49 protein-coding genes and 1 riboswitch (2 of these 50 cut by a window edge) are annotated in these 57,089 nt (G+C 71.1%); of the genes, 26 read left to right on the top strand and 23 right to left on the bottom strand.

Going from position 1 to position 57,089, the window contains the following annotated elements; all coding sequences use genetic code 11:
- From cydB to hisC, 3 genes are all read right to left on the bottom strand, one after another.
- Positions 1-1,001, bottom strand: the 5' portion of a protein-coding gene (gene cydB / locus ACIF8T_RS06395; protein ID WP_400031783.1) for a cytochrome d ubiquinol oxidase subunit II. 4 nt of this gene lie to the left of the window's left edge; only the first 1,001 of its 1,005 coding nucleotides appear in the window; its start codon is at positions 999-1,001; its stop codon lies off the left edge, out of view.
- Positions 1,002-1,021: 20 nt separating this feature from the next.
- Positions 1,022-2,527, bottom strand: coding sequence for a cytochrome ubiquinol oxidase subunit I (locus ACIF8T_RS06400; protein ID WP_400031785.1), 1,506 nt, complete (start codon positions 2,525-2,527; stop codon positions 1,022-1,024).
- A gap of 377 nt (positions 2,528-2,904) precedes the next feature.
- A complete protein-coding gene (hisC, locus tag ACIF8T_RS06405) occupies positions 2,905-3,984 on the bottom strand; it encodes a histidinol-phosphate transaminase (RefSeq protein WP_400031786.1) in 1,080 nt (359 codons plus the stop codon).
- 483 nt (positions 3,985-4,467) lie between these two features.
- On the opposite strand from hisC, the gene ACIF8T_RS06410 reads away from it, so the two are divergent.
- The 3 genes from ACIF8T_RS06410 (at position 4,468) to ACIF8T_RS06420 (ending at position 8,077) form a co-directional block, all read left to right on the top strand.
- A complete protein-coding gene (locus ACIF8T_RS06410; RefSeq protein ID WP_400031788.1) occupies positions 4,468-5,580 on the top strand; it encodes a LacI family DNA-binding transcriptional regulator in 1,113 nt (370 codons plus the stop codon).
- 267 nt (positions 5,581-5,847) lie between these two features.
- The gene (locus tag ACIF8T_RS06415; protein ID WP_400031790.1) at positions 5,848-7,023 is read left to right on the top strand and encodes a metallophosphoesterase; all 1,176 of its coding nucleotides are present in this window, start codon (positions 5,848-5,850) and stop codon (positions 7,021-7,023) included.
- A 184-nt stretch (positions 7,024-7,207) separates the two neighbouring features.
- Complete coding sequence (locus ACIF8T_RS06420; RefSeq protein WP_400031792.1) at positions 7,208-8,077, top strand: hypothetical protein; 870 nt, start codon at positions 7,208-7,210, stop codon at positions 8,075-8,077.
- A gap of 115 nt (positions 8,078-8,192) precedes the next feature.
- Here the strand turns inward: ACIF8T_RS06420 and ACIF8T_RS06425 are convergent, their stop codons facing one another.
- From ACIF8T_RS06425 to ACIF8T_RS06440, 4 genes are all read right to left on the bottom strand, one after another.
- Positions 8,193-9,638 (bottom strand): VWA domain-containing protein, encoded by a 1,446-nt coding sequence (locus ACIF8T_RS06425; protein WP_400031793.1) that lies wholly within the window; start codon positions 9,636-9,638, stop codon positions 8,193-8,195.
- A gap of 137 nt (positions 9,639-9,775) precedes the next feature.
- Positions 9,776-10,882 (bottom strand): hypothetical protein, encoded by a 1,107-nt coding sequence (locus ACIF8T_RS06430; RefSeq protein ID WP_400031795.1) that lies wholly within the window; start codon positions 10,880-10,882, stop codon positions 9,776-9,778.
- A 208-nt stretch (positions 10,883-11,090) separates the two neighbouring features.
- The gene (gene thiC, locus ACIF8T_RS06435) at positions 11,091-12,887 is read right to left on the bottom strand and encodes a phosphomethylpyrimidine synthase ThiC (RefSeq protein ID WP_400031797.1); all 1,797 of its coding nucleotides are present in this window, start codon (positions 12,885-12,887) and stop codon (positions 11,091-11,093) included.
- Positions 12,880-13,077, bottom strand: a riboswitch (TPP riboswitch). It overlaps the preceding gene by 8 nt.
- Positions 13,078-13,422: 345 nt before the next feature.
- Positions 13,423-13,923: a hypothetical protein gene (locus ACIF8T_RS06440; protein WP_400031799.1), complete on the bottom strand. Its 501-nt coding sequence runs from the start codon at positions 13,921-13,923 to the stop codon at positions 13,423-13,425.
- A 141-nt stretch (positions 13,924-14,064) separates the two neighbouring features.
- Between ACIF8T_RS06440 and ACIF8T_RS06445 the strand changes: the two genes are divergently transcribed.
- Positions 14,065-15,288 (top strand): YibE/F family protein, encoded by a 1,224-nt coding sequence (locus tag ACIF8T_RS06445; RefSeq protein ID WP_400031800.1) that lies wholly within the window; start codon positions 14,065-14,067, stop codon positions 15,286-15,288.
- Positions 15,289-15,386: 98 nt separating this feature from the next.
- Here the strand turns inward: ACIF8T_RS06445 and ACIF8T_RS06450 are convergent, their stop codons facing one another.
- From ACIF8T_RS06450 to ACIF8T_RS06465, 4 genes are all read right to left on the bottom strand, one after another.
- A complete protein-coding gene (locus tag ACIF8T_RS06450; protein ID WP_400031802.1) occupies positions 15,387-15,821 on the bottom strand; it encodes an SsgA family sporulation/cell division regulator in 435 nt (144 codons plus the stop codon).
- Between the two features lie 99 nt (positions 15,822-15,920).
- Positions 15,921-16,634 (bottom strand): IclR family transcriptional regulator, encoded by a 714-nt coding sequence (locus ACIF8T_RS06455; protein WP_400032349.1) that lies wholly within the window; start codon positions 16,632-16,634, stop codon positions 15,921-15,923.
- A 312-nt stretch (positions 16,635-16,946) separates the two neighbouring features.
- The gene (locus ACIF8T_RS06460; RefSeq protein ID WP_400031804.1) at positions 16,947-17,159 is read right to left on the bottom strand and encodes a DUF5326 family protein; all 213 of its coding nucleotides are present in this window, start codon (positions 17,157-17,159) and stop codon (positions 16,947-16,949) included.
- A 165-nt stretch (positions 17,160-17,324) separates the two neighbouring features.
- Positions 17,325-17,642, bottom strand: coding sequence for a cupin domain-containing protein (locus ACIF8T_RS06465; RefSeq protein ID WP_400031806.1), 318 nt, complete (start codon positions 17,640-17,642; stop codon positions 17,325-17,327).
- A 58-nt stretch (positions 17,643-17,700) separates the two neighbouring features.
- Between ACIF8T_RS06465 and ACIF8T_RS06470 the strand changes: the two genes are divergently transcribed.
- From ACIF8T_RS06470 to ACIF8T_RS06490, 5 genes are all read left to right on the top strand, one after another.
- Positions 17,701-18,078, top strand: coding sequence for a phage holin family protein (locus ACIF8T_RS06470; protein WP_400031808.1), 378 nt, complete (start codon positions 17,701-17,703; stop codon positions 18,076-18,078).
- 5 nt (positions 18,079-18,083) lie between these two features.
- Entirely contained in the window at positions 18,084-18,575 is a 492-nt protein-coding gene (locus ACIF8T_RS06475) for a low molecular weight protein-tyrosine-phosphatase (RefSeq protein ID WP_400031810.1), read from the top strand.
- Positions 18,572-19,753: a cystathionine gamma-lyase gene (locus ACIF8T_RS06480; protein WP_400031812.1), complete on the top strand. Its 1,182-nt coding sequence runs from the start codon at positions 18,572-18,574 to the stop codon at positions 19,751-19,753. The genes ACIF8T_RS06475 and ACIF8T_RS06480 overlap by 4 nt, the downstream gene beginning before the upstream one ends.
- 242 nt (positions 19,754-19,995) lie before the next feature.
- Positions 19,996-20,901 (top strand): LysR family transcriptional regulator, encoded by a 906-nt coding sequence (locus tag ACIF8T_RS06485; RefSeq protein ID WP_400031814.1) that lies wholly within the window; start codon positions 19,996-19,998, stop codon positions 20,899-20,901.
- A 105-nt stretch (positions 20,902-21,006) separates the two neighbouring features.
- Positions 21,007-21,489, top strand: coding sequence for an NUDIX domain-containing protein (locus ACIF8T_RS06490; protein WP_400031816.1), 483 nt, complete (start codon positions 21,007-21,009; stop codon positions 21,487-21,489).
- Between the two features lie 11 nt (positions 21,490-21,500).
- Here ACIF8T_RS06490 and ACIF8T_RS06495 read toward each other — a convergent pair whose 3' ends face one another.
- A complete protein-coding gene (locus ACIF8T_RS06495) occupies positions 21,501-23,018 on the bottom strand; it encodes a globin domain-containing protein (RefSeq protein WP_400032351.1) in 1,518 nt (505 codons plus the stop codon).
- A gap of 513 nt (positions 23,019-23,531) precedes the next feature.
- Here ACIF8T_RS06495 and ACIF8T_RS06500 point away from each other — a divergent pair.
- Positions 23,532-24,398, top strand: a complete 867-nt coding sequence (locus ACIF8T_RS06500; RefSeq protein ID WP_400031818.1) for a GNAT family N-acetyltransferase — start codon at positions 23,532-23,534, stop codon at positions 24,396-24,398.
- Between the two features lie 241 nt (positions 24,399-24,639).
- Here ACIF8T_RS06500 and ACIF8T_RS06505 read toward each other — a convergent pair whose 3' ends face one another.
- Positions 24,640-25,062 carry a heme-binding protein gene (locus ACIF8T_RS06505; RefSeq protein ID WP_400031820.1) on the bottom strand — a complete coding sequence of 141 codons (423 nt, stop codon included), beginning with the start codon at positions 25,060-25,062 and terminating at the stop codon, positions 24,640-24,642.
- Positions 25,063-25,160: 98 nt separating this feature from the next.
- A complete protein-coding gene (locus ACIF8T_RS06510; RefSeq protein ID WP_400031822.1) occupies positions 25,161-26,369 on the bottom strand; it encodes an MFS transporter in 1,209 nt (402 codons plus the stop codon).
- A gap of 140 nt (positions 26,370-26,509) precedes the next feature.
- Between ACIF8T_RS06510 and ACIF8T_RS06515 the strand changes: the two genes are divergently transcribed.
- Both ACIF8T_RS06515 and ACIF8T_RS06520 read left to right on the top strand, forming a co-directional pair.
- A complete protein-coding gene (locus ACIF8T_RS06515) occupies positions 26,510-26,974 on the top strand; it encodes a MarR family winged helix-turn-helix transcriptional regulator (RefSeq protein ID WP_400031824.1) in 465 nt (154 codons plus the stop codon).
- A 52-nt stretch (positions 26,975-27,026) separates the two neighbouring features.
- Positions 27,027-27,479 (top strand): GNAT family N-acetyltransferase, encoded by a 453-nt coding sequence (locus tag ACIF8T_RS06520; RefSeq protein ID WP_400031826.1) that lies wholly within the window; start codon positions 27,027-27,029, stop codon positions 27,477-27,479.
- Between the two features lie 63 nt (positions 27,480-27,542).
- On the opposite strand, the gene ACIF8T_RS06525 is transcribed toward ACIF8T_RS06520, so the two are convergent.
- Complete coding sequence (locus ACIF8T_RS06525; RefSeq protein ID WP_400031828.1) at positions 27,543-28,928, bottom strand: serine hydrolase domain-containing protein; 1,386 nt, start codon at positions 28,926-28,928, stop codon at positions 27,543-27,545.
- Positions 28,929-28,987: 59 nt separating this feature from the next.
- Entirely contained in the window at positions 28,988-30,463 is a 1,476-nt protein-coding gene (gene dnaB / locus ACIF8T_RS06530) for a replicative DNA helicase (RefSeq protein WP_400031830.1), read from the bottom strand.
- Positions 30,464-30,921: 458 nt separating this feature from the next.
- On the opposite strand from dnaB, the gene ACIF8T_RS06535 reads away from it, so the two are divergent.
- Positions 30,922-32,259 (top strand): MATE family efflux transporter, encoded by a 1,338-nt coding sequence (locus ACIF8T_RS06535; protein ID WP_400031832.1) that lies wholly within the window; start codon positions 30,922-30,924, stop codon positions 32,257-32,259.
- A 136-nt stretch (positions 32,260-32,395) separates the two neighbouring features.
- On the opposite strand, the gene rplI is transcribed toward ACIF8T_RS06535, so the two are convergent.
- The 4 genes from rplI to rpsF all read right to left on the bottom strand — a co-directional run bounded on the left by rplI (position 32,396) and on the right by rpsF (position 34,125).
- The gene (gene rplI / locus ACIF8T_RS06540; protein ID WP_400031834.1) at positions 32,396-32,842 is read right to left on the bottom strand and encodes a 50S ribosomal protein L9; all 447 of its coding nucleotides are present in this window, start codon (positions 32,840-32,842) and stop codon (positions 32,396-32,398) included.
- A 17-nt stretch (positions 32,843-32,859) separates the two neighbouring features.
- Positions 32,860-33,096 (bottom strand): 30S ribosomal protein S18, encoded by a 237-nt coding sequence (gene rpsR, locus ACIF8T_RS06545; protein WP_003949403.1) that lies wholly within the window; start codon positions 33,094-33,096, stop codon positions 32,860-32,862.
- A gap of 82 nt (positions 33,097-33,178) precedes the next feature.
- The gene (locus ACIF8T_RS06550) at positions 33,179-33,760 is read right to left on the bottom strand and encodes a single-stranded DNA-binding protein (protein ID WP_400031836.1); all 582 of its coding nucleotides are present in this window, start codon (positions 33,758-33,760) and stop codon (positions 33,179-33,181) included.
- A gap of 74 nt (positions 33,761-33,834) precedes the next feature.
- Complete coding sequence (gene rpsF, locus ACIF8T_RS06555; protein WP_003991486.1) at positions 33,835-34,125, bottom strand: 30S ribosomal protein S6; 291 nt, start codon at positions 34,123-34,125, stop codon at positions 33,835-33,837.
- A gap of 303 nt (positions 34,126-34,428) precedes the next feature.
- On the opposite strand from rpsF, the gene ACIF8T_RS06560 reads away from it, so the two are divergent.
- The 3 genes from ACIF8T_RS06560 (at position 34,429) to ACIF8T_RS06570 (ending at position 37,167) form a co-directional block, all read left to right on the top strand.
- Entirely contained in the window at positions 34,429-34,737 is a 309-nt protein-coding gene (locus tag ACIF8T_RS06560) for a hypothetical protein (protein ID WP_400031838.1), read from the top strand.
- 167 nt (positions 34,738-34,904) lie between these two features.
- Positions 34,905-36,026 carry a peptidoglycan bridge formation glycyltransferase FemX gene (femX, locus tag ACIF8T_RS06565; protein ID WP_400031840.1) on the top strand — a complete coding sequence of 374 codons (1,122 nt, stop codon included), beginning with the start codon at positions 34,905-34,907 and terminating at the stop codon, positions 36,024-36,026.
- Positions 36,027-36,135: 109 nt separating this feature from the next.
- On the top strand, positions 36,136-37,167 hold the full coding sequence (locus ACIF8T_RS06570; protein ID WP_400031842.1) for an alanine racemase: 1,032 nt from the start codon (positions 36,136-36,138) through the stop codon (positions 37,165-37,167).
- Positions 37,168-37,290: 123 nt separating this feature from the next.
- Here the strand turns inward: ACIF8T_RS06570 and ACIF8T_RS06575 are convergent, their stop codons facing one another.
- Together ACIF8T_RS06575 and ACIF8T_RS06580 are read right to left on the bottom strand one after the other, a co-directional pair.
- Entirely contained in the window at positions 37,291-38,877 is a 1,587-nt protein-coding gene (locus ACIF8T_RS06575) for a glycosyltransferase family 87 protein (RefSeq protein WP_400031844.1), read from the bottom strand.
- A 129-nt stretch (positions 38,878-39,006) separates the two neighbouring features.
- Entirely contained in the window at positions 39,007-41,277 is a 2,271-nt protein-coding gene (locus ACIF8T_RS06580) for a transglycosylase domain-containing protein (protein ID WP_400031846.1), read from the bottom strand.
- Between the two features lie 797 nt (positions 41,278-42,074).
- On the opposite strand from ACIF8T_RS06580, the gene ACIF8T_RS06585 reads away from it, so the two are divergent.
- The 4 genes from ACIF8T_RS06585 to ACIF8T_RS06600 all read left to right on the top strand — a co-directional run bounded on the left by ACIF8T_RS06585 (position 42,075) and on the right by ACIF8T_RS06600 (position 45,849).
- Complete coding sequence (locus ACIF8T_RS06585) at positions 42,075-42,758, top strand: helix-turn-helix transcriptional regulator (protein ID WP_400031848.1); 684 nt, start codon at positions 42,075-42,077, stop codon at positions 42,756-42,758.
- A gap of 44 nt (positions 42,759-42,802) precedes the next feature.
- The gene (locus tag ACIF8T_RS06590) at positions 42,803-43,885 is read left to right on the top strand and encodes an inositol-3-phosphate synthase (RefSeq protein WP_400031850.1); all 1,083 of its coding nucleotides are present in this window, start codon (positions 42,803-42,805) and stop codon (positions 43,883-43,885) included.
- Positions 43,886-43,963: 78 nt separating this feature from the next.
- Positions 43,964-45,226 (top strand): MFS transporter, encoded by a 1,263-nt coding sequence (locus tag ACIF8T_RS06595; RefSeq protein ID WP_400031852.1) that lies wholly within the window; start codon positions 43,964-43,966, stop codon positions 45,224-45,226.
- 125 nt (positions 45,227-45,351) lie between these two features.
- Positions 45,352-45,849, top strand: a complete 498-nt coding sequence (locus ACIF8T_RS06600) for a hypothetical protein (protein WP_400031854.1) — start codon at positions 45,352-45,354, stop codon at positions 45,847-45,849.
- A gap of 228 nt (positions 45,850-46,077) precedes the next feature.
- Here the strand turns inward: ACIF8T_RS06600 and ACIF8T_RS06605 are convergent, their stop codons facing one another.
- Positions 46,078-47,526: a CCA tRNA nucleotidyltransferase gene (locus tag ACIF8T_RS06605; RefSeq protein ID WP_400031856.1), complete on the bottom strand. Its 1,449-nt coding sequence runs from the start codon at positions 47,524-47,526 to the stop codon at positions 46,078-46,080.
- 223 nt (positions 47,527-47,749) lie between these two features.
- Here ACIF8T_RS06605 and ACIF8T_RS06610 point away from each other — a divergent pair, with 223 nt between their 5' ends.
- The 6 genes from ACIF8T_RS06610 to trxB all read left to right on the top strand — a co-directional run.
- Positions 47,750-50,134 (top strand): DUF6049 family protein, encoded by a 2,385-nt coding sequence (locus ACIF8T_RS06610; RefSeq protein ID WP_400031858.1) that lies wholly within the window; start codon positions 47,750-47,752, stop codon positions 50,132-50,134.
- A 43-nt stretch (positions 50,135-50,177) separates the two neighbouring features.
- A complete protein-coding gene (murJ, locus tag ACIF8T_RS06615) occupies positions 50,178-52,490 on the top strand; it encodes a murein biosynthesis integral membrane protein MurJ (RefSeq protein ID WP_400031860.1) in 2,313 nt (770 codons plus the stop codon).
- A gap of 139 nt (positions 52,491-52,629) precedes the next feature.
- A complete protein-coding gene (locus tag ACIF8T_RS06620) occupies positions 52,630-54,330 on the top strand; it encodes a protein kinase family protein (RefSeq protein WP_400031862.1) in 1,701 nt (566 codons plus the stop codon).
- Between the two features lie 28 nt (positions 54,331-54,358).
- The gene (gene sigM, locus ACIF8T_RS06625) at positions 54,359-55,084 is read left to right on the top strand and encodes an RNA polymerase sigma factor SigM (RefSeq protein ID WP_400031864.1); all 726 of its coding nucleotides are present in this window, start codon (positions 54,359-54,361) and stop codon (positions 55,082-55,084) included.
- Positions 55,081-55,998 (top strand): anti-sigma factor family protein, encoded by a 918-nt coding sequence (locus ACIF8T_RS06630; RefSeq protein ID WP_400031866.1) that lies wholly within the window; start codon positions 55,081-55,083, stop codon positions 55,996-55,998. Before sigM ends, ACIF8T_RS06630 begins: the two co-directional genes overlap by 4 nt.
- A 168-nt stretch (positions 55,999-56,166) precedes the next feature.
- Positions 56,167-57,089: the 5' portion of a thioredoxin-disulfide reductase gene (gene trxB / locus ACIF8T_RS06635; protein WP_400031868.1), read on the top strand. It continues 46 nt past the right edge of the window; 923 of the gene's 969 nt are visible here — the first part of the coding sequence; the start codon lies at positions 56,167-56,169; its stop codon lies off the right edge, out of view.

Consider the following 57,089-nt stretch of genomic DNA (forward strand, 5'->3'; position numbering starts at 1 on the left):
TGCACGGGGTCGGCGATGTGCTGGGTGCCGATCCGCTTGCGGAACACCCAGTACGTCCAGCCCTGGTAGAGCAGGACCACCGGCGTGGCGATCACCGCGAGCCAGGTCATGATCTTCAGGGTGTAGGGGCTCGACGAGGCGTTGGTGACGGTCAGGCTCCAGTCCGCGTTCAGCGTGGACGGCATGACGTTCGGGAAGAGCGTCAGGAAGAGCATCGCCACGACGGCCACGATGGTGACGCCGGACAGCGTGAACGACCAGCCCTCGCGCCCCGCCCGGTTCGCGACCAGCGCGGCAACCAGGGCGGCGACCGCCACGACCAGCGCGGCCAGGCTCAGGGCGTCACCCTTGTCGGCCTGCGTCCATCCCAGGAAGGCCAGGGCCAGGACGGCCGTGACGAGTCCCACGCGCAGCGCCAGCCGCCGCGCCCGCTCCCGGATCTCCCCGACCGTCTTGAGCGCCGTGAACACCGCGCCGTGGAAGGTGAACAGCGTCAGCGTCACCAGACCGCCCAGCAGGGCGTACGGGTTGAGCAGGTCCCAGAGACCGCCCACGTACTCGAACTCGGCGTCGATCTTCACGCCGCGCACGATGTTGCCGAAGGCCACGCCCCACAGGAACGCCGGGAGCAGCGAGGTCCAGAAGATCGCCGTCTCCCAGTTGCGCTGCCAGTGCTCCTCCGGCCGCTTGGCCCGGTACTCGAAGGCGACGCCTCGGATGATCAGGCAGACCAGGATGAGCAGCAGAGGCAGGTAGAAGCCCGAGAAGAGGGTGGCGTACCACTCGGGGAAGGCGGCGAAGGTGGCGCCGCCGGCCGTGAGCAGCCAGACCTCGTTGCCGTCCCAGACGGGGCCGATGGTGTTGATCAGCACCCGCTTCTCGGCGCGGTCGCGGGCGAGCAGCCGGGTGAGGATCCCGACCCCGAAGTCGAAGCCCTCCAGGAAGAAGTAGCCGGTCCACAGGACGGCGATGAGGACGAACCAGACGTCGTGCAGTTCCATGACTGTGCAGCTCCCTCGGCCTAGTACGAGAAGGCCATCGGCTTGTCGGCGTCACGGAGGTCGCCGCCGAGCTTCGTGGGCGGGTTGAGGTCGGACTCGCTGAGCTCGGGCGGACCCGCCTTGACGTACTTGGCGAGCAGCTTCACCTCGATGACGGCCAGGACGGCGTACAGCGCGGTGAAGACGGACATCGAGAGGATGATCTCGGCCTGGGACACGCCGGGGGAGACCGCGTCCTCGGTCCGCATCACGCCGTAGACGACCCACGGCTGGCGGCCCATCTCGGTGAAGATCCAGCCCCACGAGTTGGCGATCAGCGGGAACGCCATGGTCCACAGGGCCGCGAGCCAGTACAGGCGGGTGAGCCTCGTCCCGAGCGGCTTCTTCAGCAGCACCAGGCGCGGCACCTCGTCCTCCCCGGTGCGCAGCGCGGGCGGCAGCAGGAACTTCTTCCGGGTCAGCCACAGCCCCAGCAGGCCGAGCGAGAAGGACGCCATGCCGAAGCCGATCATCCAGCGGAAGCCCCAGTAGGCGACGGGGACGATGGGCTTGTAGTCCCCCGGGCCGAACTTCTCCTGGAGGGCCTTGTTGGTGTCGTGGATGCCGGGCACGTACGACTCGAAGTCGCTGTGGGCGAGGAAGGAGAGCAGGCCGGGGATCTCCAGGGCGACCTTGTTGTGCCCCTCGTCGACGTCCCCGTAGGCGAACACGGAGAACGGGGCCGGGCTCTCGCCGTCCCACAGCGCCTCGGCGGCGGCCATCTTCATGGGCTGCTGCTCGTACATGACCTTGCCGAGCGTGTCGCCGCTGACCGCGGTGAACAGGCCGCCGACCGCCAGGGTGACCAGACCGAGCCGGAGCGAGGTCCGCATCACGGGGACGTGCTTCTTGCGCATCAGGTGGAAGGCGGCGATGCCGACCATGAACGCGCCGCCCGTCAGGAAGGCCGCCGAGAAGCTGTGGAAGACCTGGTTGAGCGTGGTGTTCTGGGTGAGGACCAGCCAGAAGTCGGTGAGCTCGGCGCGGCCCTTCGCCTCGTTGATCCGGTAGCCGACCGGGTGCTGCATCCAGGAGTTGGCCGCGAGGATGAAGTACGCCGACAGCAGCGTGCCGATCGAGACCATCCATATGCAGGCCAGGTGGACCTTCTTCGGCAGCTTGTCCCAGCCGAAGATCCACAGCCCGATGAAGGTGGACTCGAAGAAGAAGGCGATCAGGGCCTCGAAGGCGAGCGGGGCGCCGAAGACGTCGCCGACGAACCGCGAGTAGTCGGACCAGTTCATGCCGAACTGGAACTCCTGCACGATGCCGGTGACCACACCCATGGCGATGTTGATCAGGAAGAGCTTCCCCCAGAACTTGGTCGCCCTGAGGTACTTCTCCTTCTCCGTGCGCACCCAGGCGGTCTGCAGTCCGGCCGTGAGGGCGGCCAGCGAGATCGTCAGGGGCACGAAGAGGAAGTGGTAGACGGTGGTGATGCCGAACTGCCAGCGCGCCAGAGTCTCCGGCGCCAAAGCCAGGTCCACGTCGTCAGTCTCCTTACATCGCCGTGGTCACAGCGGCAGTCCGCCCCTCATGTCCTTGCACGGCAGGACGAGCGGGACGAGCTTGTGAACGCGTTCACATTCACAAGCAATTATGGCGCATGCCCGTTCGACACAGGAAAGGAGGGGGGTCTCACCAGGAGTGTGCTTCGCCACAGAAGCCGGTTTCACGTGAAACCGGTGCCCGCGAGGCCGCCGGCCCGAGCGGGCCGTCTTCCGGAGCGGCGGCGCCCTCGCGTTCTCCTGCCGGCCCCCGCCGATCTCGCGGGACGGCGGGGGCCGCCCCGCGAGCCCATAAAAGTGCGGGGCCGCCATGACGGCGACCCCGCGTCCTCGGACCGCCCGCGGCCCGGGAAGGCTCAGACCTCCTTGCGGAAGCCCTCCGCCGCCTTCAGGAAGATGTCGTTCGCCTCGGCCTCCCCGACCGTCACCCGCACACCCTCGCCCGGGAACGGCCGGATGACCACACCCGCCTGCTCGCACGCCTCGGCGAACGCGACCGTGCGCTCCCCCAGCCGCAGCCACACGAAGTTCGCCTGGGTCTCGGGCACCGTCCAGCCCTGCGAACGGAGCGCGTCGACCACCCGCGTGCGCTCGCACACCAGCGAGCCCACCCGGCCGAGCAGCGCGTCCTCGGCCCGCAGCGAGGCGATCGCCGCGTCCTGCGCCAGCTGGCTCACTCCGAACGGGACCGCCGTCTTGCGCAGCGCCGCGGCCACCGGCTCGTGGGCGATCGCGAACCCGACGCGCAGCCCGGCCAGGCCGTACGCCTTGGAGAAGGTGCGCAGCACGCAGACGTTGGGCCGCTCGCGGTAGAACTCGACGCCGTCCGGCACCTCGGGGTCGCGGACGAACTCGCGGTAGGCCTCGTCGAGCACCACGAGGACGTCGCCGGGCACCCGGTCCAGGAAGCGCTCCAGCTCCGCCCGCCGCACCACCGTGCCGGTCGGGTTGTTGGGGTTGCAGACGAAGACCAGCCGGGTCCGGTCGGTGATCGCGTCGGCCATGGCGTCCAGGTCGTGCACGTCACCGGGGGTCAGCGGCACCTGTACGGACGTCGCCCCGCTGATCTGCGTGATGATCGGGTAGGCCTCGAAGGACCGCCAGGCGTAGACGACCTCGTCACCGGGGCCCGAGGTGGCCTGCACCAGTTGCTGGGCCACCCCGACGGAGCCGGTGCCGGTGGCCAGGTGGGTCAGGGGGACGCCGAAGCGGTCGGACAGCTCGTTCATCAGGCCCGTACAGGCCATGTCCGGGTAGCGGTTGAAGGTGCAGGCGGCCGCCGTCACGGTCTCCATCACCCCGGGCAACGGCGGATAGGGGTTCTCGTTGGAGGACAGCTTGTACGCCACCGGGCCGTCGGCCGCGGCGGGCTTGCCCGGCTTGTACGTGGGAATGCCTTCCAGCTCGGCGCGCAGCTTGGGGCTCGTCTCGCTCACCGCAGTCCTCCTCGCGAAGACCGGCGGCCCATGACCGCCGCCGTCATCCAATACTGCTCACCTTATGAGGATTGGACGTCCGTGCGTATAGGTGAGCGCGGCCTCCCTGTCCGGCCGGCGTCACCGCCGGGCCCGAGCGGCCCGCTCTGCGGACACGGCAGGCCCGGTCCCGGGTACCCCGCAGGCATCAGGGGCATCACCGCACGAAGGCGCACGAACCAGGGGGCGCGTCGCACATATATCTACGCGCCGGTGATTCACTCCCTGGCGCGCATCCCCCGTGCAGGTGAGTTGAGACCTCTTCGCAACATCGGGGACGCGACAGGCCCGCATGCGCCGACACGTCAGCTCCTGGCATGAAGAGGGCCAACTGCCTTGTAAACGTAGGCAATTGATTCTTAATGATCATGCAGAAACGTGCCTGTCAACGCCTGCATATGCGTCCGCCCTACCCCACCGCATGAGCCCTACTATCGGCTCGCCATGACAGCAGCAGGGAAGCACCAGGTGAGCCGCGCGGAAACCTCACGTCGAGGCAGCCGGCCGGGCCGGGCGGGCATCAGGGACGTGGCCGCCGCCGCCGGAGTCTCCATCACGACCGTCTCCGACGCCCTCAACGGCAAGGGCCGGCTCCCGGACGCCACCCGGCGCCACGTCCGCGAGGTCGCCGACCGGCTGGGCTACCGCCCGTCGGCCGCCGCCCGGACCCTCCGTACGGGCAAGTCGGGACTGATCGGCCTGACCGTCACGACGTACGGGGATGAACCTTTCACCTTCACGGAGTTCGCCTACTTCGCCGAGATGGCGCGCGCCGCCACCTCCGCCGCGCTCGCCCGCGGCTACGCCCTCGTCATCCTGCCCGCGACCTCGCGCCACGACGTCTGGTCGAACGTCGCCCTGGACGGCACCGTCGTCATCGACCCCTCCGACCAGGACCCGGTCGTCAGCGAACTGGTCCGCCAGGGTTTACCGGTCGTCTCCGACGGCCGCCCGGCCGGCGCGCTCCCGGTGACCGCCTGGGTCGACAACGACCACGAGGCCGCCGTCCTCGGCATCCTCGACCACCTGGCCGACGCCGGCGCCCGCCGCATCGGCCTGCTGACCGGCACGAGCACCGACACCTACACCCACCTGTCGACCACCGCGTACCTGCGCTGGTGCGAGCGCGTCGGCCAGGATCCCGTGTACGAGGCCTACCCGGCGCACGATCCGTGCGCGGGCGCCGTCGCCGCCGACCGGCTGCTCGCCCGCCCCGACCGGCCGGACGCCGTCTACGGCCTGTTCGACCCGAACGGGACCGACCTGCTGGCCGCCGCCCGCCGCTACGGCCTGCGGGTACCGGACGACCTGCTCCTGGTGTGCTGCAGCGAGTCCACCGTGTACGCCAACACCGAGCCGCCCCTCACCACCCTGTCGCTGAAGCCCCGGCGGATCGGCACGGCGGTGGTGCAGCTCCTCATCGACGCCATCGAGGGCGTGGAGTCTGAGCGGCCGGTCGAGCAGGTGATACCGACGGAGCTGATCGTGCGCACCTCCTCGCAGCGCCGCCCGCCGCGTACGACCGTCAGCCCGCCGCGGTCCCCCGAGGAGACCTGAGCGGGCACCGCCCGCCCGGCGATGCGGACGCGGCGCCTCCGCATCGCCGGAGAACCGGGGCCGGTCCCGCGAGGAGAAAGGGTGCGGAGACGGTCGCAGGACGGTCGAAGACCGGTCCAAACGGGGCGAAAGCCACGGCGAACTGGACTCTTGTTCCGATTCACCACCCCTGGGTCATCACATGGCGCGATCCGCATTCCTATGATGGGCCCACGACACCGCGGGCCGCTGCGACCAGGCAGTCCGATGCGGTGCAGATGCGGCGCGATGGTGGAGGGGTCGATGACTCAGGGGGCCGGTCAGGGACCCGAGGTGGAGCGGACGGCGACGCTGCGCGACTTCCGGGTGCCCGCGTACGTCCACGAGACCGGTCCGTACGCCCCCGGCCCGCACCCCGGTGAGGTCAATCCGTACGCGGGGGGCGCCGGCACGCACCCGGGCTCCGTCCCCGTCCGTCCCGGTGGCGCCGGCACGCACCCGGGCGACGTGGTCCCGCCCCTCGACGAGGGCTACCCGGAGGGGTACACCCCCACCCAGCGCGACCTGCCGGTCATCAACCGGGGCGACACGGTGCAGGTCATCGTCGACCCCGCGGTCGCGGCGGCCCCGCAGCCGGCCACCGGCCCGGGCCCGCTGTACGTCGTCGGCGACGTGCACGGCTACCTCGACGAGCTGGTCGCCGCCCTCCAGGAGAAGGGCCTCATCGACGCCGCCGGGAACTGGTCCGCGGGCACCGCGCGGCTGTGGTTCCTCGGCGACTTCACCGACCGCGGCCCGGACGGCATCGGCGTCATCGACCTGGTGATGCGGCTGTCCGCCGAGGCCGCCGCGGCGGGCGGCTACTGCAAGGCGCTGATGGGCAACCACGAGCTGCTGCTGCTCGGCGCCAAGCGGTTCGGCGACACGCCCGTCAACTCCGGCGCGGGGACCGCCACCTTCCAGGCGGCCTGGCTGCTCAACGGAGGCCAGAAGACCGACATGGACCGTCTCCAGGACCACCACCTGCAGTGGATGGCCCGGCTGGACGCGCTGGAGGAGGTCGACGGCCACCTGCTCGTCCACTCGGACACCACCGCCTACCTCGACTACGGCCGGTCCATCGAGGAGGTCAACGACACCGTCCGCGAGACGCTCACGCGCAACGACGCGGACGAGGTCTGGGACCTGTTCCGCAAGCTCACCAAGAGGTTCTCCTTCCGTGACGAGGGCGGCGCCGACGCCGTGCGCTCCCTGCTGGATACGTACGGCGGCACCCGCATCGTTCACGGCCACAGCCCCATTCCGTACCTGCTGGGCGAGGTCGGCTCCGAGGACGGCGAGGACGACGCCGGACCGGTGGTGTCGGGACCGCACGTCTACGCCGACGGCCTCGCCATCGCGATGGACGGCGGCGTGACCATGGCCGGAAAGCTGCTGGTCCAGCAACTGCCCCTGGATATCTGAACGTTCCCCGATCAAGTGTTCCCCCGGCGGGGGACGGTGCCGGGCAGGGCCCAATTTCGGCAAACCCCCTGTCACCGCATGCCGTCACCGCTCTACCATCGGCCTGTCCGTAGCAGGCTCCCCTCCGTTTCTGCCCGACGGCTCGTCAGCATGCCGAGCCCCAAGCCCTACGGAGCATCGGGGGATGCACATGAACAGCGTTCCGCAGCACCTGTTGAGCGAGGACCGTCAGGAGTACGAGCGGATCCTCCATGAGGCGCTGCGCTCCGCCCCGCACCGTCCGGAACTGGCCGCCGTCGGCCGGCGTCTCGACTCCGAACAGCTGCGCGCCATGGCGCTGAACGCCACCGCGCTCATCACGGCGGCCGCGGCCACCGAGTACCAGCACTACGTCACGCTCCGCGAGGAACTGCGCCGGCCGGCCTCGTCCGCCCCGTCGCCCGCGCGCGAGTCCGGCTCCGGCGAGCCGGGCGGGGGCACGGCCGGGCTCACGGCCGGCATGGGGGAAGCCGCCGAGGCCGCCGGCGCGGGTGCCGTCGCCGTCGTCGCCGTCCTCGCGCCCGTCCTGGCCGGCACCGCCGCGGCGCTCTTCCTGCTCGTGGGGTACGTCCTGAAGATGCTCACCCCCGAGCCGGCGTTCGCGCGGACCCTGCTCACCACCGGCTGGGTGTTCGGCGCCGTGACCGCCCTGGCGATCCTGGTCGCCGCCGCGGGTCTGCTGGTCACCGCCCTGCGCAACAAGCCGACGGCCGAGAGCGGCCCGTACGGCGAACTGAGCGGGGAGGTCGACCGGGCCAGGGAAGCCTGGCGGGAGGCCCTGCTGGAGCGCGGCGTCCTGCCGTTCCTGCGGGAGGCGCTCGCCGACCCGGACGCGGCCGCCGCCCTGCCCCGCACGGCACCCGCCGCGCCGCCCGGCCGCATCCCCCACCTCGGCTACGACCGCCCGGGTTTCACCAGCCCCGACGACGGTACGGCCAGCGGCACAAGGCCGCGTTTCACGCGCCCCGACTACACCAGCCCGGACTTCGGCGGACCGGAGCACCAGCCGGAGTAGCCGCCGGGGCGCGGTGGCTGCCGGGGCGTGCGCCGGGCACGCCCGGCTCGCGCGTCCCTGCACGGGGTCGTCGTGAGGGAGCGCGAGCCGGGGCGTGCCCGGCGGGGCCGCGGGGTCAGGCACCCGGCCGGAGGATGCCCGCCCGGCCGGCCGCGGTGATCCAGCCGGGGAACTCGGACAGCAGACGGTCGTACAGCTCCTGGTCGGGGACGGTGCTGATGTCGTCCACCGAGAAGAAGCCGACGTTGTCCACCCGGCGGCCGGGCAGCGTGTCGAAGCGTTCGAGCACGCCGTAGTTCGACGTGCCCAGTCCCACGAACTGCCAGAAGATCGGTTCCTCCACCGCCTCGCGGAGCTCCCGCTCGATCTCGGCGTTGCGGTAGACACCTCCGTCGGAGAAGAACAGCACCAGGGTCGGAGCGGCCGCCGGGTTGTCCCGGACGAAGTCGCGGACCTGGGCGATCACCTTCTGCTCCTCGTTCTGGATGCCGACCGCCCGCATGTCGACCTGACCGTCCTGGAGCCCCTTCGGCGGCTTGTTCCGGCGGAAGAGGCCGATCTGGCCGACGCGCACGTGCAGCCGGAGCCACTCGGGGAGCTCGCCCAGCCGCAGGTCGGGCAGCCGGGCGGCGTTCGAGGCGAAGGTCCAGGCCTGCATCTCGCCGTCGTCGTCGAGCTGCGCGGCGACCGCGGCCATGCGTTCGACGACGTCGGCCACGACGCCCTTGGAGTAGAGGAACGACATGGAGCCGGAGGCGTCCAGGACCAGGATGACGCGCGCGGTGACGCCGGTCGCCCCGTGCTTGCGCAGACTGACCGCGACCTGCTCCTTGCGCAGGGAGAGGCGCTTGCGCATGTCGACGGGCAGGCGCTCCTCGCCCTTGGTGAGGCGGGGGCCGGGTGTCGCGGTGGCCGGGGCGGGCGGCGGCGGGGAGTGCGGTGCGGTCGTGGGGGGCGCGGGAGCCGGTGGGGTGGGGGTGGGCGGAGCGGGGGTGGCGGGGGCCGGGGCGGCGGGCGTGGCCGGGGGAGCGTCGTCGACCGTGATGCCGAAGTCGGTGGCCACCCCGGCGAGTCCGGAGGCGTAGCCCTGGCCCACCGCGCGGAACTTCCACCGTCCCTGCCGCAGGTAGAGCTCCCCGCCGATCATCGCGGTCTCCGTCGCGGCCGTCATGTCGAACCGGGCGAGCTCGGTCCGCGTCCCCGCGTCGAGCAGCCGCAGCGACAGGCCGGGCACCTGGCCGAAGGTCCCGCCGTCGGCCGAGGCGCACAGCACGATGCGCTCGACGGCCGGTTCGAGGGAGCCGAGGTTCACCTCGACCGCGTCGGTCACAGCGCCGCCGGCACGCTGCTTGCCCAGGTGCCGCACCGCCTGCGACACGTGCTGCGGCTGGTTGTAGAAGACGAAGTCGCCGTCGTCACGGACGCGTCCGGCTGCGGTGAGCAGCAGGGCCGAGGCGTCGACCTCGGGCACACCGGGTCCCGCGGTCCAGGTGAGCTCGACCCGCACGGCGGACGCGTCGACGGGAAGGTTGGCGCCCTTGCTCAGGGGCATCGCTGTCATGGCCTCAGTCTGCCGAGCCGGAGGCCGCGATGGGGAGGGGGCGGGCCCGGGGGACCACTTCTTCCCGGCACGTCCGCCTTCCGGGTGCGGGAGCCGGACGCCGAAGCGCCCGGGGCCGGTCCGGCCGGCCGGACCGTTCAGAGGCGCCGGACGAGTTGCGCCTCCACGCGTTCGACAAGGGTGCGGCTGTACGCGTGGACGAGGGAGAGGTGGAACAGCGCCGGTGCCAGCGGCGCCCACCGGTGGACGCGGTCCGGGCGCAGCAGGTACTTGACCACCGTCGCGGGGCGGAAGGGCACGTAGTCGATCGTCTCGTGCTCCCATCGGTCCGGGACGCCCCGGCTCATGCGTTCCTGCAGGTCCCGGCTGCTGAGGGTCCCCAGCCTGGCGAAGAAGTGGCCGCTCCAGTGGCGCCTGTCCGTGTCGAGCACGAAGGCCAGCAGGTCGAGCGTGTACTCGTGGGGCTCCAGGGACAGCTCCTCCCGCATGCCGCGGCGGGCCACGGCGTGGAGGTCCGGTGCGCCGCGCCGCCCCGAGGAGTCGATGTGGCGGGACAGCCCTTCGTTGACGGAGGAGTTCCAGACGCCCGGCGCCATCCGGACCCGGTCGCTGCGCCGGCTCACCACCAGCATGTCGTCCGCGGTGACCACCGCGATGTTGACGGCGAAGCTGCACTGCAGGAAGTCCGGGGCCTGCAGCGGACGCTCGGGGTCCAGGTACCGGGACCGCGGTGTCGTGCCGTCGGGGAGCCTGCGGTCGAGCTGCTGGGCCGCGAGGAAGGTGTAGTAGTCGGTCGGGCGCAGCCTCAGGTGGACCTGGGGGGTCTCGTCCAGGGGGGTACGCGAGATGTCGAACGACTCGACCGCGTAGCGCGGCCCGTTCCACAGCGGCGTACGGCCCTCCGCCCGCAGGTGCTCGCTCTCCTCGGCGATCTCGTCCCGCCAGGGGGCCATGTCCGGCGGAAGCCGCACCTCCTCGTCGAGCACGTGGACGAAGACCGCCTCCGGGGGGATCGGGGAGTCGCCGTCGCCCTCGACGATCAGGGCGGAGGTGTGCAGCGGGCCGAGGGAGAACGTCCGCCAGGCCGGGCCGGTCTCCTCACGGCGTCCCATGCTGCGGATCGCGGTCCGCGAACGCCTGCGCAGTCGGTACCAGGCGTTCTGCAGGGGCTGCTGGAACAGCACCGCGCAGAGCATGCCGAGGACGGCGCCCGTCACTCCGTTGGCCACATCGATCCCACCCATGGCACAGACCTTAGGGATCTTGGTGGTGTCGAGCAGCCACGTGTTCTTTCCGTTACGACGGCGGTCCGGGGCCGGTCCGTTCTCCTGGCCTTCCGCCGTCGCCCGCCTGTCGTCCGGTCAGGCCGGTCCGGCCGGTCCCGGCTGTCCGGCCCGCGTCCCCCGCGCGGGCCGGACAGCGCCGGATCCCGGTGCCGGCCGGTCCCGTCGGTCAGTCCGCGATCGGCAGGTACACCCGGTTGCCGGCGGCCGCGAACTCCTTGGACTTCTCGGCCATGCCCTGCTCGATCTCGGTCCGGCTGGTGCCGTGCTCGCGGCGGATGTCCTGCGAGATCTTCATGCTGCAGAACTTGGGACCGCACATCGAGCAGAAGTGCGCGGTCTTGGCGGGCTCGGCGGGCAGGGTCTCGTCGTGGAACTCCCGTGCCGTGTCCGGGTCGAGGGCCAGATTGAACTGGTCCTCCCAGCGGAACTCGAAGCGGGCGTCCGACAGCGCGTCGTCCCACTCCTGGGCCCCCGGGTGGCCCTTGGCGAGGTCGGCGGCGTGGGCGGCGATCTTGTAGGTGATGACGCCGGTCTTGACGTCGTCGCGGTTCGGCAGGCCCAGGTGCTCCTTGGGCGTGACGTAACAGAGCATCGCCGTGCCCCACCAGGCGATCATCGCGGCACCGATGCCGGAGGTGATGTGGTCGTACGCCGGGGCGACGTCGGTGGTCAGCGGGCCGAGCGTATAGAACGGGGCCTCCTCGCAGATCTCCTGCTGGAGGTCGATGTTCTCCTTGATCTTGTGCATCGGGACGTGGCCCGGGCCCTCGATCATCGTCTGCACATCGAACCGCTTCGCGATCCGGTTGAGTTCCCCCAGCGTCCTCAACTCGGCGAACTGCGCCTCGTCGTTGGCGTCCGCGATGGAACCCGGCCGCAGTCCGTCCCCGAGGGAGTACGTCACGTCGTACGCGGCGAGGATATCGCAGAGTTCCTCGAAATTCTCGTACAGGAAGGACTCCTTGTGGTGCGCCAGGCACCACGCGGCCATGATCGAGCCGCCGCGCGAGACGATGCCGGTCTTGCGGTGGGCGGTCAGCGGCACGTACGCCAGGCGCACCCCCGCGTGGACCGTCATGTAGTCCACGCCCTGCTCGGCCTGTTCGATGACCGTGTCCTTGTAGATCTCCCAGGTCAGTTCCTCGGCCTTGCCGTCGACCTTCTCCAGGGCCTGGTACAGCGGCACGGTGCCGATGGGCACGGGGGAGTTGCGCAGCACCCACTCGCGGGTGGTGTGGATGTTGCGGCCGGTGGACAGGTCCATGACCGTGTCGGCGCCCCAGCGGGTGGCCCACGTCATCTTCTCGACCTCCTCCTCGATGGAGGAGGTCACCGCGGAGTTGCCGATGTTGGCGTTGACCTTCACCAGGAACCGCTTGCCGATGATCATCGGCTCGATCTCCGGGTGGTTGACGTTGGCCGGCAGCACGGCCCGGCCCGCCGCGATCTCCTCGCGCACCACCTCGGGCGAGACGTTCTCCCGGAGCGCCACGAACTCCATCTCGGGCGTGATCTCGCCGCGTCGCGCGTACGCGAGCTGCGTGACGGCCTTGCCGTCCCGGCCGCGGCGCGGCAGGCGGGGACGCCCGGGGAAGACCGCGTCCAGGTTGCGCAGGCCGCCGCGGGGCGCGGTGTGCTTGATCCCGTCGTCCTCGGGGCGGACGGGACGGCCCGCGTACTCCTCCGTGTCACCGCGGGAGACGATCCAGTTCTCCCGCAGCGGCGGCAGTCCCCTGCGGACGTCGGTGTCGACGAGCGGGTCGGTGTACGGGCCCGAGGTGTCGTACAGCGTGACCGACTGCCCGTTGGTGAGGTGCACCTGGCGGACCGGCACCCGGAGGTCGGGGCGCGAACCCTCGACGTACGCCTTGTGCCAGCCGATGGACTTCCCGGCCTCCGCGTCCCGCGATCCGTTCGTCGCGGTCTGCGTGGAGGCAGGCGTGCGTGCGTCCTTGTTGGTCATGAGACCTACTCCCTACGCCGGCATTACCCGGTAACAGGTTCGGCGGTCGACGCAGCGGTATCCGTCTGCCGATGGTCCGATGTTCCCTGTGAAACATCTCTCGGCTCCGGCGACGTTTCATGTGAAACATCGCCGGGACGGAGGTCAGCGCCCTCTCAGCCCGGTGCTCCGAGCTCCCGCGTGTGCAAAAGGTGCCTCCACGCTAGCGTCAGTTCTGGCGCGCTGAACAGAGGGCCCCCGCCGTTCTTGCGATGATCGGGCGGTGACCACGACGCAGCATCCCCCGTACCCACCGCCCGAGCCGCCCCACGGATCCGGCGCCGGAAACGGCGACGGACCCGGCCGGGGGCCCGGCCCGGGACCTGGTCCGGGACCTGGTTCAGGACCCGGTCCGCGCCCTGGTCCGCGATCCGGTGGAGGCCAGGTACCCGGTCGCGGCCCCGGCCCGGACTGGGAGGACGGCGGCCGGCCGGGTCCAGGGCCGGCCGGACCGGCTTCCGAGGGCCCGGGGTCCGACCGGCCGGGCCCCGCTGCCTCATGGTTCGAGGGTCCGGCGTCCGGGGGTTCGGCGTCCGGGGGTTCGGCGTCCGGCCGAGGGCACGCTCCCGGCGGCGGGCGCGGTCCCGGGTTCGACAGCGGCCAGGGAGGCGGGCACCGCCCCGGGGCGTACGACGGCGGCCACGGCGGCGGACAGCGCCCCGGGCCCGATGACGGCCACGGCGGCGGCCGTCGTCCCGAGTTCGGCGACGGCGGGCAGCGCCCCGGCTTCGGCGGCGGCAACGGCGGCGTCCGTCGTGGGTCCGGCCACGACCGCGGCAGCTTCCAGCGGCCCGGGTTCGACGACGACCACACCGGCGGACACGGTCCGGGACCCGATGGCCGGCACGGACACGGTCCCGCCGGCGAGCACGGGCACCCTCCCGCGTTCGACGGCGGCCGCGGCTCCCCCAGCGGGCCCGGCGCACAGGGCGGCCCCGGCCCCGGCGACGGTCCCGGCGACGGCCGGGGCCCGGATGCCGGCCGCGGCTCCGGACACGGCTCAGGAGGCGGCCACGGCTCCGGCGGCGGCCACGGTCCCGCCCCCGCACCGGGCGGCGGCGGCCACGGACACTCGCACAGCCACGCGCACGGCCCGGCCGCGCCCGTCTCCCTGCACCTGCGCAAGGTCATCGCGGCGGTGCTCATCCCCTTCGCCGCGGTGGTCCTGGTCGGTCTCGCCGTGCTGTGGCCGGGCGGCGCCCCGGCGCACGAGCGCACCGGTGTCGGGTTCGACCGGCAGACGCAGCAGGCCACGGTCACCGAGGTCGTCGAGGTGAGCTGCGCGGACGCCGGCGCCTCGGGGGTCCCGCCGACCGGCGACACCTCGACCGCCGAGGGCTCCTCCGCGGTGCAGCAGGCCGAGGGCACCTGCAAGAAGGCGACGATCCGGGTCGACACCGGCAAGGACGAGGGCCGCACGTTCACGGAGATCGTCCAGCCGGACCAGTCCCGGCAGCTGCACGAGGGCCAGGAGGTCGTGGTCGCCTACGAGCCCTCCGCGCCGAAGGACCTCCAGTACTCGGTCGCCGACGTCAACCGCCGCGTCCCGATGGCGGTGCTCGCGGGCATCTTCGCGCTCGCCGTCGTGGCCGTCGGGCGGCTGCGCGGCGTCATGGCGCTGGTCGCGCTGGCCATCAGCTTCCTGGTGCTCAACTTCTTCATGCTGCCCGCGATCCTGCAGGGCTCCAACCCGCTGGTCGTGGCGGTGGTGGGGTCGAGCGCCATCATGCTGATCGCGCTGTACCTGTGCCACGGACTGTCGGCCCGTACGTCGGTGGCGGTGCTCGGCACCCTCGTCTCGCTGCTGCTGATCGGCGTCCTCGGTTCGCTCTTCATCGACTGGGCCGCGCTCACCGGCAACACCGACGACAACACCGGTCTGATCCACGGCCTGTACCCCGAGATCGACATGAGCGGTCTGCTGCTCGCCGGCATCATCATCGGTTCGCTCGGTGTCCTGGACGACGTGACGGTCACGCAGACGTCGGCGGTGTGGGAACTGCACGAGGCCAATCCGTCGATGGGCTGGCGCGGGCTGTACCGCGCGGGCATCCGGATCGGCCGCGACCACATCGCCTCCGTCGTCAACACGCTCGTCCTCGCCTACGCGGGCGCCGCGCTGCCGCTGCTGCTGCTGTTCTCCATCGCGCAGAGCAGCGTGGGGACGGTCGCCAACAGTGAGCTGGTCGCGGAGGAGATCGTGCGCACGCTGGTCGGCTCGATCGGCCTGGTCGCCTCGGTGCCGGTGACGACGGCGCTGGCGGCCCTGGTGGTCTCGGCCGACCGCCCCGGCTCCCGGGCCCCGGTGACGGAGCCCCAGGCGCCGGCACGCGGCGGGCGGGGACGCCGCCGCAAGCGCTGACGCCCTCGCCGCCGGCCGCTGCCGTGCAGAAGCGTTCCGGCGGACCGGGCGGCGGCCGGTGAAGCGTTACGCCAACACCACCCGGTTGCCGTAACGCTTCACCCGGCTCCCTGCTCCGCCAGGATGCGGTCCAGCGCCTCGTCGAGGTGCGCGTCGAAGTCGGCCAGTGCCCCCTCCTGGCCCAGCGGCACCAGCTTGTCGGTGCGGTCCAGGAAGGCCACGAGCGGTGCCGTGGACGAGCGGAACAGCGCCTGGTCGCCGCCGACCTGGAGGCGGATCAGGACCTCGGTGAGGTCGTCGGGCTCCACCGGCGAGACCCGCACATCGCCCTCGCCGCACGGCCGCCCCACCCCGTCGATCAGCAGTTCCCTGCCGAAGGCCCAGGTCACCGGGGCGTCGCCGGGCAGATGGAAGGTCAGGCGCACGGCATACGGATCGCAGGTCTCGTACCGCAGCTCCACCGGGATGCGGAAGGAGAGCTCCTCGGACACGAGAAAGCTCATCATGACCTCTGCCTGTACGGACTCGCGCATCGCTACCCCGTCGTTCGCCGGTGACTGGCCGGGATGGAACCCTGACAACTTGCCTGGAATCTTGCTTAACGTACACAGCAGATCACAAGGAGTGAGTTTTCAGATACTGATAGAGAGGGTAAGCGAGCCCAGCAGCCGGCCCATCTCCTCCTGCAGCCGGTGCACCGCGGGCAGCAGCCGGTCGGCCTGGTGGACGGGCAGGGAGAGGGCGATCGTGGCCGCCGTGGTGCCGACGGTGATGGGGATCGCGGCGCACACCGTGCCGAGGGCGTACTCCTGACGCTCGATCACCGGTTCCATCCGCCGGATCCGGTCCAGGCGTCTGAGCAGGCTGTGGGCGTCGCGCACGGTGTACGGCGTGACGGGCCGGACGGGGTAGCGGGCGAGGTGGTCGCGGCGGGCCTCCTCGTCGAGCTGGGAGAGCAGGCACTGCCCGATGGCGTGCGCGTGGCCCGTCTCCCGGAAGTCGGCCCACTCCTCGACCGCGGGATTGCCCGGGGTGTCCGAGACGCACAGGACCTCGATTTCACCCTCCCGGTACACCGCGTAGTACACGGGTGCGCCGAGCGTGTCGCGCCAGTGCGCCAACGCCTCGACGACGGTGGTGCGACGTTTCTGCTGTGCTCCGCTGCTGCTCAGCCGTTCGGTCGCCTCACCGAGGAAGAACAGCCCCTTGTCGCGGTGCAGATAGCCCTCGTGCACGAGGGTCCGCAGCAGGTGGTAGGTCGTGGGAAGCGCCAGGCCGGTCTCGCGGGCCAGCTGCTTGGCGGGGGCGCCGTACTCGTGCCGGGCGACGGTCTCCAGCAGGCGCATCGCGCGCTGCACGGATCCGATGAGGGTGCCGGGAGGCTGCGGCGCGGCGGGTGCCGTCGAGCGGGGCTGGAGGGGGACGGCGTGCAGGGGGACGGATACGGTGTCGGCCGTGGCCAAGGGGCACTCCCGAAGCGCGAGGGGGCAGTCCGTGCGGGACACGGGTGGGGGTGTACGCCACTCGCGGGGGTCTCCCCCCGCGTGGATTTTCGGACTCTATTCGTCCCTCACCACGCGCCGACGGCCCGCTCGGGAAACTTCCCTCGCGCGAGGGAACCGGTGATTCCTGTTACCCCCACCGGTTCCCCACGGTGCTCACCAGTCGCTTCGTGACGACGAGCTCGACGTGAACTTCCGTACGACGTAGATGAGTCCGCCCACCAGCGCCACGAACACCAGCACCTTGAAGAGCAGTCCGATCACGAACGTGAGCACGTGGGCGATCAGCCCGCCGAACACGACCAGGGCGATGACCGGCACCGCGATCCACTTCACCCACCACGGCAGTCCCGTGAAGATCTCTCGCATCGCCCTCGTCCTTGCCTCTCCGCCCTTCGCCGGGCCGGGTCGCTCCAGTGGTCCGGGATCTTCCGACCCCCGCTGTCGATGCTAGGGCGGAGGGGTGTCCGGACGGGGCCCTCGCACCCCTTGTCCTCCCCTGACCGATCCCTTAGGGAACCCCGAGGCGGCGGCTCAGCTCTCGGGCGGAGAGAACACCACCAGGACCCTCAGGTCCTCGCTGATGTGGTGGAACTTGTGGGCGACGCCCGCCGGGACGTACACGACGCTGCCCCGCGCCACCTGGGTCGTCTCCAGGCCGACCGTGAGCGAGGCGCGGCCGCTCACGACGAAGTACACCTCGTCCTGGTCGTGCGGCTTCTGCGGGTCGGGCTCGCCCGCGTCCAGGGCGTACAGGCCGACGGACATGTTCCGCTCCCGCAGGAACTGGAGGTACGCACCGTCGTTGGCGGCGCGTTCCGCCTCCAGTTCGTCCAGCCGGAATGCCTTCATCGCCTCGTCCGCCCCTACTCACTGCTCATGTCCGACCGCGTCTGCCACGATCAGACACATGATGAATTTCCTAGTCAAGACGATCGCCAACGCGGGCGCGCTGGCGGTCGCGGTGTGGCTGCTCGACAAGATCACCCTGACCGGTGACAGCACGGGCAGGAAGACCGGCACCCTGATACTCGTCGCGCTGATCTTCGGCCTGGTGAACGTCCTGGTCAAGCCGGTCGTCAAGCTCCTGAGCCTGCCGCTGCTCATCCTCACGCTCGGCCTGTTCACCCTGGTGGTGAACGCGCTGATGCTGCTGCTCACCTCGTGGCTGGCCGACGTCCTGGACCTCAGCTTCCACGTGGAGGGCTTCTGGACCGCCGTCGTGGGCGGCCTGATCATCTCGGTCGTCTCCTGGGCGCTGAACGTCGTCCTGCCCGACAAGGACTGAGCACCGTGACCTACCGCGTCTGCTTCGTCTGCACCGGCAACATCTGCCGTTCCCCGATGGCCGAGGCCGTCTTCCGCGCGCGCGTGGCGGAGGCCGGGCTCGACGACCTGATCGAGGCCGACAGCGCCGGCACGGACGGCTGGCACGAGGGCGAGGGAGCCGACCCGCGCACCCTGGCCGTCCTGGAGGACCACGGCTACGCCCTCGACCACACGGCCCGCCGCTTCCGGCCGTCCTGGTTCGCCCGCCTCGACCTGGTCGTCGCCCTGGACGCCGGGCACCTCAGGTCCCTGCGCCGCCTGGCGCCCACGCCGCGGGACGCGGCCAAGGTGCGGCTGCTGCGCTCCTACGACCCCGCCGCCGGTGTCGACCTCGACGTCCCGGACCCTTACTACGGGGGCGCGGACGGCTTCGCGGAGTGTCTTGAGATGGTGGAGGCGGCGAGCGGCGGTCTGCTCGCCGCGGTACGCGAGCACGTGGAAGGGCAGGCGGCATGAACGCACAGGACATCGGCGGTACGGGCACCGGGGACGACGAGGGCCGCCGCGCCGCGCCGGCCGCGGGCGAGGGCACGCGCGCGGTGCGGGCCGGGCTGCCCGAGCCGGTCAAGCACGAGCCGACCCTGCCGGGCCCCGTGTTCGCCGCGCACTTCCACCTGCCGGGCGACCCCACCGGCCCGTACACCTACGGCCGTGACGAGAACCCCACCTGGACGCTGCTGGAGCGCGCCATCGGCGAGCTGGAGGCGCCCGGGCAGGACGTCGAGACGCTGGTGTTCGCCTCGGGCATGGCCGCGATCTCCTCGGTGCTCTTCTCCCAGCTGCGCGCCGGGGACGCGGTCGTCCTGCCGAGCGACGGCTACCAGGCGCTGCCCCTGGCGCGCGCCCAGCTGGAGGCGTACGGCATCGAGGTGCGCACCGCGCCGACCGGCGGCGACGCCCAGCTGGAGGTGCTCGACGGCGCGAAGCTGCTGTGGATCGAGACCCCGTCGAACCCCGGGCTCGACGTGTGCGACGTCCGGCGGCTCGTCGGGGCGGCGCACGCGCGGGGCGCCCTGGTGGCCGTCGACAACACCCTCGCCACGCCCCTCGGCCAGCGCCCGCTGGACCTCGGCGCTGACTTCTCGGTGGCCAGCGGCACCAAGCAGCTCACCGGCCACGGCGACATCCTGCTGGGCTACGTCGCCGGCCGCGACGCCGGGACCATGGCCGCCGTACGACGCTGGCGCAAGATCGTGGGCGCGATCCCCGGGCCCATGGAGGCCTGGCTGGCGCACCGCTCCCTGGCCACGCTCCAGATGCGGGTCGACCGGCAGTGCGCCACGGCCCTGACGGTCGCCGAAGCGCTGCGCGGGCGCCCGGAGGTGACCGGGCTGCGCTATCCGGGGCTATCCGACGACCCCTCGCACAAGATCGCCTCGCAGCAGATGCGGCGCTACGGATGCGTGGTGTCCTTCACGCTTCCCACGCGGGAGCGGGCCGACCGCTTCCTGGACGCGCTGCGGCTGGTGGACGACGCGACGAGCTTCGGCGGGGTGCGGTCCACGGCCGAGCGGCGCGGGCGCTGGGGCGGCGACGCGGTGCCGGAGGGCTTCATCCGCCTGTCGGTCGGCGCCGAGGACGCCGAGGACCTGGTGGCGGACGTGCTGCGGGCCCTGGACGCGTCGGCCGGCTGACCCTGCCCCGCGGCGCCCGCCGCGGCTCCCTGGGCACGCTCCGGTGCGATGCGGCGGACGGTCCGAGTCTCCCCCCTCAGGACTCGGACCGCCCTCGGTTCCGCGCGCGAAGAACCGCGCGAACCAGGCTAGTTGACTCTGTGTCAGTGTCCAATCACAGTAGCCGCAGAGGCCCATCGGCTTATTTATCGGGCGCGTCCCGGGGGGACCGGGAGCGGGGCGCGCCGAGGGGAGGGCGTGCCGTGGATCTGGCCCTGCTGCGGACCTTCGTCACCGTGCACCGGGCCGGCTCCTTCACCCGTGCCGCCGCCCTGCTCGGCCTCTCGCAGCCGGCCGTCACCTCGCAGATCCGCACGCTGGAACGCCAGTTGGGCCGCCCTCTGTTCCTGCGCCAGGCCCGCGGCGTCACGCCGACGACCATCGGCGACGAACTCGCCCACAAGGCCGCCCCGCACCTCGACGCCCTGGTCGAGATCACGGAGACCGGGCTCGACGACGACTCCTCCTTGCGGACGCTGCACCTCGCGGGGCCGCCGGAGTTCACCGCCGAGCGCGTGCTGCCCGCGCTCACGGAGCTGACCGGGCAGGACGGCCGGGGTTTCGCGCTGCGTGTCTCCTTCGGGAACGCGGACGAGACGCTGGAAGGGCTGGCCGCCGGGCACCACGACCTGGCCGTCAGCACGGCCCGGCCGCGCGGCGCCCTGCTCACCGGCACCGCCCTGTGCGACGAGGAGCACGTGCTGGTCGCCTCGCCCGCCCGCGCCGAACAGATCGACACCGGGAAGCTCGGCCGGGACGGGGCCCCGGCCCTCGCCCGCGTCCCCGTCGTCGAGGTGCACGAGTCCCTGCCCTTCGTGTCCCGCTACTGGGCGTCCGTCTTCGGCTCCCGCCCGGCCGCCCCGGGCACCGTCGTCGTCCCCGACCTGCGCGCGGTGCTCACCTGCGCGGCCGCGGGCGCGGGACTGGCGGTCCTGCCGCGCTATCTGTGCGCGGAGGCGCTGCGGCGGGGTGACGTCGTCGCCCTCCACGAGCCGGCGGTGCCTCCGCTGCGCACGTACTTCCTGGTCGTGCGCACCGGCACGCTGGCGCTGCCGCACATCGCCCGCGCCCACGAGCGGTTGCAGCGGGCCGCGGCCGAGTGGTGCTGAGGAAACGGCCCGGGCGTCGTCCGCCGGAGCGGGCCTCACGCACGGCCGCCTCACGGTGACATTCCGGAATGTTTCACGTGGAACCAGCCGGGCCACATTTCACCCATGACCGTCCGACCCGTGGTCAAGCGCACCGCCCGCGCCGTTCTCCTGGACGGTGACGACCTGATCCTGATCAAGCGCACCAAGCCCGGTGTGGACCCCTACTGGGTCACCCCCGGTGGCGGGGTCGAACCGAGCGATCCGACCGTCGTCGACGCCCTGCACCGCGAGGTGTACGAGGAGCTCGGCGCCAAGGTCACCGACGTCGTCCCCTGCTTCGTGGACACCGTGGAGCACATCGGTGAGGACGGCGGCGCGACCGGCGTGAAGGTGCAGCACTTCTTCGTCTGCCGGCTGGAGTCCATGGACCCGTCGCTGCGGCACGGCCCCGAGGTGGAGGAGCCCGCCGGCGAGTACGAGATCGTGCGCGTGCCGTTCACCCGGGTCGGCATCGCCTCCGTCCACCTCGTACCGCTGTCGCTGCGGCACTACCTGGACGGCAACATCGAGGGAGTCCGCGCCATGCACGCCCCTGACCTGGGCTGATCCCCGCCGGGTCAGTTCCCGGCGCCGACGAGTTCCTCCACCGCGTCATGCCGTATGCGCTCTGCCGGGATGCCGGCGTGCCTGAGGGCGTGGACGCCGCTGCGGATCATGCCGGGCGGGCCCGAGAGGTAGGCGTCGTACTCGATCCACGGGCCGTACTCGCGCAGGGCGTCCGGGAGCCGCTGGTGGGCGTGCTGGTCGATGACCGCGCGGACCGACAGCCACGGGTGGGTCTGCCGCAGCCGGAGCAGGGCGTCGATGTCGTACAGGTCGGGGTCGGTGCGTGCTCCGTAGAACACCTCCACCGGCCGGCGCCTGCCGTGCTCGGCGACCTCCTCGATCAGCGCCTTGACGGGGGCGATGCCGGTGCCGCCGCCGAGGCAGAGCAGTCCGCTGTCGGTGGTGTGGTCCACGGTCATGGAACCGGTCGGCGGGCCGAGGCGGATGATGTCGCCGGGGCGGGCACGGTGTACCAGCGCGTTGGAGACCCACCCGGTGGGGACGGCCTTCACGTGGAACGAGAGCAGTCCGTCGGAGCGGGGCGCCGAGGCGAAGGAGTAGTGCCGCCAGATCCGCGGCCACCAGGGCGTTTCCAGGCTCGTGTACTGGCCGGCGCGGAAGGGGTAGGGCTGGTCGGGGCGGACGGTGACGACCGCGACGTCGCGGGTCCTCAGCTCGTGCGTGACGATCTCCGCGTGCCACCAGGCCGGGGCACGCAGTTCGTCCGCGGCCGCCGCGTCGATCATGACCTGGGAGATCGTGGTGTACGTCCGGACCCAGGCGGCCTCCGTGTCCGCGTCCCAGACGGCGGAGGCGTACGCGCTCAGGGCTCTGATGAGGCACTCGCCGACGGCCGGGTAGTGCTCCGGGCGCGTGCCGTACTTGCGGTGCCCCCGGCCGAGGTTCTCCAGGTAGCCGACCAGGAAGGCCTTGTCGTCGATGTGTTCGGCCGTCGTCAGCAGCGCCCGGAACAGCCGGTCGCGCTGGGTGTCCATCGCGGCGGGGAACAGCGACCGCAGCTCGGGGTGGCGGACGAAGAGGAGCGCGTAGAAGTACGAGGTGACCTCGTCGGCCACGGGGGCGATCTGCGCCATGGTCCGGCGGACGAGGACGGCGTCGCCGGACACCTCCCCGGCGCGTGCGGCGCCTGGCGAGAAGGGTGAGAGGCGCTGAGCGGGGACGCCCGGGCCGCCCCGCGAGGCCGCAGCGGAAGCGGGCGGCGGCGCGACGGGGCGGAGTGCCGAGGGCCGGGCGGCCGGGGAGAGCGGCGGTGACGGGAGCGCGGCCGTCCATGCGGGGGCCAGTGCGGCGGGGGCCGCCGACGCGGTCGTGTGTTCCCGCTCCGGGTCCGGCGCGCCGGCACCCGGCGGGGTGCCGTCCTCATTGGCTGTGCCGCCCCCCGCGGGCTCACCGTCCGAGGCCGGCGCGGGCGGCCTGGGCGACGTGAACCAGCCGTCCCCTCCGCCGGACGTGCCGTTGTCGGCCGGCCTGGGGGTCGGAGCGTCCATGGTGTGCCTCGCCTCGAACATCCTGCGGTCGGTCTGCGCATGCATGGCTCACGTGCGGTCCTCGCGGAGAGTGCCCCCTCGTTCCTCACGCGAACCGAACTCGACCATACCGGCCGACGCCCGGCGGACAAGTCCTCCCTCCCCCGTCAGGAAGGAGCGAGCGGCGCGGCCCCTCGGTTGCGTCAACTGGTGCCCTGGGAAGCCCACTTCACAGTCTTTCCACAGACCCTTGTCCGTGCGGGAGTCGCCCCGGGACCCCGCCGTCCGAGCTCCGCCCGGACCTCCAGGACGCCGACCGGAGGACCGTCGCCCCCTGTGCCTCGGCGAGGTCCGCCACAGGGTCCGTACGAGGCCGACGGGAGCCCCTGTCCCCCTCCTGTGAAGCGGCAGGGCACCCGCTGTTCCGACGTGTTTCACGTGAAACGTCCGGCGGCGGCCCGCCTTGGTGGGGAGCCGTCCTCCCTGGCCAAAAGGTCGTACGTCTCGGGGGAAAGTGGTGGACGACGAGGGCCCTCGTCGGACAGCCTGACCTGCGTGCCGACTCCTTCCCTTGCCGCTCTGCCCATCCGCCGTCTGACGCTCCGCGATCTCGTCTCCTGCGCCGACCTGTCCGAGAACCGGGGGTGGCCACGGGAGGAACACAAGTGGGGCCTCCTCCTCGCAGCCGGGAAGGGCTACGGCATCGACGACCCCGACGGCGGGCTCGTCGCCGCCTGTGTCATCACCGAGTACGGGCCGCTGGAGCGCCCCGACCTGGCGGCCATCGGCATGGTGCTGGTCGCCGAGCGGCACGCCCGCCGGGGCGTGGGACGCCGGCTGATGCACCACGTCGTCTCGGCGATGGGCACCACACCCCTGACCCTGCACGCGACGCCCCACGGCCGGCCGCTCTACGAGGAGCTCGGCTTCAAGGTCACCGGCCGGGCGGAGATGCTGCGCGGGCACTTCACGCCCGGGGGAACCGAGCCCGAGGTCACCACCCGCGCGGCGACGGCGGAGGACCTCGCCGCGATGCTCCGGCTGGACGCGGAGGTGTTCGGCTCGGATCGCACGCACGTCATCACCCGGCTGCCGGCCTTCGCCGACCAGCTGCGCGTCGCGGAAGCGGGCGGGCGTCTGATCGGATACGCGGCCGCCTGGCCCAACATGGACACGCACGTGGTCGGCCCGCTGATCGCCCGTGACACCGCCACGGCGAAGGCCCTCATCACCTCGCTCGCCGCCCGTACGGACCGCCCGCTGCGCACCGACATCGACGTACGGCACGAAGAGCTGCTGGCGTGGGCGAAGGAGCGCGGTCTGGCGTCCGTGGCCTTCAACGCGGTGATGACGTACGGCATCACGGAGTTGCCGGGGGACTGGCGCCGCCGCTTCGCGCCGGTGACGGTCGCGGCGGGCTGAGCGAACCGATGCGGGGTGAACCGCGCACGGCAGCGCTGAACCGCGCCCGGCAGCGCTGAATTGCGACCCGTCCGGGAGGACGTGGTCCGCCGGTCACGGGCACGGCGGACGTGTGCTCCCCGGTCCGCGGCGCGGCGGCCGGCGCAGCCCTGACGCAGCCACGGCGCCACGCACGCCGCCGACACGACGACGCCGGTCCCCGGGAAACACGGGGACCGGCGTTCGCCTGGCACGCGCACCGTCAGGCGAGGGCCTCCACGGCGGCCGTGGCGAAGGAGTGGTCCTGCTCCGGCGCTCCGCCGCCCACGCCGATCGCGCCGATCAGGCGGCCGTCGCGGTGGACCGGGACGCCGCCCGCGATGAACAGCAGGGGCCGGTCGAGCGCGGTGGGCAGGGTGTGGAACAGGCCGCCGGGCTGCACGGCGTCGACGAGGTCGGCGGTCGGCGCGTCCAGTTGGAGCGCGGTGTACGCCTTGCGGGTGCTGGTCTCGCCGGAGATCAGCACGGCGCGGTCGTCGCGCCTGAAGGCCAGCAGGTGGCCGCCGGCGTCCAGGACGGTGACGCTGACGGTGACTCCGGCGGCCTCGGCGGCACGCCGCGCCGCGGTCAGGAGGACCTCGGCGTCCTGGGCGGTCAGCGGGGCGACGGCGGTGGTGGTGCTCATGGGGGTTCTCCTGGATCCGGTGGTGGTGTGGTGCTGGTGATGAGGGGGGAGCCGGGCGGTGCGGGTCGGCCCTGATCCGAGCCGCCCGGCCGTGCGGTTCAGTGGTGGACGGCGGTCCGCCGCTCGGCGGGCACCGAGCCGGCCACGACGGCGCCGGGCGCGCTGTCCCGGCGCTCCAGGGCGGCCGAGAGGAAGGCGAGCACCAGCGCGGCGCCCGCGAGGGCGGCACCGACCCAGTTGGGGGCGGTGTAGCCGAGACCCGCGGCGATCACGAGCCCGCCGAGCCAGGCGGACAGGGCGTTGCCGAGGTTGAAGGCCCCGATGTTCACCGCGGAGGCCAGCGTGGGGGCACCGTGGGCCTGGTCGAGGACGCGCTTCTGCAGCGGCGGGACGGTGGCGAAACCGAGCGCGCCGATCAGGGTGATCGTCACGGCCGCGAGCAGCTTGTGGTGCGCGGTCAGGGTGAACAGGGCGAGGACGACGGCCAGGGCGCCCAGGGAGACGTACAGCATGGGCATCAGGGCGCGGTCGGCGAACCGGCCGCCGACGAGGTTGCCGCCGACCATGCCGAGGCCGAAGAGGACGAGCAGCCAGGTGACGGAGCCGTCGGCGAAACCGGCCACGTGGGTCATCATCGGCGCGATGTAGGTGATCGCGGCGAAGACACCGCCGAAGCCGAGGACGGTCATCGCCATGGCGAGCAGGACCTGGACGTTCTTGAAGGCGGCCAGTTCGTGCCGCAGGCGCACGCCCTCCGGCTTGGGCATGTCGGGGACGAGCCTGGCGACGCCGGCCAGCCCGACGACGCCGAGGGCGGCGACGATGCCGAAGGTGACGCGCCAGCCGACGGACTGCCCGACGAGGGTGCCCAGCGGTACACCGACCACGTTGGCGACCGTCAGTCCGGTGAACATCATCGCGATGGCTCCGGCCCTCTTGTCGGGAGCGACCAGGTCGGCCGCGACGACCGAGCCGATGCCGAAGAAGGCGCCGTGGGCGAGCGAGGCGACCACCCGGCCGATCAGCATGACGGAGAAGGCGGGGGCGACGGCGGAGAGGAGGTTGCCGGCGATGAACAGACCCATCAGCAGCATCAGCATCCGCTTGCGGGAGACCTTGGTGCCGAGGACCGTCATCAGCGGGGCGCCGAGCACGACACCGAGCGCGTAGCCGGTCACCAGGTAACCGGCGGTCGGGATGGAGACCCCGAAGTCGCTCGCCACCTCGGGCAGCAAGCCCATGATCACGAACTCGGTCGTGCCGATGCCGAAGGCCCCGATCGCGAGGGCCAGAAGCGCGAGAGGCATGGGGGTGAGACCTTCCCAGAAGATTGCATGAGCGCTTTGCGTGCGTTCACAATAATTGCAGACGCGGGATATATGCAAGCGACGGCTATTGCGGGACTGCTCTACCCTGGTGTCAGCCGCTCCGTGACGGAGGAACGCCCATGACAGCGACCGACCCCGCCCTCACCGCCCTCTCCCAGGGCTGGTGCGCCCTCTCCCTGCTGCACGGGAGGATCGAGGCGCACATCGAGCGCGCCCTGCAGTCCCGGCACGACCTGAGCGTGCGCGAGTACTCCCTGCTCGACGTGCTCAGCCGCCAGCACGACGGCGACGGGGGCCATCTGCAGATGAAGCAGGTCGCCGACGCGGTCGTCCTCAGCCAGAGCGCCACCACCCGCCTGGTCACCCGGCTCGAGGACCGCGGGCTCCTGGAGCGCTACCTGTGCCCCACCGACCGACGCGGCATCTACACCAACGTCACCGAGGCGGGTCTGAAGCTGCTGCAGGAAGCGCGGCCCACCAACGACACGGCCCTGCGCGAGGCCCTCGACGAGGCGGCCGGGAACCCGGAGCTCGCCCCCCTGGTCCGGGTGGTCGAAACGCTGAAGGCGCCGGTACCGGCCTAAGCCCTGTCGCCGGCTGCTCCGGGCAGCCGGCCGTGCCCCCTAGGGTGCGGTCATGGGAGATCTCGAGATACGCACCGCGGTCGCCGACGACGTTCCCGCGATCGTCGGCATGCTCGCCGACGATCCGCTGGGGGCCCTGCGCGAGTCACCGGACGACCTCACCCCGTACCTGGCCGCACTGCGGCGGCTCAGCGCCGACCCCCACCAGCATCTGGTCGTGGCGGTCCGCGAGGACCGCGTCGTCGGCACGCTCCAGCTCACGATCGTTCCCGGGCTGTCCCGGCGCGGTGCCACCAGGTCGATCATCGAGGGGGTGCGCGTCCACGCCGACGAGCGCGGCAGCGGCCTGGGAACCCGGCTCCTCGAGTGGGCGGTCGAGGAATCCCGGCGCCAGGGCTGCCGGTTGGTCCAGCTGACCTCCGACAGCTCCCGCACCGACGCCCACCGCTTCTACGAGCGGCTCGGTTTCACCGCCTCGCACGTGGGTTTCAAGATGTCGCTGTGAGGACGCGCGGTGCCCTGTTCCACGTGAAACAGGGCACCGCGCGTCCGTGGCCGAGCCGCCGGCTCAGCCGATCCCCCGCCATCCCTCGGGATCGACCCCGCCCGGCACAGGAGCCCCCTCGTCGTACGGCTGACGCGTGAACACGAACGACCCGAGGTCGAGGTGGCTCACGGACCCGTCCGGCCGTCGTACGGCTCTCAGGGTCTCTCCGGCGTAGTAGCCCTCCAGCCCGGTCCAGGTGCCGTCGCCGGCCGGCCGGAACCGTGAGCGGCGGCCCGTGCCGGACAACGGCTCCAGCGAGACGAGACCGTCGGCCGTCAGACGCAGCGCGAAGCCGTACGTCCCCCAGTACCACTGACCCGCCAGCTCCAGCACCGACGGATCGACGTCACGCAGCGGCTGCCACGGCGCGGGAATGCGCGGCTCGGCCTCGGCGACGATACGGACGAGGTCAGCGGCGACCGAGAACAGCGGCGGCCCGGAGGTGCAGTTGGCCAGGACGACCGCCGCCACGTCGTCCGCCTCGCCGATCACGAGACACGCGAGGAAGCCCGGCAGCGACCCCGTGTGCCCGACGAGGGTCCGGCCGCCGTGGTGCCGGATCTCCAGGCCCAGGCAGTAGGCGTAACCGTTCGCCACGTCCGCCGTCTCGACCGGCGCCGCCGGGGTCCGCATCTCGCGCAGGGACGCGGCACTCAGCACCCGCTCGTCACCCCGGACCAGGAAGGCGGCGAACCGCGCCAGGTCGTGGGCGGTGGACCACAGTTGACCCGCCGGTGCCATGCGTCCGAGGTCCTCGGCCGGCTCGGGCAGCATCACGTCGGCCCACGGGTGCACCGCCCAGCCACCGGCGTGCGGCGCCTGCGGCCGTACGCCCGTCCGTTCCAGGCCCAGGGGTTCGAGCACCTCCCGCCGAAGGACCTCCTCCCACGGCGCGCCCCGCAGTTTCTCGACGAGCGCGCCGAGCAGGGCGTAACCCGGATTGGAGTAGTGGAACCGCCGCCCGGCCGGGTGCAGCAGCGGCTGCTCGCCCAGGACGTCGGCGAGCTCCGGCCTCAGGGAGCCGGGACTCCGCTCCCACCACGGCCCGGGCGTCTCGGCCGCCAACCCACCGGTGTGCGCGAGGAGTTCCGCGACGGTCGCCTCCCCCGCGCCGGTGCCCGGCAGGTGCTTCTCCAGCGGGTCGGCGAGGTCGAGCAGTCCTTCGTCGCGCAGCCGCAGCACGAGCACGGCGGTGAAGGTCTTGGTGATCGAGCCGATCCGGTACTGCACGTGCTGGTCCGGTTCCTGCCCCGCCACCGACGTCCGCGCACCCGCCCACACGGGCTCCCCGCCCCGTACGACGGTCGCGACGAGCGACGGCGCGCGCCCTTCCGCCTGGGCGACGGCGATCCGGTGCAGCAGCGCGCGGCGGGTGCCGGGGAGCAGTTCTTCCTGAGGTGTCGTCATGGCCCCAGTCCACCCGGCCGTGCCCGTCGCGTCGAGTCCGTGGCGCCGCCGGGGCCGGGTCAGGTCTGCGCCATGTCCACGAACCGCGAGTAATGGCCCTGGAAGGCGACCGTGATCGTCGCGGTCGGGCCGTTACGGTGCTTGGCCACGATCAGGTCGGCCTCGCCCGCGCGCGGCGACTCCTTCTCGTAGGCGTCCTCGCGGTGCAGCAGGATCACCATGTCGGCGTCCTGCTCGATGGAGCCGGACTCGCGCAGGTCGGAGACCATCGGCTTCTTGTCGGTGCGCTGCTCGGGACCACGGTTGAGCTGCGAGAGCGCGATCACCGGGATCTCCAGCTCCTTGGCGAGCAGCTTGAGGTTACGGGACATGTCCGAGACCTCCTGCTGGCGGCTCTCGGCGCGCTTGGAGCCGCCGGACTGCATCAGCTGGAGGTAGTCGATGACCACCAGCTTCAGGTCGTTGCGCTGCTTCAGACGGCGGCACTTGGCGCGGATCTCCATCATCGACAGGTTCGGGGAGTCGTCGATGTAGAGCGGGGCGGCCGAGACGTCGGGCATCCGGCGGGCCAGGCGCGTCCAGTCCTCGTCGGTCATCGTGCCGGACCGCATGTGGTGCAGGGCGACCCGGGCCTCCGCGGACAGCAGACGCATCGCGATCTCGTTGCGCCCCATCTCCAGGGAGAAGATGACGCTCGGCAGGTTGTTCTTGATCGACGCCGCTCGCGCGAAGTCCAGCGCGAGCGTCGACTTGCCCATGGCGGGACGCGCGGCAATGACGATCATCTGGCCCGGGTGCAGACCGTTGGTGAGCGAGTCGAAGTCCGTGAACCCGGTGGGCACGCCGGTCATCTCGCCGCTGCGCGAGCCGATCGCCTCGATCTCGTCGAGCGCGCCCTCCATGATGTCGCCGAGCGGCAGGTAGTCCTCGCTGGTGCGCTGCTCGGTGACCGCGTAGATCTCCGCCTGTGCCCGGTTGACGATCTCGTCGACGTCGTCGTCGGCGGCGTACCCCATCTGCGTGATGCGCGTACCGGCCTCGACCAGGCGGCGCAGGACGGCACGCTCGTGGACGATCTCGGCGTAGTAGGCCGCGTTCGCCGCCGTCGGCACCGTCTGCACGAGGGTGTGCAGGTACGCCGCCCCACCCACCTTGTTGATCTCGCCGCGCTTGGTCAGCTCGGCGGCGATGGTGATGGGGTCGGCCGGCTCGCCCTTCGCGTAGATGTCGAGGATCGCCTGGTAGATCGTCTCGTGCGCCGGCTTGTAGAAGTCGTGGCCCTTGAGGATCTCGACGACGTCGGCGATCGCGTCCTTCGACAGCAGCATGCCGCCGAGGACGGACTGCTCGGCCTCGATGTCCTGCGGCGGCACCCGCTCGAACGACGTGCCTCCGCCGTCCCACCCGCTGTCCCGGCCGCGGTCGTGCTGCTCGTCGCGGCCCCGGCCACCGTCGCCGCGCCGGCGGGAGGCGGGCAGACGATCACTGGGGCCGCTGTCGGCCCACGGGTCGTCCAAGGGCTCGGAAATGCTCACCGAGCCACCTCCTCCCGTCCGCCGAGCGGACCTAGCCGTGCCCCTTCGTTCTACGGGACGGCACTGACAACTGAGAGGCCCGTCTCCGGTTCTGACCGGCGGTTTCGTGGTGCTTCGGAAGCCGGCAGACGGAGCGGGCGCCGGACCACCGTAGGCCCGTCGGCACCGCCAGCCAATCTGGTTATCCACAGGCCATGTGGACGACGGCCCCAATGCTGTGGAGAACTCGGCGAAACCTGTGCACGACCCAGTGGACAGCCCTGTGAACAAGCCCTCGATTGCCGTACGCAACCCTTTCTGACCTGCACTTTTGACATCCACCGGCTGTGCAGAAGAAAAACTTCCCCAGTCGGGCCAAGATCCCTGGGGACGGTGTTCGAAAGCACACGGGGCGAGACGGCGGGTAAGGGTCACAAAAGCTTTGCATCTCTTACCTGTGGACGATTAGATTGGTGCACATGACACAGGCCCCCGCGCCCTCCCGAGCCACCCGGCGGCAGCACGACCGTGAGATCGTCGCGCTGGCCGTTCCGGCCTTCGGAGCGCTCGTCGCCGAGCCTCTCTTCCTGATGGCCGACACGGCGATCGTCGGCCACCTCGGCACGGCACAACTCGCCGGACTCGGCATCGCCTCGGCTCTCCTGACCACCGCCGTCAGCATCTTCGTCTTCCTCGCCTACGCCACCACGGCCGCCGTCGCCCGCCGGGTCGGAGCGGGCGATCTGCCGGCCGCCATCCGGCAGGGGATGGACGGCATCTGGCTGGCCCTGCTGCTGGGCGCCGCCGTCATCGCCGTCGTCCTGCCCACGGCGCCCACGCTGATCGACCTCTTCGGCGCGTCCGACACGGCCGCACCGCACGCGGTCACCTATCTGCGGATCTCCGCACTCGGCATACCGGCCATGCTGATCGTGCTCGCCGCGACCGGTGTCCTGCGCGGACTGCAGGACACGAAGACACCGCTCTACGTCGCCATCGCCGGGTTCGTGGCCAACGGCGCCCTCAACGCCGGGCTCGTCTACGGCGCCGGACTCGGCATCGCGGGCTCCGCCTGGGGCACCGTCATCGCCCAGTGCGGCATGGCCGCGGCCTACCTCGTGGTGGTCGTCCGCGGCGCCCGCCGGCACGGGGCCTCCCTGCGGCCGGACGCCGCCGGCATCAGGGCATCCGCGCAGGCGGGAGTGCCCCTGCTGGTCCGTACCCTCTCCCTGCGGGCGATCCTGATGATCGCCACGGCCGTCGCGGCCCGCCTGGGGGACGCCGACATCGCGGCCCACCAGATCGTCCTGACGCTGTGGAGCCTGCTCGCCTTCGCCCTGGACGCCATCGCCATCGCGGGCCAGGCCATCATCGGGCGCTGCCTCGGTGCCGGGGACGCTCCGGGTGCCCGGGCCGTGTGCCGCCGCATGGTGGAGTGGGGCACAGCGGTCGGAGCGGTCCTCGGCCTTCTGGTGGTGGTCGCCCGGCCGGTGTTCCTGCCCCTGTTCACCAGCGATCCGGCCGTCCAGGACACCGCCTTCCTCGCCCTGGTGATCGTGGCCGTCTCACAGCCGATCTGCGGCATCGTCTTCGTCCTGGACGGTGTCCTCATGGGAGCGGGCGACGGTCCGTACCTGGCCTGGGCGATGCTGGTCACCCTCGCGGTGTTCACGCCGGTGGCCCTGCTCGTTCCCGTCCTGGGCGGCGGCCTCACCGCGCTGTGGGCCGCCATGACGCTGATGATGGCCGTACGGATGGTGACCTTGTGGCTGCGCACCCGCTCGGGGCGCTGGCTCGTCACGGGCGCGACGCGCTGACCCTTCGCACGCACCACCGGTGCCGCCGGTTTCACGCGGAATGCCACCTGTCGCCGGTTTCACGTGGAACAACGCGGAAGGGGCCGCACCCCACAGGGTGCGGCCCCTCTCACTGCTTCGGCGAGTGCGGCAGCACTCAGGCAGCGACAACCTCGATGTTGACCTTGGCGGCAACCTCGGGGTGCAGACGCACGGACGTCTCGTGGGCACCGAGCGACTTGATCGGCGAGGTGACCTCGATACGGCGCTTGTCGACCTCCGGGCCACCGGCGGCCTTGATCGCCGAGGCGATGTCGGCCTGGGTGACGGAACCGAAGAGACGACCGGCGTCGCCGGCACGAACGGCCAGGCGGACCTTGACGCCCTCGAGCTGGGCCTTCACCTGGTTGGCCTGCTCGATGGTCTGGATCTCGTGGATCTTGCGAGCACGACGGATCTGCTCGACGTCCTTCTCGCCGCCCTTGGTCCAGCGGATCGCGAAGTTCCGCGGGATCAGGTAGTTGCGAGCGTAACCGTCCTTGACGTCGACGACGTCGCCCGCGGCACCGAGGCCGGAGACCTCGTGGGTGAGGATGATCTTCATGAGTCGGTCACCCTCCCTTAGCGCGCGGTGGACGTGTAGGGCAGCAGCGCCATCTCACGGCTGTTCTTGACGGCCGTGGCGACGTCACGCTGGTGCTGCGTGCAGTTGCCGGTCACGCGGCGGGCACGGATCTTGCCGCGGTCGGAAATGAACTTCCGCAGCATGTTCGTGTCCTTGTAGTCCACGTACGTGACCTTGTCCTTGCAGAACGCGCAGACCTTCTTCTTAGGCTTGCGCACAGGCGGCTTCGCCATGGTGTTTCTCCTGTGTGATCAAGAAGTGGGGATACGACCCACCCTCGACCCGGGCCGGGCCCGCGGGCACCGGCACCGAGGTCTAGAAGGGGGGTTCGTCCGAGTAGCCGCCACCGCCGCCGGAGCCGCCGCCCCAGCCGCCGCCGCCCTGCTGGCCACCGGCGGGAGCGCCGGTCGCCCACGGGTCGTCGGCCGGAGCGCCGCCGCCCTGCTGGCCGCCGCCGGGGCCGCCGCCCCAGCCGCCGCCACCCTGGCCGCCACCGCCGCCGTAACCGCCCTGGCCGCCCTGGCCACCGCGACCGCTGGTCTTGGTGACCTTGGCCGTGGCGTTGCGCAGGCTGGGGCCGACTTCCTCGACGTCCAGCTCGTAGACCGTGCGCTTGACACCCTCACGGTCCTCGTAGGACCGCTGCTTCAGCCGGCCCTGCACGATGACGCGCATGCCTCGCTGGAGCGACTCGGCGACGTTCTCCGCCGCCTGACGCCAGACCGAGCAGGTCAGGAACAGGCTCTCGCCGTCCTTCCACTCGTTCGTCTGGCGGTCGAAGGTGCGGGGAGTGGACGCGACACGGAACTTCGCGACCGCCGCACCGGAGGGGGTGAAGCGCAGCTCGGGGTCGTCGACAAGATTGCCGATGACCGTGATGACGGTCTCGCCTGCCATGGGGGAACCTCTCGGCGGGTTTGCTGGCTGCTGGTGCTGCTACTCGAATCCCGGGACCGACTGAGCGGAAGAGCTCAGTGGGTCTCGGGGCGGAGGACCTTGGTCCGGAGGACCGACTCGTTCAGGTTCATCTGGCGGTCGAGCTCCTTGACGACCGCAGGCTCGGCCTGCAGGTCGATGACCGAGTAGATGCCCTCGGGCTTCTTCTTGATCTCGTACGCGAGACGACGACGGCCCCAGGTGTCGACCTTCTCGACCTTTCCGCCGCCGTCACGGACGACAGAGAGGAAGTTCTCGATCAGCGGGGAGACAGCGCGCTCCTCGACGTCGGGGTCGAGGATGACCATCACCTCGTAGTGACGCATGTGGAACCCACCTCCTTTGGACTCAGCGGCCACGGTCGTTCCGTGGCAGGAGGGTTGTGATGCGTACGCAACCGTGCCTGTCAGTAAAACAGCCGCCACTGACAACGGGGTCGGGCGGCGGTCCACCAGATCGGCCGGACGGATCCGGACTGTTCCTGGTGCTGTCCGGGCAGACACAGGTGCAGACGGTACAGAGTACCCGCACGGTGGCTTCCGGTTGAAATCCGGCCGCGTAGGCCGTCAATCTGTACACATCGGGTGTGTAGGGCGCTACGATGCGCCGACTTTCGCAGGAGGTGCCCTATGGCACAGGCAATGCGACCCAACACCGCCGGAGGCCTCTTCGCCACGGACGGCAAACCCCACCCCCGCCAGGACGCCCTGCTCGCGGTGACCCTGGTGCTGGGCATCACGGCGTTCGTCACGGCGATGTTCCACAGCCTGCACCTGCTGAGCTCCTGGGTGGGCCTGGCAGGGATCGTCACGGGCGCGTACGGCCAGTGGATCTCGGAGACGACCCGCGAACGCTTCGGCCTGATCATCGGCCTCGGCGCCGCGGCGGTCGGCTTCTTCCTCGGCATGGCGCACGGCGGGCTGTTCGGCGGTCTCTGACCTACGCCAGGACACTCCTCGGGCCGTCTCCTGGCGCCCCGGCCGCCACCGGCCGGGCCGGAAGGCCCGTACGCCCAATCGGGGCGCGCACAAGGCGCAGTAGGCTTCGGCGCTAGAGCCGGAGCCCCTGTACCCATGGGGACACACCAGCCCGAGGAGCGCCCCGAATGAGCCTGACCCTGAGGACCATCAGTCGCGAGCAGCATCTGGCATACATCCAGAGTCTGCCGTCGGCGAGCCACATGCAGGTCCCGGCCTGGGCTGACGTCAAGGCGGAGTGGCGTTCGGAGAACCTCGGCTGGTTCGACGACCGAACCGGCGAGCTCGTCGGCGTCGGTCTGGTCCTCTACCGTCAGCTGCCCAAGATCAAGCGCTACCTCGCCTACCTGCCCGAGGGCCCGGTCATCAACTGGTTCGCGCCGAATCTGCAGGAATGGATCGAGCCGATGCTGGCGCACCTGAGGCAGCAGGGCGCCTTCTCCGTGAAGATGGGCCCGCCGGTGATCATCCGCCGCTGGGAGGCCGCCTCCATCAAGCAGGGCATCCAGAACCCCGACGTCAAGCGCCTGCGCGACATCGAGGCGGACCACATCGAGCCCCGCGCCTTCGAGGTCGCCGACAAGCTGCGCCGCATGGGCTGGCAGCAGGGCGAGGACGGCGGCGCCGGCTTCGGCGACGTCCAGCCGCGCTACGTCTACCAGGTGCCGCTGGCCAACCGGTCCCTGGAAGAGGTCCACAAGAACTTCAACCAGCTGTGGCGCCGCAACATCAAGAAGGCGGAGAAGGCCGGCGTCGAGGTCGTCCAGGGCGGCTACCAGGACCTCGAGGAATGGCAGCGGCTGTACGAGATCACCGCGGTGCGCGACCACTTCCGGCCCCGCCCCCTGTCCTACTTCCAGCGCATGTGGACGGCCCTCAACAGCGAGGACCCCAACCGCATGCGGCTGTACTTCGCCCGCCACAACGGCGTGAACCTGTCGGCGGCGACGATGCTGATCGTCGGCGGGCACGTCTGGTACTCCTACGGCGCCTCCGACAACATCGGCCGCGAGGTCCGGCCCTCGAACGCCATGCAGTGGCGGATGCTGCGCGACGCCTACGCGCTCGGCGCCACCGTCTACGACCTGCGCGGCATCTCCGACTCCCTGGACGAGACCGACCACCTCTTCGGCCTGATCCAGTTCAAGGTGGGCACGGGCGGCCAGGCCGCCGAGTACCTCGGCGAGTGGGACTTCCCGCTGAACAAGCTCCTGCACAAGGCGCTCGACATCTACATGTCGCGCCGCTGACCGCGCGCGGCGCTCCGGTACGTTCACGGCCGGCGGTGTCGCGCGCAGTTCCCGACAGCTCCCCTCCCTCTGCTACACCGCAGCCACGAGAAAGGTTCCAGGTCCGGCCATGGCGCTCACGCTCTACGTCGACACCGCGCGCTGGCGGGCGCACCACAAGCACGTGCAGGAGCAGTTCCCGGGACTCGTCCCGGTCTGCAAGGGCAACGGCTACGGCTTCGGGCACGAGCGGCTGGCCGAGGAGGCCACCCGGCTGGGCTCGGACATCCTCGCCGTCGGCACGACGTACGAGGCCGCGCGGATCAAGGACTTCTTCAGCGGGGACCTGCTGGTGCTGACGCCGTACCGGCGGGGCGAGGAGCCGGTGCCGCTGCCCGACCGGGTGGTGCGCTCGGTGTCCTCGGTCGACGGCGTGTACGGCCTGGTGGGGGCCCGCGTGGTCATCGAGGTGATGTCCTCGATGAAGCGGCACGGCATCAGCGAGCAGGACCTGCCCCAGCTGCACGCCGCCATAGAGAACGTCCGCCTGGAGGGCTTCGCCATCCACCTGCCGCTGGACCGCACGGACGGCTCCGACGCCGTCGAGGAGGTCATCGGCTGGATGGACCGCCTGCGCGCCGCCCGGCTGCCGCTGCACACGATGTTCGTCAGCCACCTCAAGGCCGACGAACTCCAGCGGCTGCAGCAGCAGTTCCCGCAGACCCGGTTCCGTGCCCGCATCGGCACGCGGCTGTGGCTGGGGGACCACGAGGCCACCGAGTACCGCGGCTCGGTCCTGGACGTCACCCGCGTCGCCAAGGGCGAGCGCTTCGGTTACCGGCAGCAGAAGGCGGCCTCGGACGGCTTCCTGGTGGTCGTGGCGGGCGGTACGTCGCACGGGGTCGGCCTGGAGGCGCCCAAGGCGATGCACGGCGTCATGCCGCGTGCCAAGGGCGTCGCCCGCGCCGGCCTGGCCACGGTCAACCGGAACCTCTCGCCGTTCGTCTGGGGCGGCAAGCAGCGCTGGTTCGCCGAGCCCCCGCACATGCAGGTCTCGATCCTGTTCGTGCCCTCCGACGCCCCGGAGCCGCAGGTCGGCGAGGAACTGGTGGCCCATCTGCGGCACACCACCACCCAGTTCGACCGGCTCGTCGACCGCTGACGGACCCGGAGCGGACGGCAAGAAGGCCGTACACGGAGCCCGTGTACGGCCTTTCTCGTGTCCGCTCCGCCGTGGCCGACCCGTCCCCGGGCGGGCGGCTGTTCGCCTTGAGCGAACGGCTGTTCAGCCGGTCTGCCCGTCGGCCGGCCCGCCCTTCTCCGGGGACGGCCTGCCGCCGTGCGGAGCGGCCCGTCCGTCGTCCCCGGGAACCGGCTCCGCGCCCTTCGTCCCCCACTCGACCTCCTGGACACCGCCGGAGGGAACCGCCGACGGGACGGGACGCGCGGCCGGGCCGAGGACGAAGACGTCCTCGGCGCGGTCCAGCACGCCGCCCGACGGGTCGTCGTCGCCGGACACGCGCACCGGGTCCCGCTCCGGCATGAGGATGTCGCGCACCACGACGCCGCACAGGTACAGCGTGCCCAGCAGGTGCAGCCCGATGGCCCAGTGGTAACCGTCGGTGGGCAGCCCCTTGTGGGCGTCCCCGCTGGTCGTGTACGCGAGGTACATCCAGATGCCCAGGAAGTACGCCACCTCGCAGGCCTGCCAGATCAGGAAGTCCCGCCACTTCGGCCGGGCGAGGGCGGCCAGGGGCACCAGCCACAGGACGTACTGCGGCGAGTAGACCTTGTTGGTGACGATGAACGCCGCGACGATCAGGAAGGCCAGTTGGGCGAAGCGCGGGCGGCGCGGGGCGCTGAGCGTGAGGGCGGCGATGCCCGCGCAGCTCAGCAGCATCAGGACCGTGGCGAGCGTGTTGACGGTGTCGGTGCTCAGGGGGTCCGACGAGTTCTGCGCCATGATCAGCCAGAAGGACCCGAAGTCGACGCCGCGTTCCTGGCTGAACGTGTAGAACTTCGACCAGCCCTCGAAGGCGAAGAGCATCACCGGCCCGTTCACCACGGCCCAGGCGACGACCGCGCCTGCCACGGCGGTCCCGTACTCCCGCCACCGGCCCGCACGCCAGCACAGCACGAACAGCGGGCCGAGCAGGAGGAACGGGTAGAGCTTGGCGGCCGTGGCGAGGCCCAGCAGGACACCGAAGGCGAGGGCGCGGCCCCGCGACCACATCAGCATCGCGGCGGCCGTCAGGGCGACCGCCAGCAGGTCCCAGTTGATGGTGGCGGTCAGCGCGAAGGCGGGCGCCAGGGCGAGCAGCAGGCCGTCCCAGGGACGCCGGGCGTGCGTGCGGGTCACGCAGACGGCGATGACGGCCGCGCAGGCCATGAGCATCCCGGCGTTGACCATCCAGTACCACTGCTCCTGGTCCTGGATGCTGCCGTCACCCGGCGTGAGCCAGGCGGCCACCTCCATGAACACACCGGTCAGCACCGGGTATTCGAGGTACTGCATGTCACCGGGGAGCTTGTCGAAGTACGGCACCAGCCCGTCGGCGAAGCCGCGCCCCTGGTAGAGGTGCGGGATGTCCGAGTAGCAGGCGTGCGTGTACTGCGACCCGGCGCCGAAGAACCAGGCGCCGTTGTAGCAGGGCGCCTTCTGGACCAGCCCGAGAGCGAACATGCCGATCGCCACGAGCGCGATCACCCGTACGGGACTCCACCATGAGGTCCCGAGCAGGGCATGCCGACCGAGGGGACCGCCGATCAGCTCACTGCCGGCCGCTGCGACCTCGTCCTCCTGGGTCGGCCGCACCGGGCCCGGGTCGTGGGCGCTCGCTTGCGTCGATTCTGCACTGGGCATGCTGCACATCCTGCCGTACGCACCCAGGAAAACACTGAGGGCCGTCACACCCGTGCGGGTGCGACGGCCCTCGGTCGGCGTTTCACATGAAACAACACCCTGTTTCACGTGAAACGACCATGCCGGGCGATAAGGCGGCTATTCCTCCGAACCTCCGAAGAGACCCCCGTTGCCGTTGCCCCGGGTGCTCCCGGTCTCGCCGGTCTCCGTGGCCGTCGGCGTGGACGTCACCCCGCCCTCGTCGGTTCCGCCCGTGTCCGTGCCGCCGTCGTTGCCGTTGCCGTTGCCGCACCCGAGCCCGAAGCAGGTCTCGCTCGGCGACGGGGTCGCCGGAGTGCTGGGCGTCTCGCTGGGCGTCTCGGTCGGCGTCTCGGACGGGGTCGGCGTGGGCTCCTCGGTGATGGTCGGGGTCGGCGACGGGGCGCCCACCCCGTCCTGGATCTCACCGATCTCCTCGGCCGCCGGGAATCCGGGGTCCGACTTGCCCTTCAGCGCGGCCTTCATGTACTCGGTCCACACCAGCGTGGGGATGTCACCACCGTGGATCGACTCCACGCCCGCCGTGCCGTTCATGGAGAGCAGCTTGGCGCTCTTGGGGTCCTCACGGAACATGGCGACCGAGGTCGACAACTGCTGGGTGTAGCCCACGAACCAGGCGGACTTGTTCTCGTCGGTGGTACCGGTCTTGCCGGCCGCCGTACGGCCCAGGGCCAGCGCGTTCTTGCCCGTGCCGTTCTCGATCACGTTCTCGAGGACGTTCGTGACGTTGTTCGCCACGGCTTCGGACATCGCCTGCTTGATCCTCGGCTTGTCGAAGCCGGGGACCTCCTGGCCGCTCTTCTTGACGGCCGTCACCGAGTAGGGGTCGGCCTGCTTGCCGGACGCCGCGAACGTCGCGTAGGCGTCGGCCATGCGGATCGCGCTGGGGGTCGAGGTGCCGAGGGCGAACGACGCGTTGAGGTCGGCGAAGGAGTTCCTGAGGATGCCGGACTTCTGCGCCACATCCGCCACGTTCGCCATCCCCACGTCCATGCCGAGCTGGACGAACGGCGTGTTGACGGACTGCTCCATCGCCTTGTGCAGGGTGATGTAGCCCCAGGGGTAGTCGCTCTCGTTCTCCTGGTAGAAGGGCGTGTTGTCCTTCTTCAGAACGTAGGAGCCGTCGTTGTTCCGGATCTTCAGGTGGTCGTTGCCGTTGTACTTGCTGAGCGGCGAGACGCCCGAACTACGGTTCTTGTAGGTGCCGTGCTCCATGGCCGCGGCGAGCACGAATGGCTTCCACGTCGAACCCACGGGGACACCGAAGGTGTCCGCGTTGTTGTTGAAGTGGCCGTTCTCGTAGCCGGCGCCGCCGTACAGCGCGACGATCGCGCCGTCCTTGGGTTTGACCGACGCCGCGCCGAACTGGACGTGCTTGTCGAGTTCGCGCTTCGGGTCGAGCTTCTCCTTCTCGATCTTCTTGACGGCCTCGCTCAGGGCCTCGACCTTGTCTTTCTCGAAGGTCGTGTAGATCTGGTAGCCGCCCTGGTCGAACTCCGCCTCCGAGATGTCGGAGTGGTTCAGGACGTACTTCTTGGCCGTGTCGACGAGGTAGCTGATCTGGCCGGTCATGCCCTTGGTCGCCTTGCGGCCCTGCGGCATGGGGTACTTCTTGATCGCTTCCTGGTACTCCGCGTCCGAGAGGTGCTCGTCCTGGTGCATCTGCTCCAGGATCCAGCCCCAGCGGTCCATCGAGCGCTTCTTGTTGGCGTCGGGCGTCGCCTTGCTGTCGAGGTTCTGGTTGCCCGCGGGGTCGTAGTACGTCGGACCCTTGAGCAGGGCGGCGAGGACGGCGCACTGGCTGGGCGTGAGGTCCTCCGCGTCCTTGCCGTAGTAGGTCTGCGCGGCTGCCTGGATGCCGTAGGCGCCCCGGCCGTAGTACGACGTGTTGAGGTAGCCCTGGAGGATCTGGTCCTTGGTGAGCTTGGTCCCCACCTTGAGGGAGATGAACATCTCCTTGAACTTGCGGGAGACCGTCTGGTCCTGGCTCAGGTAGGTGTTCTTGACGAACTGCTGGGTGATCGTCGAACCACCCTGCACGTCGGCGCCCCGGGCCATGTTGACCAGCGCCCGCGCCATGCCCATGGGGTCGACGCCGGAGTCCTCGTAGAAGGTCTTGTTCTCGGCGGAGATCACCGCCCACCGCATGGCCTCGGGGATCCGCTCGATCGGGACGTTCTGCCGGTTCTGGCCGCTGCCCGTCGCGACCATCTGGGTCTTGTCCGCCCAGTAGTAGACGTTGTTCTCCGACACGGCCGCGGCATGCTGCTCGTCGGGCACGCCCACCATGGCGTACCCGATGCCCGCGACGGCGACCAGGCTGCCGAAGAAGCCGATGCACAGGCCGGAGACGAGCTTCCAGGACGGCATCCAGCGGCGCCAGCCGTACTTGCCGGCCCTCGGGTAGTCGACGAACCGCTTCGCGGCGGGATCGGTCGCCCGCCCCCTGCCCCGCCCGGGTCCTGCCGGACCACCGGGACGCCGGCCGCCACGGGCCGGCTCGGGCGCCCTGCGGCGGCTGTTCGTACTTCTCTGGGCCGCACGCCGGGCTTCGGCTCGGCCGCCGTACGCGCGGTCCTCACCTCCGCCTCCGTACGAGCCCGACTCATAGGAGTCGGACGGAGACCCGGTGGCGCCTCGCGGTGCCGCACGGCGGCCGGAGGACGAGCCGGACTGGCCGCGTCGGGCCGCGGCACGTCCGCCTCCCTGCGGCTGCGGCGGTTTGCGACGGTGCTCGCTCATCGAACGACTACTCCTCGGGCAGGCGCACCCGTGCGCGCCTGGAAACGGCGGCTGGTTTCCGGTCCCCCCGAAGTACGGATGCGGCCGGTTCCCCATTCACCGACCCCACATGTGCCCGTACTACACCGAAGACGAAGACGCTCACAGGCGTCACTCGGTTCCCGGTGGTGTGCATGGCGCACAGACTACGCACCGCCAAAACCTGCCGAGTCCAGAACTTCATCCCAAACCAGGCAACTTGCCCCTGATGAATCGAGGATGTGATCCCGTTCACCATGTCCCCTCTTGTCGCATGCGGAAGGCCGTTCTATCGTCGTGATGTATCGAGCCGATACATCAGCTCGGTACATCAGTGCGCTACACCGGTTCGGGACAGAGCCGGCCACCGGCCCGTCAGGGCATGACCGCGGCAGAGAGGAGGCGACATGAGCCGGCGTTCCGGGATCCTCGAGTTCGCCGTACTCGGCCTGCTCCGCGAATCCCCGATGCACGGCTACGAGCTGCGCAAGCGACTCAACACGTCACTGGGTGTGTTCCGCGCGTTCAGCTACGGGACGCTCTACCCCTGCCTCAAGACGCTGGTCGCAAACGGCTGGTTGATCGAGGAGCCGGGCAACACCCCCGAGGACGCCCTCGCCACGACGCTCGCCGGGCGCCGCGCCAAGATCGTCTACCGGCTGACGGCGGAGGGCAAGGAACACTTCGAGCAGCTGCTCTCGCAGACCGGGCCCGACGCGTACGAGGACGAGCACTTCGCCGCGCGATTCGCCTTCTTCGGGCAGACCTCGCGCGACGTCCGCATGCGCGTCCTGGAGGGCCGCCGCAGCCGGCTGGAGGAGCGCCTGGAGAAGATGCGCGCCTCCCTGGCCCGCACCCGGGAGCGCCTCGACGACTACACGCTTGAGCTCCAGCGCCACGGAATGGAGTCCGTGGAGCGCGAAGTGCGCTGGCTGAACGAGCTCATCGAGAGCGAGCGGGCCGGACGGGACCTTCGGGGCTCCGCCACCGGGGGGCCCGCTCAGCAGGACACCTCATCTGGAGCGCCGGGCGGCCTGCCCCGGACCGGGGACGAACCCCGGCCGGATACGCCCGACGACACCGCCACGTGAGGTCCACCTCAGGACCTCACTCGTACACACAGGGAGCAACCGGAATGGGTTCGGTTCGCGTAGCCATCGTCGGTGTGGGCAACTGCGCCGCATCGCTGGTGCAGGGAGTCGAGTACTACAAGGACGCCGACCCGGCGTCCAAGGTGCCGGGCCTGATGCACGTCCAGTTCGGCGAGTACCACGTTCGCGACATCGAGTTCGTCGCCGCCTTCGACGTGGACGCCAAGAAGGTCGGTCTCGACCTCGCGGACGCCATCGGCGCCTCGGAGAACAACACCATCAAGATCTGCGACGTCCCCGCCACCGGTGTGACGGTGCAGCGCGGCCACACCCTCGACGGCCTCGGCAAGTACTACCGCGAGACCATCGAGGAGTCCGCCGAGGAGCCCGTCGACGTCGTCCAGGTCCTCAAGGACAAGCAGGTCGACGTCCTCGTCTGCTACCTGCCCGTCGGCTCCGAGGACGCGGCGAAGTTCTACGCCCAGTGCGCCATCGACGCCAAGGTCGCCTTCGTCAACGCCCTCCCGGTCTTCATCGCCGGCACCAAGGAGTGGGCGGACAAGTTCACCGAGGCGGGCGTGCCGATCGTCGGTGACGACATCAAGTCGCAGGTCGGCGCCACCATCACGCACCGCGTCATGGCGAAGCTGTTCGAGGACCGGGGCGTCATCCTGGACCGCACGATGCAGCTGAACGTCGGCGGCAACATGGACTTCAAGAACATGCTCGAGCGCGACCGCCTCGAGTCGAAGAAGATCTCCAAGACGCAGGCCGTCACCTCCCAGATCCCCGACCGGGACCTCGGCGAGAAGAACGTGCACATCGGCCCGTCCGACTACGTGGCCTGGCTCGACGACCGCAAGTGGGCCTACGTCCGCCTGGAGGGCCGCGCCTTCGGTGACGTCCCGCTGAACCTGGAGTACAAGCTCGAGGTCTGGGACTCCCCGAACTCCGCCGGCGTCATCATCGACGCCCTGCGCGCCGCGAAGATCGCCAAGGACCGCGGCATCGGCGGCCCCGTGCTCTCCGCGTCGAGCTACTTCATGAAGTCCCCGCCGGTCCAGTACTTCGACGACGTCGCCCGCGAGAACGTCGAGAAGTTCATCGCGGGCGAGGTCGAGCGCTAAGACCTCCGCACGCTGGGCAGTTGAGGGTCCCCGGGTCGCACGGCCCGGGGACCCTTCCCGTATGTGAGGCTGTGCCCCATGGCCGTCGTCCGTGACCTGCGCGTCCTGCTGCGCTTCCAGGGCTTCCGGCGCCTGCTCGCCGTACGCCTGCTCTCCCAGGGCGCCGACGGCGTCTACCAGGTCGGGCTCGCCACCTACGTCGTCTTCTCCCCGGAGCGGCAGACCACGGCCGCCGCGGTCGCCTCCGCGATGGCGGTGCTGCTGCTCCCGTACTCCCTGGTGGGCCCCTTCGCCGGCGTCCTGCTGGACCGCTGGCGGCGCCGCCAGGTCCTGCTGTACGGCAGTCTGCTGCGCGCCCTGCTGGCGTCGGCGACGGCCCTGCTGATCCTCGGCCGCGCCCCGGACTGGCTCTTCTACGTCTCGGCCCTGTGCGTCACCGCCGTCAACCGCTTCGTCCTGTCGGGCCTGTCCGCCGCGCTGCCGCGGGTGGTCGACGCCGACCGCCTGGTCGTCGCCAACTCCCTCTCCCCGACCGCGGGAACGCTCGCCGCGACCGCGGGAGGCGGTGTCGCCTTCGTCGTGCGGCTGGTCGTCGCGGACTCCGACGCGGCCGTCGTGCTCGTGGGGGCCGCCCTGTACCTGGGAGCGGGACTGGCGTCCCTGCGCATGGCCGCGAAACTGCTGGGCCCCGAGCGCGCGTTGGTGCGGCCCCGCCTGACGGAGGCCCTGGGCGGCACCGCGCGCGACCTGGCCGCCGGGGTGCGGCACATCGCCGCGCCGCCGCGCCGGGAGGCCGCCTGGGCGCTCGCCGCCATGTCGCTGATGCGGTTCTGCTACGGCGCCCTGCTGGTGATGCTGCTGATGCTGTGCCGGTACGCCCTGACCTCGACCACGGACGACGGACTCGCCCTGCTGGGGCTGGCGTTGGGGATCTCCGGCGCCGGCTTCTTCGCGGCCGCCGTGCTGACGCCCTGGGCGGCGGGACGGCTGGGGCCCGGTCGCTGGATCGTCGTGTGCGCCGCGGCCGCCGCGGTCCTGGAACCCGCCCTCGGCCTTCCGTTCGCCACCGTCCCCCTGCTGGCCGCGGCGTTCGTCCTCGGAGTCACCACCCAGGGCGCGAAGATCGCGACCGACACCCTCGTGCAGTCGTCCGTCGAGGACGGCTTCCGTGGCCGGATCTTCTCCGTCTACGACGTCCTGTTCAACGTCGCCTTCGTGAGCGCTGCCGCCGTGGCCGCCCTGATGCTGCCGCCGGACGGCCGGTCGGTCCCGCTGGTGGTCACGATCGCCGTGATCTACGGATCAGTTGCCGCTGCTATGACCCGGTTCGCCCGCCGGTAAGTGTCACATCAATGCCACAGAGACAGTTCTGGCCGCCTGGTTGTCAGTGGGGCCCGATAACTTACGTGGGTCTTATACGCGACTCTTTCGCGTCACGCACCCATGCTTCTTAGGGGGACCCCCAAGTGACCACTCCGCCGCCCCAGGGCAATCCGTTCGCGCAGGGCCAGCAGCCCGCCGGCCAGCCCCAGGCCCCGTACCCGCCGCAGGGCGGCTTCCCCCAGCAGCCGGGTCAGCCCGGCTTCCCGCAGCAGGCCACCGCTCCGTACGCGCCGGTCCCGCCGGAGCAGCCGCGCCGGAAGTTCGGTTTCAAGACCATCAAGAACATCGTCATCGCCGTCGCGGTCGTCAGCGTGGCGGTGGGCGGCTACATAGCCAGCCGGGACGACGCGAACCAGGCCGCCGTGGGCGACTGCCTCAAGGCCGCGTCGTCGTCCTCGGACCGCATGGAGGTCGTGGAGTGTTCCTCGACCGAGGCCGAGGCCAAGGTCCTGAAGAAGGTCAAGGGCCACTTCACGGAGCTCTCCGCCGAGACCGAGTGCCGCAAGGTCAGCGACGCCACCGGCTTCTACGCCGAGACGGGCGACGGCGAAGAATTCCTGCTGTGCCTCGCCGACGCGTGATCCAAGTCGACGCGTGAGCCGAGGCGGCTCGATCGGCAGGGCAGCGCTTCACGGCTGACGCGTCACCGGCGGCACAGGCGCCGGTGGGCGTTTCACGGTCGGTGTTTCACGTGAAACATGACCGGTCACCGCACGCAGCCCCGCGCTCATGCCGAAGGGGGCGGCATGTTTCACGTGAAACATGCCGCCCCCTTCGGCGTTCCTGATCAGGCCCGTCCGGCCGAGGCCTCAGGCCGTGCCCTCCTGGGCCCACCATTCCTTGAGCGCCGTCACCGCCGCGTCGTGCCCCATCGGCCCGTGCTCCAGGCGCAACTCCAGCATGTGCTTGTACGCCCGGCCGACCGCGGGGCCGGGCTTGACGCCGAGGATCTCCATGATCTGGTTGCCATCCAGGTCCGGACGGATGGCATCCAGCTCCTCCTGCTCCTGGAGCGCGGCGATCCGCTCCTCCAGACCGTCGTACGCACGCGACAGCGCGGCCGCCTTGCGCTTGTTGCGGGTCGTGCAGTCCGAGCGGGTCAGCTTGTGCAGGCGGTCGAGAAGCGGTCCGGCGTCCCGGACGTACCGGCGGACCGCGGAGTCCGTCCACTCGCCCGTGCCGTAGCCGTGGAAGCGCAGGTGGAGTTCGACCAGACGGGAGACGTCCTTCACCAGCTCGTTGGAGTACTTGAGCGCCGTCATGCGCTTCTTGGTCATCTTCGCCCCGACCACCTCGTGGTGGTGGAACGAGACCCGGCCGTCCTTCTCGAAGCGGCGGGTGCGCGGCTTGCCGATGTCGTGCAGCAGGGCGGCGAGGCGGAGGGTCAGGTCGGGGCCGTCCTCCTCCAGGGCCATCGCCTGCTCCAGCACGATCAGCGTGTGCTCGTAGACGTCCTTGTGCCGGTGGTGTTCGTCACTCTCCAGGCGCAGGGCCGGCAGCTCGGGCAGGACGTGGTCGGCGAGCCCGGTGTCGACGAGCAGCGTCAGGCCCTTACGCGGGTGAGAGGAGAGGATCAGCTTGTTCAGCTCGTCCCGCACCCGCTCCGCGGAGACGATGTCGAGCCGTCCGGACATCTCCTTCATCGCCGCGACGACCTCGGGCGCCACCTCGAAGTCGAGCTGGGCCGCGAAGCGCGCCGCCCGCATCATCCGCAGCGGATCGTCCGAGAAGGACTCCTCGGGCGTGCCCGGCGTGCGCAGCACCCGTGCCGCGAGGTCGTCGAGCCCGCCGTGCGGATCGATGAACACCTTCTCCGGGAGCGCGACGGCCATCGCGTTCACCGCGAAGTCACGGCGGACGAGGTCCTCCTCGATGGAGTCGCCGTACGACACCTCGGGCTTGCGGGAGGTCCGGTCGTACGCCTCCGACCGGTACGTGGTGACCTCGATCTGGTACCCGGCCTTCTGGGCACCGACCGTGCCGAAGGCGATACCGACCTCCCAGACCGCGTCCGCCCACGGGCGCACGATCTTCAGCACGTCCTGGGGACGGGCGTCGGTCGTGAAGTCCAGGTCGTTGCCGAGCCGGCCGAGCAGCGCGTCCCGGACCGAGCCGCCGACCAGGGCGAGTGAGAACCCGGCCTCCTGGAAGCGGCGGGCGAGGTCGTCGGCGACAGGCGCGACCCGCAGCAGTTCGCTCACCGCGCGGTGCTGCACCTGGCTGAGGACACGGGGGGTTTCTTCGTTGGCGTTCGGCACAACGTAAGAGGGTACGTGGCCCGGGCGGCCGCCCGCGTCTCCATAAAACGTGCACGGAAGCGGCGCGCGGAGGCCCGACTTCATACGCGCACATACGGGACAGGCCCGCGCCGTCCCCCGATCTTGTGGGCCGGTCCGCGGCACTTCCCCTCAGCGCACCTCGTTACCATGCGTGGACGCACATTCCGACGACCACTGACGAAGACGAGGGACGGGCGAGCGCGTGGCCGAGGCGGCAGACTTCCAGGGGACGAGTGCCTCACCTGCCCGCCGGTGGCTGCGGCGCACCGGAGCCCTGCTGGCCGGGGCACCCCTGCTGGCCGGCCTGCTCCAGCTCCCCGCCGCGGCTCCCGCGGGCGCCGTGGGGGAGGACGCCGCGCAGGCCCCGGCTGGGACGGGCACGGTGGCCGTGTCGGTCGACACGCTCACCCCCGGCCTCCCCACGGACGGCGACACGCTGACCGTCTCCGGCACGGTGACCAACCAGGGCAAGCAGACGGTCACCGACGCCCGCGTCGACCTGCGGGTCGGCCCCGAGCTGGACACCCGCTCGGACATCGACGCGGTCGCCAAGGCCCCCGACGACGTCGACGCCCCCGCCGGCCGGGCGGTCGAGGACAAGTACGGCAAGGAGTTCCCGCAGCTCACCCCGGGCGTCTCCGAGCCCTTCAGCCTCTCCGTGCCGGTCGACGAGCTCGACCTCGGGCAGGACGGCGTGTACCAGCTGGCCGTGGCGCTCTCCGGCCAGACCTCCGCGCGGCCGTGGGAGCAGGTGCTCGGCATGCAGCGGACGTTCCTGCCGTGGCAGCCGGACGAGGCCGGCACCAGGACGAAGACGACGTTCCTGTGGCCGCTGGTCTCCACCGCCCACATGACGGCGGAGACGGCATCCAACGAGCAGCAGACACCGTTCTTCCTCAACGAGGACCTGGCCGAGGAGATCGCCCCGGGCGGCCGGCTGGACCAGATGGTCGCGCTGGGCAAGGAGCTCGACGTCACCTGGGTGATCGATCCGGACCTGCTGGCGTCGGTGGACAAGATGACGCGCAGCTACCGCGTGCAGGGCGAGGACGGCACGAGCACCGCCGGCACGCACCAGAAGGATGCCAACCGGTGGCTTCTGGAGCTGCAGAAGGCGGTGGCCGACCAGGAGGTCGTGGCCCTGCCCTACGCCGACCCGGACCTGGCCTCCCTCGCGCACCGCGGCACGAGCGTCACCGGCTCGCTGAGCCACCTCAAGGAGGCCAGCGACGTCGCCTGGGACACGGTGTGGTCGATCCTCCACGTCGCGCCGAGCACGGACTTCGCCTGGCCCGTGGACGGCGCCGTCGACCCCTCGGTCGTCAAGGTCGCCACCTCGGCGGGTGCCGACAAGGTGATCGCCCGCAGCGACAGCCTCCAGGAGACGGGTGAGCTGCCGTACACGCCCTCGGCGGCCCGTCCCATCGGCGGTGGCGCCACCGCCGTCGTCGCGGACGCCCGGATGTCCACGGCGTTCCAGGGCGATCTGACCAGGGCGTCGGCGTCCGCCCGGGCCGTCCAGCGCTTCCTCGCCCAGAGCCTCATGCTGAACCGCCAGACCGACAGGCAGCGCAGCGTCGTCGTGGCTCCCCAGCGCATGCCGTCCGCGAGCCAGGCCCGGGCGATGGCCGAGGCGCTGACGGCCCTCCAGAACGGCACGTGGGCGGAGTCCCAGGACCTCGCGGCCGCGGCCAAGGACAAGCCGGACCCGGGTGCCGCCACGAAGGTGCCGCCGGCCTCCTCCTACCCCTCCTCGCTCGCCCGGCAGGAGCTGCCGCGGTCGGTGTTCGACCAGATCGCGCGGACCCAGGGCAAGCTCGACAACTTCAAGGTGATCCTCAGCGACCAGTCCCGGGTGGTCACTCCGTTCGGGCGGGCGATGAACCGCGAGATGTCCACCTCGTGGCGCGGCCGCACCGGTGCCGCGGCCGACTACCGCGACGGCGTCGAGTCGTACCTCGACGGGCTCATCGGCGGAGTCAGGCTGATCCAGAAGTCCGAGACCAAGCTCTCCGGCCGCAGCGCCACGATCCCCGTGACCGTGCAGAACAACCTGGTCCAGGGCGTCGAGCACCTGGTGCTGCGGCTCACCTCGGAGAACCCCACGCGTCTGAAGATCGGCGGTGACGACTACGAGGAGCAGCCCGTCGCGGTCTCCGGCGATCACAGCCAGTCGGTGAAGTTCACCATGTCCTCGAACGCCAACGGCCGCGAGACGGTGATCGCCCAGCTGTACACCGAGGACGGCCGCGCGTACGGCGAGCCCGTCCGGTTCGACGTGCGGGTCACCGAGATCACGGCCACGGTGATGCTGGTCATCGGCGGCGGCGTCCTGCTGCTCGTCCTCGCCGGCTTCCGGATGTACACGCAGCGCAAGCGTGCCGCGGCCCGCGAGGACGACGAGACCGGCGCCGAGGCCTCGGACGGGGACGCCGACGGTCCCGGGCCCGCCCCGGACGGCCGTCCCGCGCAGGAATCCGAGGCCGGCGACCGGGCGGGCGAGCCGGAGCAGCCGAGTGACCCGGCACCGGACACCGCAGCGGAAAGCGCCGACCCGTCCGGCACGGGTGAGAGAGTGGACCGTTGAGAAATCGTGGCCGGTGGGCCCGGGACGATGAGGTGGGGTAAGCATGAACGCGCCGTACGACGGTGACCGCGGCCGGGCCGTGGGCGACTCGGGTCATCCCGAGTCCGGCTACCCCGAGTCCGGCTACGCCGAGCAGGGCCGCCACCAGGCGCCGCCCGAGCACGGCCAGGTGCCGCCGCAGCCGCCCGCGGACATGTACCTCCAGGACGCCTACGCCCAGGACCCCTACCGCGAGCAGGACCTCGCCGCGCAGGACCCGGTCGCCGAGGCGCTCTACGACCGCGCCGCGCACCCCCCGCCGCCCCCGGGCACGCACCAGCCGCTGTACGGCCAGCCGCCCCAGTCGCCGTACGCCCCGGACCCGCGCGTGTGGGCGCAGACCCCGCCGCCCGAGCCGGAGAACCCGAACCAGTACCTGCCCTACGGCGACGACCCCCGCACCACGCAGTTCGTGGGCGTGGACGACCTGGTCACCCAGGCCGGCGAGCAGCGCCACGAGCCGGACGCCTTCGCGCATCTCTTCCGGGACCAGCAGCAGGGCGGCGGCCACCCGTCGTACGACGCCCCGTCCGTCCCCGGCCCGTCTCCGGTGCCCGGCGGCCACCCGGCCGCCGGCCCGCACGCGGCCCCGGGCCCGCACTACGGCACGGCGGCGCCCGTGGTCGACGAGGCCGCCGCTCCCGAGCCCGGCCCCGCGCAGGCAGCCGTACCGGCGCCGAAGAAGGCCGGCCGCGCCTCCGGCCTGCTGAAGTCCAGCGCGGTCATGGCGGCGGGCACGATGGTGTCGCGCCTGACCGGGTTCCTCCGCTCGGTGCTGATCGTCTCGGCGCTCGGCCTCGCCATGCTGGGCGAGTCCTTCCAGATCGCCTACCAGCTGCCCACGATGATCTACATCCTGACCGTGGGCGGCGGCCTCAACTCCGTCTTCGTGCCGCAGCTCGTCCGTGCGATGAAGAACGACGAGGACGGCGGCGAGGCGTACGCCAACCGTCTGCTGACGCTGGTGATGATCGCCCTGGCGGCGCTCACCGCGCTCGCGTGGTTCGGCGCCCCCCTCCTGGTCCGCATGCTGTCGGCGTCCGTCGCCGACGATTCCGCGGCCAACGAGGTCGCGATCACCTTCACCCGGTACTTCCTGCCCTCGATCTTCTTCATGGGCGTGCACGTGGTGATGGGGCAGATCCTCAACGCGCGCGGCCGGTTCGGCGCGATGATGTGGACCCCGGTCCTGAACAACATCGTCATCATCGTGACGCTGGGCCTGTTCATCTGGGTCTACGGCACCGCCGCCGAATCCGACATGAGCGTCACGAGCATCCCGGCCGAGGGCCAGCGGCTGCTCGGGATCGGCGTCCTGCTCGGCCTGGTGGTCCAGGCCCTGGCGATGATCCCGTACCTGCGCGAGACCGGGTTCCGGCTGCGGCTGCGGTTCGACTGGAAGGGCCACGGCCTCGGCAAGGCCGCCATGCTCGCCAAGTGGACGATCCTCTTCGTCCTCGCCAACCAGGCGGGCGCGCTCGTCGTCACCCAGCTGGCCACCGCGTCGGTCGCGGGCACCAGCCTCGCGGGCACGGGCTTCAGCGCCTACGCCAACGCCCAGCTGATCTGGGGCCTGCCCCAGGCCATCATCACCGTCTCCCTGATGGCGGCCCTGCTGCCCCGCCTCTCCCGCTCCGCGGCCGAGGGCGACGCCGGCGCCGTCCGCGACGACATCTCCCAGGGCCTGCGGAACACGGCCGTCGCCATCGTGCCCATCGCCTTCGGGTTCGTCTCGCTCGGCATCCCGATGTGCACCCTGATGTTCGGCTCCTCGGGCACGAGCGCGGCCACCAACATGGGCTACATGCTGATGGCCTTCGGCCTCGGCCTCATCCCGTACTCGGTGCAGTACGTCGTCCTGCGCGCCTTCTACGCCTACGAGGACACCCGCACGCCCTTCTACAACACGGTCATCGTGGCCGCGGTCAACGCGGGCGCCTCGGCGGTCTGCTACTTCGTGCTGCCGGCCCGCTGGGCAGTGGTCGGCATGGCCGGCGCCTACGGCCTCGCCTACGCGATCGGCGTCGGTGTCGCCTGGCGGCGGCTGCGCCTGCGGCTGGGCGGGGACCTGGACGGCTCCCGCGTCCTGCGGACGTACGCCCGCCTGTGCATCGCGTCGGTGCCGGCCGCCCTGCTCAGCGGCGCGGCCTGCTACGGCATCGGCCACACGCTCGGCCAGGGCGCCCTGGGGTCGCTCGCCGCGCTGCTGGGCGGCGGTGCCGTACTGTTCGGAGTCTTCTTCGTCGCTGCCCGGCGCATGCGGATCGCGGAGCTCAACGCACTGGTCGGCATGGTCCGCGGGCGCCTGGGACGCTGAGGCGGGGGATACGCGCACAACCATCGTCGGCCCCCGCGTGTCGTGCATGGCGGCGGACTGTGGGCACAATTGGTTTCGGCGTCGGACGGCGCGCACGGGTGTCTGACGGCGCGCAACGGATGGGGAGGCAGGAACGACGGTGGCGGAACGGAGCACAGCTGCCGTCGACGTGGCAGACAACAGCGGCGAGGCGTCGCTGACCGCGCAGGCGGACCAGTCCACGGCCGACGGGGTGGCCAAGAACCGGGAGCGGGACACGGACAGCGACGAGGTACAGGAGACCGCCCGCACCGACAGTTCCGGAAAGGCCGCGCCTCCCGAACTGCACAGCGGCCACAAGCTGGCCAGACGCTACCGTCTGGAGGAGTGCGTCACCCGCCTGGACGGTTTCAGCAGTTGGCGGGCCGTCGACGAGAAACTGCGGCGTGCCGTCGGTGTCCACATCCTGCCCGCGGACCACTCCCGCGCCCGTTCGGTCCTGGCCGCGGCCCGCTCCTCCGCCCTGCTCGGCGACCCCCGCTTCGTCCAGGTCCTGGACGCCGTGGAGGACAACGACCTCGTCTACGTCGTCCACGAGTGGCTGCCCGACGCCACGGAGCTGACCACCCTCCTCGCGGCCGGCCCGCTGGAGCCGTACGACGCCTACCAGATGGTCACCCAGGTGGCCGGCGCGATGGCCGCCGCCCACCGCGAGGGCCTGGCCCACCTGCGCCTGAACCCCAACGCCGTGCTGCGCACCTCGACCGGCCAGTGGCGCATCCGCGGCCTCGCCGTGAACGCCGCCCTGCGCGGCATCAGGTCCGACACCCCGCAGCGCACCGACACCGAGTCCATCGGCGCCCTGCTGTACGCGGCGCTCACGCAGCGCTGGCCGTACGAGAGCGACGCCTACGGCCTCTCGGGCCTGCCCAAGGACATCGGCCTGATCCCGCCCGACCAGGTCCGGGCCGGCGTCCACCGCGGTCTGTCCGAGCTCACCATGCGGGCCCTCGTCAACGACGGCGCCACCGCCTCCCGCCACGAGTCCCCCTGCACCACGCCCGAGGAGCTGGTGAAGGCGATCGGCGAGATGCCGCGCATCCGGCCGCCGGAGCCGGCGTTCACCGCCCCGCCCGAGTACCAGCGCACGACGTACCAGCAGGGCTCGTACGGCCGTCCGGCGCCGCACCCCGGCGTCGCCCAGCCCGTCCCCGCCCCGCCGCCCCCGCTGCAGACCCGCACCGGCAAGGCGCTGAAGTGGGCCGTCTCCGCCCTGCTCATCGCCGCGCTCGGCCTGGGCAGCTGGCAGCTGGCGGACGCGCTCATGGAGCAGGGCGGCAAGGCGGACGATCAGAACCGGACGCAGACGACGGACGGCGACGACAAGAGCCCGACGAAGCCGCCGTCCGGCAAGCCGATCGCCATCAGCAGCGCCCGCGACTTCGACCCTTTCGGCTCCGACCGGTCCGAGAAGCCGTCCGACATAGGGAAGGTCTACGACGGCAACACGGCCACCTACTGGCAGACGGACTACTACCTGAGCTCGGACTTCGGCCGTCTGAAGCCGGGTGTCGGCGTCATCCTCGACCTGGGCAAGGTCCAGCAGGTCGGCAAGGTGACCGTGACGTTCGTCGGGAGCACCTCGGTCGAACTGCGCAGCGCGAGCACGGACGCGGGCGCCGAGCCGCTGACCTTCGACGCCTACGGCAAGGTCGCCGAAGGCTCGGGGACGACCGTGGAACTCAAGCCCGGCAAGACCCTGAAGTCCCGCTACCTCCTGGTGTGGCTGACCGATCTGCCGATGCAGGCGGACGACGGCCGATGGCGCGGCAGACTGGCGGACATCAAGGTGACCAGCTGACGGCAGCTGCCGCGAGGGAGGGGGTCCGATGGCGGACGGCGCCGCTCATGACGGGATGAGCGATCAGGACCTGCTCGCGCGCCATGTCGGAGGCGACCCCGACGCCTTCGGTGAGCTCGTGCGCCGTCACCGCGACCGTCTGTGGGCCGTGGCCCTGCGGACGCTCGGCGACCGCGAGGAGGCCGCTGACGCCGTCCAGGACGCCCTCGTCTCCGCCTACCGGGCGGCCCACACGTTCCGCGGTCAGTCGGCCGTCACCACGTGGCTGCACCGCATCACCGTGAACGCCTGCCTCGACCGGGCCCGCAAGGCCGCCTCGCGGAAGACGGCTCCGGTCGACGACACCGAGCGCCTGGAGCAGCTCCTGGAGCCGCACGAGTCGGCGTCGGCGCCCGCCGAGCGCAACGACCTGCACCGGCAGCTCATCGAGGCCCTGGGCACCCTGCCGGCCGATCAGCGGGCGGCGCTCGTCCTGGTGGACATGCAGGGCTACCCCGTCGCCGAGGCCGCCCGCATCCTCGAGGTACCGATCGGGACCGTGAAGAGCCGGTGCGCCCGCGGCAGAGCCAGACTCCTGCCGCTGCTGGCCCATCTGCGCCCGGAAAGCAGCGGCAAGGGCAAGAAGCCCGGCGCGGAACGGAACCGGACGCAGGGGACGTCCGTCCCACCGGCAGCGGACCCCGGCCACACGGAACCGCCGGACGCAGGAACAAGCGACTCAGCCGCGGTGAAGGGCGGAGGTGGACGAGCGTGACGTCGACAGACACGGCAGGGCACCCGGACGTCACGGAGCTCTCCGACCTCGCCGAGGGCCTCCTCCCGCCGTCCCGGACGACGGACGTACGCCGTCACCTCGCCGGGTGCGACCTGTGCGCGGACGTCTACGCCTCGTTGGAGGAGATCCGGGGGCTGCTCGGCACGCTGCCGGGCCCGCCACGCATGCCCGCCGACGTCGCGGGCCGCATCGACGCGGCGCTCGCCGCCGAGGCACTGCTGCAGTCCCGTGCTGCCGACACCACGGACACCGCCGCGGGCGCCGGCGTCTCACCGCCCTCCGGCGACGACGGCGCGCCGGTTTCACGTGAAACACCGTCGTCGGCGGACCGGCCGGCCGGACATCCCCGCTCTTCCTCCACCGGCCCCGGCCGCAAGGGCCGCAACCGCGCCGGACGCCGCAGGATCGCCGTCCTGGGAGCCGTCTTCACGGTCGCCGCTCTCGGACTCGGCTCGATGCTGCTCTCCTCGCTCGACGACGGCAAGGACACCCCTGCCGTCCAGGGACAGCAGTCCGCCTCCCCCGACACCTTCTCCGAAGGGACACTGGGCAAGCAGGTCTCCACACTCCTCGCGCAGAGCCGTCGCGAGGGGGGCGGCCCCCGTACGCCCGACAGCTTCGGCAGGGAGTCCGGCCCCAGCGTCAACAGTCCCAAGATCCTCAAGGAGCTGCCGGTCCCGGGCTGCGTCCGCGAAGGCATCGGACGCGGCGACCCGGCCCTGGCCGTCGACAAGGGCACGTACAAGGGGAGGGAGGCACTGCTCGTGGTGCTCCCCGACGCGTCCGACGACACCCGGGTCGTCGCCTACATCGTGGACGCGACCTGTGTCGATCACCCGTCGTCCACCGGCCCCGGCAAGGTCCTGCTGGAGCGCTCCTACCCGTCTTCCTGAGCGCTCGGGCGTCGTCCCGCTCCTCCGTGGTGTCCCGTGCGGTGCGGCGGCTCCGTGTGCCCGGACACAGCGGGAATGCGCGCCCCTTAGGATCCGTTGGGTGGGGTGAGAGTTCCGAGAGAAGCTCCCCCGGCCGTACGACGCAGTCCAGAGACGAGGAATCAAGCCGTGAGCGACGTCCGTAACGTGATCATCATCGGCTCCGGGCCCGCCGGCTACACGGCGGCGCTCTACACCGCGCGCGCGTCGCTGAAGCCACTGGTGTTCGAGGGCGCCGTCACCGCCGGCGGTGCGCTGATGAACACCACCGAGGTGGAGAACTTCCCGGGCTTCCGGGACGGCATCATGGGCCCCGACCTCATGGACAACATGCGCGCACAGGCGGAGCGCTTCGGCGCCGAGCTGGTCCCGGACGATGTCGTCGCCGTCGACCTGACCGGTGAGATCAAGACCGTGACGGACACCGCCGGTACGGTCCACCGCGCGAAGGCCGTCATCGTCACCACCGGCTCGCAGCACCGCAAGCTCGGCCTGCCGAACGAGGACGCCCTCTCCGGCCGCGGTGTCTCCTGGTGCGCCACCTGCGACGGCTTCTTCTTCCGGGACCAGGACATCGCCGTCATCGGCGGCGGCGACACCGCGATGGAAGAGGCCACCTTCCTCTCCCGCTTCGCCAAGTCCGTGACCATCGTCCACCGCCGTGACACCCTGCGGGCCTCCAAGGCCATGCAGGAGCGCGCCTTCGCCGACCCGAAGATCAGCTTCGTCTGGGACAGCGAGGTCGCCGAGATCCAGGGCGACCAGAAGCTCTCGGGCCTGAAGCTGCGCAACCTCAAGACCGGTGAGCTCTCCGACCTCCCCGTGACCGGCCTGTTCATCGCGATCGGCCACGACCCGCGCACCGAGCTCTTCAAGGGCCAGCTCGACCTGGACGAGGAGGGCTACCTGAAGGTCGAAGCGCCCTCGACGCGCACGAACCTGACGGGTGTCTTCGGCGCCGGTGACGTGGTCGACCACACCTACCGCCAGGCGATCACCGCGGCCGGCACCGGCTGTGCCGCCGCCCTCGACGCCGAGCGGTTCCTCGCCGC

The sequence above is a fragment of the Streptomyces sp. NPDC085946 genome, from assembly GCF_044540485.1.
Lineage (GTDB): Bacteria > Actinomycetota > Actinomycetes > Streptomycetales > Streptomycetaceae > Streptomyces.

Bases quoted from the DNA above. Each gene is read 5' to 3' on its own strand.
- ACIF8T_RS06410 (WP_400031788.1), top strand. From the start codon at position 4,468: ATGACAGCAGCAGGGAAGCACCAGGTGAGCCGCGCGGAAACCTCACGT.
- ACIF8T_RS06415 (WP_400031790.1), top strand. From the start codon at position 5,848: ATGGTGGAGGGGTCGATGACTCAGGGGGCCGGTCAGGGACCCGAGGTG.
- ACIF8T_RS06420 (WP_400031792.1), top strand. From the start codon at position 7,208: ATGCACATGAACAGCGTTCCGCAGCACCTGTTGAGCGAGGACCGTCAG.
- ACIF8T_RS06425 (WP_400031793.1), bottom strand. From the start codon at position 9,638: ATGACAGCGATGCCCCTGAGCAAGGGCGCCAACCTTCCCGTCGACGCG.
- ACIF8T_RS06430 (WP_400031795.1), bottom strand. From the start codon at position 10,882: ATGGGTGGGATCGATGTGGCCAACGGAGTGACGGGCGCCGTCCTCGGC.
- thiC (WP_400031797.1), bottom strand. From the start codon at position 12,887: ATGACCAACAAGGACGCACGCACGCCTGCCTCCACGCAGACCGCGACG.
- ACIF8T_RS06450 (WP_400031802.1), bottom strand. From the start codon at position 15,821: ATGCGCGAGTCCGTACAGGCAGAGGTCATGATGAGCTTTCTCGTGTCC.
- ACIF8T_RS06455 (WP_400032349.1), bottom strand. From the start codon at position 16,634: ATGCGCCTGCTGGAGACCGTCGCCCGGCACGAGTACGGCGCCCCCGCC.
- ACIF8T_RS06460 (WP_400031804.1), bottom strand. From the start codon at position 17,159: ATGCGAGAGATCTTCACGGGACTGCCGTGGTGGGTGAAGTGGATCGCG.
- ACIF8T_RS06465 (WP_400031806.1), bottom strand. From the start codon at position 17,642: ATGAAGGCATTCCGGCTGGACGAACTGGAGGCGGAACGCGCCGCCAAC.
- ACIF8T_RS06470 (WP_400031808.1), top strand. From the start codon at position 17,701: ATGATGAATTTCCTAGTCAAGACGATCGCCAACGCGGGCGCGCTGGCG.
- ACIF8T_RS06480 (WP_400031812.1), top strand. From the start codon at position 18,572: ATGAACGCACAGGACATCGGCGGTACGGGCACCGGGGACGACGAGGGC.
- ACIF8T_RS06490 (WP_400031816.1), top strand. From the start codon at position 21,007: ATGACCGTCCGACCCGTGGTCAAGCGCACCGCCCGCGCCGTTCTCCTG.
- ACIF8T_RS06495 (WP_400032351.1), bottom strand. From the start codon at position 23,018: ATGTTCGAGGCGAGGCACACCATGGACGCTCCGACCCCCAGGCCGGCC.
- ACIF8T_RS06505 (WP_400031820.1), bottom strand. From the start codon at position 25,062: ATGAGCACCACCACCGCCGTCGCCCCGCTGACCGCCCAGGACGCCGAG.
- ACIF8T_RS06510 (WP_400031822.1), bottom strand. From the start codon at position 26,369: ATGCCTCTCGCGCTTCTGGCCCTCGCGATCGGGGCCTTCGGCATCGGC.
- ACIF8T_RS06515 (WP_400031824.1), top strand. From the start codon at position 26,510: ATGACAGCGACCGACCCCGCCCTCACCGCCCTCTCCCAGGGCTGGTGC.
- ACIF8T_RS06520 (WP_400031826.1), top strand. From the start codon at position 27,027: ATGGGAGATCTCGAGATACGCACCGCGGTCGCCGACGACGTTCCCGCG.
- ACIF8T_RS06525 (WP_400031828.1), bottom strand. From the start codon at position 28,928: ATGACGACACCTCAGGAAGAACTGCTCCCCGGCACCCGCCGCGCGCTG.
- ACIF8T_RS06535 (WP_400031832.1), top strand. From the start codon at position 30,922: ATGACACAGGCCCCCGCGCCCTCCCGAGCCACCCGGCGGCAGCACGAC.
- rplI (WP_400031834.1), bottom strand. From the start codon at position 32,842: ATGAAGATCATCCTCACCCACGAGGTCTCCGGCCTCGGTGCCGCGGGC.
- rpsR (WP_003949403.1), bottom strand. From the start codon at position 33,096: ATGGCGAAGCCGCCTGTGCGCAAGCCTAAGAAGAAGGTCTGCGCGTTC.
- ACIF8T_RS06550 (WP_400031836.1), bottom strand. From the start codon at position 33,760: ATGGCAGGCGAGACCGTCATCACGGTCATCGGCAATCTTGTCGACGAC.
- rpsF (WP_003991486.1), bottom strand. From the start codon at position 34,125: ATGCGTCACTACGAGGTGATGGTCATCCTCGACCCCGACGTCGAGGAG.
- ACIF8T_RS06560 (WP_400031838.1), top strand. From the start codon at position 34,429: ATGGCACAGGCAATGCGACCCAACACCGCCGGAGGCCTCTTCGCCACG.
- femX (WP_400031840.1), top strand. From the start codon at position 34,905: ATGAGCCTGACCCTGAGGACCATCAGTCGCGAGCAGCATCTGGCATAC.
- ACIF8T_RS06570 (WP_400031842.1), top strand. From the start codon at position 36,136: ATGGCGCTCACGCTCTACGTCGACACCGCGCGCTGGCGGGCGCACCAC.
- ACIF8T_RS06575 (WP_400031844.1), bottom strand. From the start codon at position 38,877: ATGTGCAGCATGCCCAGTGCAGAATCGACGCAAGCGAGCGCCCACGAC.
- ACIF8T_RS06580 (WP_400031846.1), bottom strand. From the start codon at position 41,277: ATGCCGTCCTGGAAGCTCGTCTCCGGCCTGTGCATCGGCTTCTTCGGC.
- ACIF8T_RS06585 (WP_400031848.1), top strand. From the start codon at position 42,075: ATGAGCCGGCGTTCCGGGATCCTCGAGTTCGCCGTACTCGGCCTGCTC.
- ACIF8T_RS06590 (WP_400031850.1), top strand. From the start codon at position 42,803: ATGGGTTCGGTTCGCGTAGCCATCGTCGGTGTGGGCAACTGCGCCGCA.
- ACIF8T_RS06595 (WP_400031852.1), top strand. From the start codon at position 43,964: ATGGCCGTCGTCCGTGACCTGCGCGTCCTGCTGCGCTTCCAGGGCTTC.
- murJ (WP_400031860.1), top strand. From the start codon at position 50,178: ATGAACGCGCCGTACGACGGTGACCGCGGCCGGGCCGTGGGCGACTCG.
- sigM (WP_400031864.1), top strand. From the start codon at position 54,359: ATGGCGGACGGCGCCGCTCATGACGGGATGAGCGATCAGGACCTGCTC.